Here is a 57,671-nt window from a genome sequence, read left to right as displayed (position 1 = left end):
TGTAATGGTAAGTTACGCCACACCGGGCGGCGGAGTCGGCCCTCATATCGACTTATATGACGTATTCATTTGCCAAGGGTCAGGCAGACGTCGCTGGCGAGTTGGCGATCTTGGACCACACAAGGAATTTGCAGCCCACCCTGCACTACTCCATACCGAAGCATTTGAACCCATTATTGATGTAGAATTGCTCCCTGGCGATATCTTATATCTGCCACCAGGCTACCCTCATGACGGCGTAACACTTGAGCCTTCAATGAGCTTTTCAGTGGGATATAGAACCGCATCAGCTAAAGATATGGTCAGTGCATTAGCCGATCACATTATCGACAAAGACCTATGTAATGAGCAGATTGCCGATCCTGATCGCAGTTTAAGCAACAATTCAGGCATTGTGAATAACAGTGATTTAGAGCGTATCAAACAACAATTGTTTGCGACTTTAGATGACAAACTCGTCAGTGAATTTAGCGGACGATACTTAACCCAATCTAAATGTGAATTGGATTTACCTGCTGAATGTTTAGGTTTTCAAGTTTTAGATATCACTGAGCAATTAAAGCAGCAACCGCTAGTTAAATTAGGCGGTTTGCGCACATTATACTTTGAAGCAAGTGTTGCTGATGGTGTGCTTTATATCAATGGTGAGCAATTTACCCTTGCTGCAGATATAACAGCCAATAACGAAGCTTTCATTACTTTGTTATGTGATACCCAAGAGCTAACGGTTGAAGACCTTTCGCCATTCTTAAATGATGAACTACTCGTTAAACAGCTCACAACATGGGTTAATGCGGGTTACTGGTACTTTGAAGAAGTAGAGTAATTCATACTTAAGATCGAACTTAATATTGAGTTAGCTATAAGTTTAGAAATCTATCACTATTTAAAATAAAGCTTAAAAAGAAACGCTTCAATTAAATGGTTCAACGACATACGTCGCTGAACCATTTTTTCTTAATGCCCAAGATACTAATGAAGGAATGAATTAAGCCAAACCAACCTAAAAATGACTTCGATCAGTTAATTTCAAGAATTTTATTCATCTAGACATAAATTAGTCTTGTTCAGTCTTAACAACAGCCAAAAATTAGGTCACAATGAACCTAATATCCATCTAGACGGCTAAAACATGAGAAAATCATTAAAGCAGCGTTCGTCCGATCATCACCGCGGGATCTATTTTATTGGTACGACGCCACCGAAAATCGACACCGACTTTGAGTCGGTAAGCACTATTGCTGATAAATTATTAGCCCGTCTCGACGAAATTAGCTTTGATGGTTTGATCATCTATGACATTCAAGATGAAACCAGTCGTATCGACACCCCAAGACCTTTTCCGTTTAAGGCCACTCATGACTCAGGTACATATGCCCAACTGATTAATCAAAAATCAGCTAAGCCTGTTATCGCATATAAAAGTGTTGCAGGACTTGATGAACAGCAGTTTACTGAGTGGTTATCTCGTGCTTGGTATCAAAACAATGTCAAAGATATTGTTTTAGTGGGTTCACCCTCTGCTCAAGCGACCAGCTCGTTATCTTTAAAAGATGCTTACAGCACATTAGCAGCTCACTCGAAAGATTTTTATCTTGGCGGCGTAGCCATTGCCGAGCGCCATTTAAGTAAAAAGAATGAACATATTCGTTTAATAAATAAATCTAATCAAGGCTGTGAATATTACATCACTCAAGCGGTGTATAACGCTGAGGCGACGATTGATATGCTGACGAGTTATGCTAAAGAATGTGAACAAAATAATGTTAAACCAAATCGAGTGATCCTAACATTCTCACCATGCGGTAGTGCTAAAACGCTAGAGTTTATCAATTGGCTAGGCGTCTCAGTTCCCGAAGCCACCAGCCAACGAATTTTGTCAGCTGCTGATCCGCTATATGAGTCAATTAAGATTAACCATAGTAATCTGCTGAAAATCTTGGAGGCAGTACTTCCACTCAATATCCCGTTAGGCTTGAATATTGAAAGCTTAACTAACCGTAAAACTGAAATTGATGCTTCTATTTTGATGTACAAACTGCTTAAAGGAACCATGGATCAGGCTTTAGCCCAAAATCAAATTGATCAATTTGTTCAAGGTAATAGTTAACCCTAGTAGTAATAAACAACCTTCCCTATGATGCACCCTCATCATAGGGCCTACATGCCAATGCTTAAGTTAAAATGCTTAATTTCAAGCATTTAATTACAAGCATTTAATTACAAGCGTTTAATTCCAAGCGTTCTAATCAAAAAGAGTAAAACCGCTATTTACCACTGGCTATAACTAAGCCACTTGCTATAGCTAAGCCACTTGCTATAGCTAAAACGCTCGCTATCGCTAGGCCATTCGCTATTTAAACAACAATGTTAGACTTAAAAACTTGAATGATTTCAAAGTTCACTTCAGTATGAAACTGTATTTAAAAGTGGATAAACCAAATGGCACATAAATTTGACCTAAACCTGCTACGTATTTTTTCTGCTGCTTACGAGTCGCAGTCGGTGACGCGGGCTGCTGAACATTTAGATTTAACTCAATCAGCCATCAGTAATGCACTCAATCGATTAAAAGCCAATGTTAATCAAGAGTTGTTTACTCGCACTGGTCGCGGTATTAAACCCACGCAGTTTTCTGATGATTTATATCAACGCCTGCAAAACCCGCTACTTGAAATCGAGAGTATGCTAGAAGGCATTGAACATTTTGATCCCTATTCATCCACTAAAAGGTTTACCATTTATTGTCACGAAGCCATGTTCCACCCGCTCAGAAAAAACCTTGATATTAGCCTCAAGGACTTGGCGCCTTCAGTGACGTTAATGGAACTGCCTTCAAATGAACAAACTATTTATGATGATTTACGTGATGAAAAAGTAGATTTAGTGATTGATATCGGAGAGCCAGAAAGCTGTTTATTTCATTCAGAGCTTATCTTTAAGCAGAGGTTAAATTGTATAACACGGCAAGATCACCCTCGTATTTCGCCAAGTACCATTAACAAAGAAAGCTACTTATTAGAACAACATGCCACCTATGATGTCACTCGGGTAAATCTTAAGTTTGTTGATTGGATAACCGATGAAGTGCTGCCGCAACGAACCATATATAGCGAACATAAATCGCTGCTAGGTATGATTGCATCGGTTTCGTACAGCGATGCTATTGGCGTTGTGCCAGAGTCCCTTGCTCAGCAATATCAACAAGCCTTTAATTTACAACTTCTTGAGTTCCCTTTTGCCACTAAAGATTTCAACTCATACATGATTTCATTGTCAAAAAAGCAAAACAATAAAGCCACACTTTGGTTAAGAAGTATCATATTGTCCACTATCAAGATATCACTATAAATGATATCTGCTATCACCTAGCGCTGTTTTTAAAAATATTATATTTAGTAAAGTATACCCATATCGCGGCTAGGGACGAAGTCGCAACATGATTCAAGGATGGTAATGAGTCAGGGTAATACTATGAAAAAATCTATTATTGCAGTTTCAATTTTATCAATCATCTCTACTGGCGCGATTGCACATAATCACGATGAACATGCAGGCCACGCCCATGAACACGTCACAGCTGGAGCCCTTGCAACAGGTAAAGGTAAACCCGCATCGCAACATACGATTGATGCCAACAAGGCCCTCGCTGAAACACTCAATTTCGAAGATACCCGCGTGTTTGCAGACAACGATCGCGGACTCATTACTCCATTAGATGAAAAAACCAGTACACATCTACGGGATCGTTTCAAAGGCTTACATTCAGGTTTAGAAGCCCAAGATTCATCACCAGATTCGGTCAACCCTTCTTTATGGCGTCAGGGCCAAGCTAACTTTTCAGCAGACGGTTTATACCAAGTCACCGACGGCATTTATCAAGTTCGCGGCACCGACTTAGCTTCAACCACTTTTATCAAGTCAGATTCTGGTTGGATTGTTTATGATGTGTTGATGCACGACAAAGCAATGGAAAGCTCATTAGATTTCTTCTTGAAAAATGTACCAGAAGGTGGTGACGAACCCGTCATTGCGATGATTTATTCACACTCTCATGCAGATCATTTTGGTGGCTCACGCGCTGTGCAAAACCGTTTTCCTGACGTGAAAGTTTATGCGCCGCATAACTTTGTAAAAGAAGTGGTCGATGAAAACGTACTTGCAGGTAATGCCATGTCTCGACGTGCCGCCTTCCAATATGGCGCAACCTTAGGCGCTGCCTCACAAACGGGTATTGTTGATGCTGCACTGTCTAATGGTTGGTCACAAGGGCTTGATCATAATATTACCCTCGTAGCGCCCGATGTTACCTTCCCATCTGGTGATGACCAAAAATTTTATGAGTACAAGATTGATGGGGTACCGTTTGTATTTATGGATACCGCAGGCACTGAAGCGCCTTCAGGTAATGTTGCCTACCTACCAAAGCACAACACCATCTGGACTGGTGAGATGACTTATCAAGGTATGCACAATATCTACACTTTACGCGGCGCAAAAGTGCGCGACTCGCTAAAGTGGTCTAAAGATATCAACTTGATGATCAATGCTTGGGGCAGCGACATTGAAGTATTAATGGGCTCACACTCAGCGCCGCTTTGGGGCAATACCAATATCGTTAGCTTTATGAAAGAGCAGCGTGACAACTATGGCTTTGTTCACAATCAAACACTGCGCTTAGCAAACGAAGGAATGGGCATTCAAGATATCGGTGCAACCATCGATAGTGAACTACCTGAATCATTACGACAGCTTTGGCACACCAATGGCTACCACGGTACCTACAGTCACAATGCTCGCGCTGTTTACAACATGTATTTAGGTTACTTTGACATGAACCCTGCTAACTTAAACCGCTTAACCGTGAATGAAGAAGCGAGACATTTCACTCAAGCATATGGTGGTTGTGAAGCTGGTTATACAACAGCTAAAGCGCAATTTGACGATGGTAACTACCGCTTTGCTGGTGTCATGTTAGACCATATTGTTCGAACTTGTGATGACTACACTGATGCACGTAAATTATTGGCTGATAACTGGGAGCAGCAAGGTTACCAAGCAGAAGGTGCCGGCTGGAGAAACATATTTTTAACTGGCGCACAAGAAGTCCGAGTTGGGACTTTACCAGGCACTCCAAAAACATCTTCACCTGACGTACTTTCAGAGATGACAGTAGAAAACCTGCTTGATTTTATGGCCATTAAAGTTGTCGCTAAAAAAGCAGATGGCCTTGATTTCACTTTGAATATTAATGTGCAGGATATTGGAGAGAAATACTTTGTTGAACTTTCAAATGGTAATTTGAATAACGTGCAAGTTAACGAGTTTAAAACAGCTGATACCACACTTCAGATTAACAAAGCTGATATCAACCAAGTATTACTCGGTCAAACTACTTTAGCCGATTTAATCAAAGCCAATAAGGCTGAGATAAAAGGTAATAGTGAAGTCCTGCAAACACTTGCTGACATCTCAGTTAAATTTGATAGCGCATTTGAAATCGTCCCACGTCCAGCTAAAGGGCAACAGGTCGACGCTGATATCTATCAATAACCACTATTTAATCAATAACCGCTATTGAGTCAATAGTCTAATAAACGGCTTTTAAAGGCTTGCAAAATGGTTCAGCAACATCAGTCGCTGAACCATTTTACATCTGTACAACGCTGCAAAAAAAAATCACTCCAAACCTTGTTCTTTAACGATTCTTCCATCCTATTCCCCTTATTGCTATACACGCTTATTTTGCTTGAAGTCATTTGAAACTCCAGGCAATCCATATTTCAACATCGTTCAATAATCAACCACAAACTATTGATTTTATTTATGTTAATTTTTTGTGTTATACGACTAATGTCTGAGACTCAAATCGCTTTTAATGTTAGCTCTACTAACTTGCTTCAGATAAGCTGGCTCTAAATTAGTCGACAACGCGCTTTTAGTGAGTGAACAACAGGAATGATATGAGCAGTAATTCTGAAGCAGTGCATGAACAAAAAAGTGCCGAGTTAAACGATCAGTCTCAACAGAGCCCTCAGCAACAAGAGAGCCCTCAGCAACAAGAGAGTCCTCAGCAACAAGAGAGTCAACAGCAGACTTACCAACAACTGCATAAATCCAGCTCTGAGTTTGAAAGCAGAGAAGAATATTTAGAAAATGAATTGAAAATTATGGCGCCGAAACGCTGGCGACCTAATTTGCCAGTGAAAGATTATCGATTCGAACCAGAAGACTCCATTGCCGCTATGGCAGCAACGATTGGTAAGGTTGTAATGGTAGGTGCTATTGCTACCACTTTTGCTACTTCTCTTGGTCTTAACGAAAGCTTTATCTTAGAAAATGTCCGTTATGAGCTGATCATTGCCGCCTTCTTTATCGTCATTTTTTCAGGTTTTTTACTCCCAACGGCAAACTTAGCTGGAACGCATGGCCCACTAATCCCGATGATCCCCATTGTGGTCGCTGCAGGTGGTCACCCAATGGCATTTGGTCTGCTTATTGGCGCACTTGGGTTGATACTCGCTATTAGCAAAGGCGGCAGTATGCTAGCAAACCTAACCAGTAAAGGGGTTTGCGGAGGACTGCTGCTATATCTCGGATTTGTCGGCACGGCCTCGCAAGTGAATAAACTCATTGCATGGGCAAATGATATTGGCATGTCTCATATCGCTTTCATTGTGATTTTCTGCACCATAATATTGTATGCATTACTTGAACATTGGCGTAAGCGCTGGTTAGCCGTGCCGCTAAGCTGCCTACTCGGCGGTACACTGGCATTTGCTCTGGGAGCACCATTTGAATTTCATACAGCTCCAGGTTTACCCAATATGAACCCTATGTATTGGTGGGGTGAAGATACTGGCTGGATGCTAGGTTTACCGACCTTAGAAAGCTTTATGGTAGTACTGCCATTTGCCATTCTAGCCGTGGCCATGTGGTCGCCAGACTTTTTAGGTCATCAAGTTTTTCAAAAGATTAATTACCCTGAACGTACTGAAAAAGTACACATGAACATTGACGACACCATGACCACAGCATCAATTCGTCAAACTATCGGCTCTATTATGGGGGGAGCGAACTTTACCTCATCTTGGGGCACATATATTGTACCAGCAGCAATTGCAAAGCGCCCTATTCCAGCTGGTGCATTACTCACTGCATTGTTTTGCGTTATCGCGGCACTTTGGGGTTACCCGATGGATTTAGCCATATGGGAGCCAGTACTGTGTGTGGCATTAGTGGTTGGGGTATTTATCCCTTTACTTGAAGCAGGTATGGAAATGACCCGTGAAGGTAAAACCACACAGTCAGCCGCAATTGTGGTGTTTTCATCGGTATTAGTTAACCCTGCATTTGGTTGGTCATTGACTATGTTGCTAGATAACCTTGGCTTAATTGGCTGTAAAGAACGTAGCTCTAAGTTAACCCAAATGAACCGCTGGATTGTGCCAAGCATTATGTTTGTGGTACTCACAGGAGTGATGGCGGCGGTAGGGATTTTACCGGGTATCCCGCCACTGATTTCGGGTTTGAAGTAGTGACACAATTAAAATAATATTTTATGTGACTAAAAAATAAAAGAAGCTTTGGGAGATCAAAGCTTCTTTTATGGTTATTGCGATATAAAATACAATTATGTCATTTATAAATCGCGATTAATGGGTATTAAGATTTACACGTTTTTTAGTTTCGGCTTCAGTAACTTTAGCTTCGGTATTCGAGCTTTGTCCTAGCAAACCAAGATTAATTGTATTTTGCCACTCAGTTTCCCATTGGCTTAAATCATTTAGCTTAAAGGTATTAATGCGAGGTCGAATTAATTGACCAGTTTCACTTTCCTCTACCACTCCGTCACCATTATCATCCCAACCGTAAGTTGAATGTTCGTAAACTAACGCACGTCCATCATCATCTACAGAAATAACTTCCCAAATTCTATGTCGCTCCAGCTGCAAAGTTGAAAGGTAATGATTAACAATTCGTCCAGAGTTATCCCATGTCCATCGGTCATCACCCAATGAGAAATACCCAATATCATTATCATTCGAATCATGATCTGGCTCAACGGCGCTGACGCCTCTATTTAATGTGCCATCTTTATTAAATATATAACCCCAAACATTACTGAACTTTAGTTTATCCCCGTCCCAATTACTTTCTTGATTACTATTAATATATGACAGTTGAACCATAGGTAACTCAGTCGCTATATTTTTTGTATATTGCTCATAACTTGTATCAAATTTAGCTATTTGCCTTGCTAACACATAGTCCAATTTGTTGTTAGACCATTTTTCAATTTGAGTTAAATAGCCTTTTCCAGCAGAAGTAAGAGGTGTAAATCTATACTGAACAGCTCCATCAGTTAAAGTAAGAACTCCGTTTATCAGTGCGGCATTAAACTGCTGATTACTATTACGTGCTGTAGCTAATGTATCTTTAATTGTTACAACATCCCCAGTAACTTCTGTTACTTCTTGCAAACTGTTGTAATCTATAAAAGTATCCTCAAAGTGTAGTACCCAGTCACCTTCCATCTCAGTAAGAGAATCTTCTTCAAGCGCAGATTCTGGTGTATGAACTAGTATTTGACTCTTTGATAGTGGCTCAAGGACACGAGGCGTAGGGTTACTCCAAGGATAACCTGTCGTTGGGAGATTGAGTTGAGTATAATACTCTCCCGTGACATTTACTTGATACTGAGACGATGTACTTGATAGCAATACATATTTCTCATTCGCAATACCAAAATTAACTTCTATATTAAAAAACTCTTCGATAAACCCAGCGTGATGAGCAGCAATGAGCTCATCAATAATGGACTGTTCAAAATTATAATCGGTTGCTAATTCATTATATGGATAAGCAATAAAATCGTACGACTTAGAAGTGGCATCCTGATAGATGACTTGCAAATGTCCATCAACAATGTCCCAAGTAAAGTTTATTTCAGCAATGTTGCCAATATAATTATTTGTATTAAAAGTTTTTCCTGTACCATTTGCTAAAAATTGCTTACCAATACCTTGATATTCATTCCAATTTTGTTTTGCCCCAAATAATCCAATGATTGTTTGGTCAGAAAAGTTTTCTGTTGTAAATTGTGCTACCACATTAGGATCTGAAATCGTTTGCTCTATTGCTTCACTTATAGCGACTGCATAAGCTTCAGTAGTTTCACCATCTTCATCAACGTATCCATTTTCCGTTAAGTATGCCTCGATGAGTTCACTTGTCGTTGAGTTTTCACCTTCGACTAACTGAGCATCTAAAAGTGATAAAACAGACTCCCCCTCTGGAATCTCAAAATCATCATTATCAACAAGTAATTTTATGAAACCAGCTGTTTCAATCAGCTGGGAAGGGGTAAGACTTCCAAGTAACTGATTAAACTCTTCTTCACTCGTGATTTCATTATTTTCAATATTATCTTTAACCAACAAATAAGTTGCTGTTGTTAAATGAGTCACATTGGTTTTATTATTTTCTTTATTAGTCAATGCGCGATCTTCATCTAATAAAACAAGTAAGTTACTTGCTTGACCAACAAATGCAATAAGCTCAACACCTTCCTGATTTTCCGTCGGATTACCTTTCGCATTAATTAAAATCAATGAAGACATATCATTAACTGTTATAGGCAATGTGTAATTACCACTAGTATCTGCTTCGACCTCAAAAACATCCTCCCCCATAGTGACTGAGACTAAAGCGTTGGCGATAGGTGAGTCCGTTACTAACCCTGATAATGTCATCGTATGATTAACAGTTATCGCGACTTCAGCATGTGCAGTTAACTCACCATCTGAAATTTCATAGGTAATTGAATCGCTATGAGAGACGTTGTTTTCTGGCGTATAAATAATTTGATTATTAACAACTTCAGCAGAGCCAACTGTTGGCATAGAAGTTATGGAAGTGATAGTTAATTCATCATTATTTTGATCTGTATCGTTGGCTAATACATCTATGGTAATCACACTATTGTTTTGCGCTAAAGCAACATCATTGAATGCTTGAGGGGCCGAATTAACAATCGGCTCTATTTCGTTTTCGGGAGATGAATCACTTCCACATCCAGATAAAATTGCAGCAGCAAGTAAAGTGAAAGAAAAATATCTTTTCATTAGAATTCCTTTTCCGAGGCTATATCCATTAACCCACGTATACTACGTAGGTATTAAAAATTAGGATACTAGCACCACCAATAACAATTTCACAACATAAATTATTATAAAACCCTGCAACGTAATAACTTATACTCACCCCTCTCTAAGAATGACAATCTACTAACACCATCTATAACGACATAAACCTCTAGAAATTAGACTCAAGTAAAAATATCTATGAGGATTACTGATATGGATAGGAGTAAATTAACTTACTAATTTTTGTTTAATAAGTTGTACAGGTTTTGGCTCCAAGTTAACCCAAATGAACCGCTGGATAGTGCCAAGCATTTTGTTTGTGGTACTCACAGGAGTGATGGCGGCGGTAGGGATTTTACCGGGTATCCCGCCACTGATTTCGGGTTTGAAGTAATGACTGTGAATCTATAATAATGTCTAATCTTGTAGTTTATAAGCACATACAAAAATGGTTCAACGATATTATTCGTTGAACCATTTTTGTAATAGCTAGTGTAAAAAGCTCAAAGGTTTCACTTCTAATAAAAGTGCCTATTAATAAGGCCTACTAACTGTAAATCACTGATTAAAAGGAATACTACCTTTAGTTATGTTTTAACAGTAGTCGCTGACACAGTTTGACAAAATCTGATGAAGTGACAATCCCTAGCACTTTGTTTTGCTCATCAACTACAGGTAAGCATCCTAACTTATTATCAATAAAGTATTGCACGACGATCGTTAGAGGCTCATCTAAACCTAACTTTTGCACTTGGGTTTCCATAATATCGGCAATTGGCGTGTAACGCTCTTTTCTGTCTAATGCCCCTTGGCCATATTTATTGAGCATAGTTAACACACTGGCAATCATTTTTTTATGAGTCAACATCCCAATCAGTTGGCCATCGGTTTCAGAAATAACTGGAAGGTGGCGTACATTACGGCTTTGCATCAATTGATGGGCATCTTTTAAGCTTGCTTCATCGCTGATACAAACGGGATTTTGAGTCATAATATCGTGCACTTTCATCTTAATATTCCTTTATTAATCATTCATCCACATTAGCCAAACTCTGGATGAATGGCTAGCAATTTAACCCGCTGTTCATTAATAGCTTACAAATAAAAAAGCCCTAATCGTATTGATTAAGGCTTTAGTGTTTTGGGCGGCTTAACACTATGATACTTAAAATAGCTTGGCTTATATTAACTTACCTTTGCTTGGATTCTATAAGCATGCAGTAAAGGCTCGGTATAGCCAGATGGCTGAGCTTTACCTTTAAAAATTAAATCACACGCGGCTTTAAAGGCTATGCCGTCAAAGTTAGGCGCCATATTAATGTATTCAGCATCCCCTGCGTTTTGAGTATCAACGACAACAGCCATCTTTTTCAGCGCAGCTAATACTTCTTCTTCACTGCATAAACCATGCTCTAACCAGTTGGTTAAATATTGCGACGAAATCCGCAATGTGGCTCGGTCTTCCATCAAGCCCACGTTATTAATATCTGGTACTTTTGAACAGCCAACACCTTGGTCAATCCAGCGCACCACATAACCTAAAATACCTTGGGCATTATTTTCTAACTCAAAGGTAATTTGTTCCTTAGTGAGAGTGGTCGCTTCATCAAGTAAAGGAATCGTCAGTAAGTCATCAATGCTAGCGCGTTGACGTTGTTTAATCTGTTGCTGAACCTCTGCCACATTAATTTGATGGTAGTGAGTCGAGTGCAGGACTGCGCCATTTGGTGAAGGTACCCATGCAGTATTGGCTCCCGCTTTAGGATGAGCCACTTTTTGCTCAAGCATCGCTGCCATTTCATCCGGCATTGGCCACATGCCTTTACCGATTTGAGAGCGCCCTTGTAAGCCACATTCAAGTCCAATATCGACATTCCAATCTTCGTAAGCGGCAATCCACTTTTGCTGTTTCATTACCGACTTTGGTACAAAGGCGCCTGCTAACATTGAGGTATGCAGTTCATCTCCCGTGCGGTCAAGAAAACCAGTATTAATAAATACCACACGTTCTTTGGCAACTCTGATGCACTCTTTTAAGTTAAGAGTGGTTCGTCGCTCCTCATCCATAATCCCCACTTTAATGGTATTACGGGGCAAGTTGAGCACATCTTCTATCTTAGTGAATAACTCACAAGTAAATTGCACTTCTTCGGGGCCATGCATTTTCGGTTTTACAATATTCACCGAACCTTTACGGCTATTACTGCGACCATTATTATTGCCTTTGAGATCATGCATCGCCGCAAGCACAGTGATCATGCCATCAAGTATTCCTTCTGGCACTTCATTGCTGTCTTTATCTAATACAGCATTAATCGTCATCAAGTGACCAACATTACGTACAAACAGTAAACTTCGGCCGGGTAAAATCACCGATTTATCAGTAGTATTCGGTGCACTGTAAACACGATCGTCATTCAATTCTCTGACGATTTGTTTGCCACCCTTACTCAGTGAAGCCGATAAGTTACCTTGCATTAAGCCTAACCAGTTACGGTAAACTTCCACTTTATCTTCAGCATCAACAGCTGCGACAGAATCTTCACAATCCATAATGGTGGTAACTGCAGCTTCAACTAATAAGTCTTTTACACCTGCTTTATCAGTACTACCAATGACACTGCTAGGATCGATTTGAACCTCAATATGTAGAGCATTATTTACTAGTAATATGGCACTCGGCGCATCAGCAGTGCCTTGATAACCAACAAACTTTTCAGCTTGCGTTAACGTGGTGATTTCGCCATTGGTTAACGTCATAGTTAACACACCAGCTTCAACGCAGTAACGTTTCACATCTGCATGGCTACCGGTAACTAATGGCGCTGCGTTATCTAAGTGCTGTTTGGCAAATGCGATGACTTTAGCGCCGCGAACTGGGTTGTATTGCTTAGTGAGCTCTGCACCGCCCTCTTCTGATATCGCGTCGGTGCCATAAAGTGCATCATATAAACTGCCCCAACGCGCATTAGCAGCATTAAGTGCAAATCGGGCATTTTTAACTGGCACCACAAGTTGTGGCCCAGCTTGCATGGCTATTTCATGATCAACATTTTCAGTGCTAACGTCAAAAGGATCGCCCTCAGGAACGAGGTAACCTATTTCGCTGAGAAAGGCTTTGTATTGCGCTGGACTAGCATCTTGAGCAGGGTTATCGATATGCCATTGGTCAATTTGATGCTGTAGGCGTTCTCTTTTTTCTAGCAGCTTGATATTCAGTGGAGAAAATTCGGTAACGACATCTTCAAATTTAGCCCAGAACTCTGCTGAATCAATCCCTGTCTTGGGGCAAATTTCACTATCAACCAATTGCCACAACTCTTCAGCTATTTGTAAGCCACCTACTTTAATACGTGCTGTCATTTAATATCCCTACCTATAATTCCAGTGCGTTAACGGTAAAATCCGGGGTAAATAAAACCCCAAACTGATTTCAATTTTCTTAGCTTACCGTTAATTCGAAGCAAGACATTACTCTATATCAAACTACACTTATTTATCCAATTTATACTTATTATCATCACTATTCACACAAAATATGGCAAAGTGATGTTTTTTGGTTAATTTACTACGTATAGGTAACTAAAAATCAAAATATCAATAAACTTAAACTCCACCCCGATTGATCTCATCAGCCGTTTTAGTGATCAATTGACGCATCCATTTATGGGCAGGATTATGCTGTAGTAAAGGACTCCAAGCCATTGTGAGTGCAATAGGTTGAATGATAAATGGTGGCGGAACGATACTGACACGGTCATTATTTTCATGTTGACGGGCCATCTTACTTGGTATGGTTGCGATCAAATCTTGTTGTTCAGCCAACAAACAAGCTGCTTGATAGTGGCGCGTAAAAATGGTGATTTGACGTTTTACTCCTATTCGAGTTAACGCCTCATCCACCCAACCTAAGCGCTGCACATCATCAGGGTCCATCCCCACGCCAACGCCCATACCTGTTTTACTCACCCACACGTGCTTAGCTTGCAAATAACTGTCTAATGAAAACTTATCCAACACAGGATTAGTCTTACTAATCAAACAACTAAAGTCATCATTCCATAACACTTTTTGATGAAATGACTGAGGAATACTGTCAAAACGGTTAATTACCATATCGACTCTTCCTTGTTCTACATCAGGGAAACTGACATCACTTGGGGTCATGATATCTAAAATGATGTTTGGCGCTTCAGTACGAAGCTTTGCAATTAGCGGTGGAATTAACGTCGCTTCAGCATAATCACTTGCCATGACACGGAAGACTTGTTCACTTTCTATTGCATTAAACTTGGCGCGTGGCTGTACGGCTTTTTCCAATCCAATAATCAATTCACTTATCGTGGGTTGCAATTCTTGCGCGCGTTCTGTTGGCGTCATGCCCTGACTGGTTCTGATCAGTAACGGATCATCAAACAAAGTTCTTAAGCGTTTTAGGCCATTACTCATTGCAGGTTGGCTGATCCCTAGTTGATCAGCTGCTTTAGTAACATTCCTTTCACGCAGTAAAACGTCTAAATACACAAGGAGGTTCAAGTCGATACGAGATACATTCATACTGTGAATACCGAAAATAGTAACTATAAATTAGACTTATTTAACCAAATCTAACTATTATTTTCAACGTAATCAATTGCCGCTAATCTATTTGTTAAAGGGATATACACATGACTAACTACAGAAGTAATATCGATGAAGCTGCTACCTTGATTAATTCGGAAGGTAGTGCATGGAATGCCATCAACCCAGAGTCAGTCGCTCGTATGCGTCTACAAAATCGCTTTAAGACCGGGTTAGACATCGCAAAGTACACTGCTAAGATTATGCGTGAAGACATGGATAACTACGACAAAGACTCGTCGCAGTATACTCAGTCTCTAGGTTGCTGGCATGGTTTTATTGGCCAACAGAAAATGATCTCTATTAAGAAGCACCTGTTAACGACCAAACGTCGTTACCTTTACCTTTCAGGTTGGATGGTTGCAGCACTTCGTAGTGAATTCGGTCCGTTGCCTGACCAATCAATGCATGAAAAGACCTCTGTCGCTTCACTGATTAAAGAACTATACACTTTCCTTCGTCAAGCAGATGCCCGTGAACTCGGTGGTTTGTTCCGTGAGTTAGATACTGCTGCAGAAGCTGATAAAGCGGCGATTCAAGATAAGATTGATAACTTCGAAACCCACGTTGTACCGATTATTGCCGATATCGATGCAGGTTTTGGTAACGAAGAAGCCACTTACTTGATGGCGAAACAAATGATTGAAGCTGGTGCTTGTTGTATTCAACTAGAAAACCAAGTTTCTGACGTTAAACAATGTGGACACCAAGACGGTAAAGTCACCGTGCCACATGTTGAATTTTTAGCAAAAATCAATGCTGTTCGTTATGCATTCTTAGAGCTTGGTATTGATGACGGCGTTATTGTTGCTCGTACCGATTCATTAGGTGCTGGTCTTACCCAAAAGATTGCTGTGACTAATGAAGCAGGCGATTTAGGTGAACAATACAACTCATTCTTAGAAGTTGAAGCTGTTGATACCGCTAATCTAAATAACGGTGATGTAGTATTCCAGCAAGACGGGCAGCTTGTTAAACCAGCTCGTCTTCCAAATGGTTTATTTAAGTTCCGTGCAGGTACTGGTGAAGAACGTTGTGTGCTTGATTGTATTACTTCATTGCAAAATGGCGCTGACTTATTGTGGATTGAAACAGAAAAGCCACATGTATCTCAAATTGGCGGTATGGTGAACGAAATCCGTAAAGTTATCCCAAATGCCAAGCTTGTTTACAACAACTCGCCATCGTTTAACTGGACGCTTAACTTCCGTCAGCAAGTATTTGATGCAATGCAAGAAGCTGGGCAAGACGTATCAGCTTACGACCGTAACCAGTTAATGAGCGTTGATTACGATAATACTGACCTTGCTGTACAAGCTGATGAAAAAATCCGTACTTTCCAAGCTGATGCAGCGCGTGAAGCGGGTATTTTCCATCATCTTATTACATTGCCGACTTACCATACTGCAGCCCTATCAACTGATAACTTGGCTAAAGAGTACTTCGGTGACCAAGGCATGTTGGGTTATGTTGCTAATGTTCAACGTAAGGAAATCCGTCAAGGTATCGCCTGTGTTAAACATCAAAACATGGCTGGTTCTGATATGGGTGATGCACATAAAGAGTACTTCTCTGGTGACCAAGCCCTTAAGGCATCTGGTAAAGACAACACGATGAACCAGTTTTAATCAATCGTACTTTGCTTATTGATGTGTTGAACTGAAATAACATTCTACGTTAATGAAAAGCCTGCTAATTAGCAGGCTTTTTTACATTCAATGAGTTCAGTGTTCCGACAATTGCGTCGCTGGCGATTATCGAGTTATTCCTAGTAGCGTTACTGCCGAAAGTAAGACAAAAAAACTGCAGCTGATACAGTATTACTAACTAAACACCTGAAATTGCGTCGCTGTTGCCTACCCAATTAACCCGAGTAGCGTTACTGCCGATAGTAAGACAAAAAAGCCGCTGCTTTTGGCCACGGAGTTGACTGGTGTCAAACTCCTTATTTCGAGCTAAGCAAAAAGTAGCGGCTGATGCAGTCTTACTGAGGTTAAGTAGCTACTTAACCTATAAGTTAGAACTGATACTTAACACTCGCAGTGAAATTAAGCGGCTCGCCCGGCATGGTCCACAGCTTATGATATGAGCTTTCAAAATACTGTTCATCAAATAAGTTGTTCACATCAAGCATGACGCTGAATTTACTGGTGAGATTTACCGCTGCTGATAAGTTCACTAACGTATATGCTGGCAAAATATAATCAGGATCGGTTGTCTCACCTAGACGATCACCAACGTAATTCACAGTGGCGCCGAAGTAAGCTTCTTTACCCATAATATCTGTGTAATGTCTTAATGCAATATGCCCCACATGCTCAGCGACGTTGATTAAGCGCGAGCCTTTAGGAATTGGTACGCCCCAGTCATTATCAATCAAGTCTTTTGCCGTTCTTGCATCGGTATAAGCATAAGCTAAGTCAATACTCGTATCAGCGGTTAGCTGAGTACTAAGCTGAAATTCAACGCCCTGACTTTCAACTTCACCTAAGGTAGCTGATAGCCCTGTATCGGGCTCTGCCGTTAGCATATTAGTTTTACTGGCATCATAAACTGCAAGGCTACCAGAGAATCTATCGGCAACGTTTTGCCACTTAAGACCAATCTCGAATGATTTTGTTGTTTCTGGATCGAATGCATTTCTTTCAGAATCAAGACCAGGGTTAGGTCTAAAGCCTTCTGCATAACTGGTATATAAATTAATATTATCATCCAGTTCATAGACTAAACCAAAGCGAGAAGATACCTCAGTATGTTCTTGCTCTTGTGATTCATTATCAAGTTTATTGAATATTTTTTGATTAAATTGATCAACCCTGAAGCCAACTAAAAGCTTGGTTCTATCAGTTAATTCAATCAAGTCTTGTGCATATAAACCAAGCCCTTCTTGCTCCTCAGAGGTTAGCGTCGTTGGCGACGTTTCAGGTTGATCCATGGTGTAGTCAGGGTTATTGGGATCGATTGCATAAGTTGTGTCACCTGATCCCCATGCAGTTCTCCATACTCTGTAATCAGTGTCTAATTGGTAGTTATAGTAATCTACCCCAACCAATAGATTATTTTTAAAGCCACCAAGTGTTACGTCACCACTGATTTCAAATCGTGCAGACAAGTCTTGAGCTTGATAATCACGCTCTCTTCGTTGTCTTGATAACAAATCAGGATTTGTATAAATCAGCTGACGGCCATCAGATAGCTCAGCATCTGAAGACTGGCCTTTAAAAGACGAGTCTCTATAAGCTAAGCCTGTTAATAAGTGCCAATGATCATTTAACTGATGATTTAATACTAATTGATGGCCAAGAGCCTCAACCGTGTGTGCCCCATCTCGGGGATCACCATAGAAAGCAGAAGTATCGACTGAATCAAAGTCGTTATCTAACACATAGACACCACGATCTAATGGTTTCTTCTGGTTAAGAATTTCCATTTCATAACTTAAACTCGTCGTATTAGAAATGTTCCACAACAAAGAAGGGCTTAAGTTTAAACTTTCAACATCAACATGATCTCTAAAGGTATCAGAATCCTCATAGAAGCCGTTGATGCGGTAAGCAACATTGTCAGTCAGCCCTTTAGTGTGGTCAAACTCGACTTGTTTGGTATCGAAGTTACCTAAAGTGCCTTGAATATAGCCTTGCTCTTCAAACTGCGGCTTTTTAGTAATGATATTGACGGTACCACCCGGCTCACCTTGTCCATACAGTGCCGAACCAGGTCCTTTCATTACTTCAATCGTTTCAATATTGGCCGTATTGCGATTACCGTTATAACCGCGAGAGTTAAAGCCGTTAACTAAGTAACCTGTTGGGTTATTCTCATCCCCAGAAAAACCACGAATAGCAAAGCTATCAAACATGCCGCCTGAGTTATTCTGTCTAACGATACTCGGAGAATAATCCAAGGCATCCATAAAACGCGTAATACCTTCATTTTTGATGGTATCAGCATTAATCCGATCAACTGCTTGTGGAGTGTCAATCAACGGCACATTGCCGCGGTATGGCTGCCAATGCCTGCGTACCTCAATGCGTTCAATATCATCACTATTTTCAGACGTTTGCTCAATAATATCTTGTGCTAATGCGCCATTAGAAATGACAATTAACGAACATAAAAGGTGCTTCTTCACGTACTTTTCTCTTATATAGGGAACCAATTTTCGCGCTATGTTACAACATATCATTTACTACAGTCAAAGATACATTAATGACTCCCTACAATGTAGTCACAGTAGCAAGCAGCGACAGTCAATCAATAAAGGATTAGTGATTGATTTTATAAATTAAAAACCTGGTAGATGAATTAACAAGAAATAACACCAAACTGAAGAAGCTTTGTTCTAACAGATTCAATAAAAACATGCGCAATGTAAAAATTGTCTCAAGCGCTGCTTTCTTAACGGCTTAGATTAAATCCTTTTTGTGCGCATGTGAGCAAACTACCCACTCTATTGTTAATCAACATTCAAAAATCAAAATGTAAATGAACCCACTTAACTAATTATTACAGGATAATGTTACAGGATAATTTTTTGTTGATTTTTCATCCTGCTAATTACTATATTAAATAGCGATGTAACCGCTTTCATTTTAATGGTGAGTAGAAAATATGAAATTTCTTTTTGTTTTATTTTTAGCCCTATTCTCCTTGGCTGCCTGTCAAAGTCCAAGGCAAATTTCTACCACAATTAAAGAGCAAACATCGATTAATCATTCAGCCATGTCTGTTGATAAAACCAAGAAAATATCTAGGGAAAGTTACGCTGAGAAGCTTTATGGCTTTTGGCTAGGACAATCTATCGCCAATTGGACAGGTCTGGTGACTGAAATGGACAAAATTGGTGATATTGGCGATCTAAAAACAGGCAAATTTTACACTCGAGATGATTGGGGAATGCCAGATCAACCAAGTATTTGGGGACAAGGAGTGCCTAGCGACTTATCAACAAACATTGATTTTGTTTTCCGAAACCCAGGAGAAGTATGGGGCTCTGATGACGATACTGACATTGAATATATGTATCAATATCTATTAGCAAGCAAAAACACAAGCATGCTCACTCCAGAACAAATTCGAGAGGGTTGGTTAAAACATATTAGGCATGATGAAGAAAACTACTTATGGGTTTCTAACCAACGAGCTTTTGATCTGATGAATCAAGGTATGTTGCCACCGGAAACGGGAAAAGCCACAAATAATGAACACTTTGACATGATAGATGCTCAGCTAACCACTGAGATATTTGGACTTTTCGCTCCGACTAGGCCAGACATTGCACTAAAAATAGCTGAGTTACCTATCAAAACCACAGCAAGAGAAGATGCTGAATACATAGCTAAATTTTATGTTGTGATGCACTCTCTGGCTTCATCTGTAGACGACACTATCCCAATTAAAGAACAAATGACATGGATGGCAACTCAAGCTCGACAAGTGTTGCCTAATACTTCCTATGCAGCAGCTATGTACGATTACGTCACCCAATTACATAACTCCGGTATTCCTTGGGAACAAGCAAGAGATTTAATATATCAGCGTTACCAAGTTAATCAGCAAGATGGCTATGATATAACGTCCCGAAAGCTCTATTGTAATGGCTGTTTTGCTGCGGGAATTAACTTTGCTGCCAGTATCATCAGTTTGCATTATGGTGAAGGAGATATAAAAGAGACCATCAAAATTGGCTCATTGGCAGGCTGGGATTCAGATAACCCAACCGCAACATGGGGAGGGCTAATCGGCTTTATGATCGGTAAAGGTGGAGTAGAAAAGGCCTTTGATAGGAAGTTTGCAAATCAGTTTAATATCCACCGCACTCGGCAAAACTTTCCAAATGAAGGCATTGACACCTTTGAAAACATGGCAGAAACAGGCCTTCAAGTAGTCGATAATGTAGTTACTCAAATGATGGGAGGCACTATTGAAAATAATATGTGGATCATTCCAGTAACTGAATGATATTCGCCTCTCCTTTGATAAACAGATAACAGATAAGTCATCTCTCAAGCCCTAGCTCTGTTTAAGGAGAGCTCAATCATTTTAAAGAGGAAGCAGACTTAGGGTGGAACAATACAAAAACACTCGATGCTGCTTTTGATTAAAATTGCAGAATTTAATCATTAAAAATTTTATTTTTTCATCACAATATCTGGCAAAATATAATTCCAACAAAATAGACTTACCGAAGAGTGCTATATCAACACCTTGACTATAAAGTCAAAATTCATCAAAAAATGATGTCAAAGTGACTAGCTCAGGCGTCAAGTTTGAGTCATTAACCAAACACCCCTTCACACTACATATTAGAACTTATTCACATAACGTGAATAATGTCGTCAAATCAAAAAATATTCAGTTTACACATAGTTAGTATTTTAATTTAAACCATTTGTGTTATAAATGAACTACAAGGTTAATGAATACGCCTTATTGTTAATTAAATGCAACACTTACACGAGTCCAGTATTCATTGGTGCTAATACATTAATGGTTTAAGCGCTGTATATTTTTAAAGCTTCACAGCGAACTAGTATTAACGAATTAAAACTGAACATGTCGAGTGAGCATAGCGGCTAAAAGAATGCTGCACCAATAGATTTTAGTAGGTGAGTTTGCAATAAGAAAAATTATAAAAAAGGAGTTTATATGAAGTTTATCCAACTATTAGCGCTATCAATATTCACTCTCGTTTTTTCACTGTCTGCAGCTTCTCAAAATGCTAAAGACGAAGAACAGTTCGTTTTATCTTCTTGCATGACAGTACATAAACAATCGACAGTCACATCAACTGAGCCATGTGCTTACTACATACAAGGTTTTCTTGCAGGAACCTTAAACACCACTCAACAATACGAACTTAGAAAAAATTCTGAGGGGTTTTCAGAAAGGGCCTATCGTACTCGGGTCGGTAATAAAACATCAAAAATTATCCCCACAGAAGTCTGCATACAAGCTGATGAAACTCGCAAACAGCTTGTTGATAGAGTCGTTGATGAAACAATAAACCACTTGTCACCATCCACAGATTCTTTGCAAGGATTGCACAGTCAAATTTATCAAACATTAGCCAAAGAGTCGTCTTGCCAACAGGATAATTAGTTGGTTAATAAAATAGCAATTTAGAGTGATTACACTCGCCTAGGTTTAAGTAGCAGTTAACTAACACAAAACAATAATCAATATGAAACAAGAAAATAAAAGCAGCGTTGTTCCGAGCCATCGGCTTATCTTGATATTAACACTCGCCCTATTTTGGTGGATTAACTCAAATTACAGTAATCCACTTTTACTGTCGCTGGGTGCAGGTTCAATCATGCTAGTGCTTTACATTACTCAAAAAATGGATGTGATCGATCAAGAAACTCACCTTGTTCGTCTCAATGCCAGTATGCTGCGTTACTTACCGTGGTTAGTAAAAGAGGTCATTTTATCTAACATCAGTGTGGTTAAACATATCTGGATGGGTAACAAGAGTATCTCACCAACCCTGACCACCATCGACACTCGACAGTGCTCAGATATCAATAAAGTGACCTACGCCAACTCCATCACCCTAACCCCAGGGACTGTAGCGATAGACTTAATTGATGACCAAATCACCGTTCATGCTTTACATGAATCAGACATTGAAACACTAAAAGCCGGTGAGATGGACCGCCGGGTAAGGGAGCTTGAAAACTAATGTTAGCTGCTGCCACAATCGCCATTCTTGTTGTTATGTTACTCGCGATCATTCGCTGTATCGTCGGCCCCACCTTGTATGACCGCATATTAGCCTTCAACTTTTTTGGCACTAAAGCCATTCTGTTGATTTCAGTTTTAGGCTTTTTAATGGGACGTCCAGAGTTTCTCGACATTGCTCTTGTTTATGCCCTGATTAACTTTATCAGTGTCATTGGGGTATTACGTTATTCAGACTCGGCCGAGTTTAAAGTTGCTCCTTATAAACCCCGAACAACTAAGGAGGGTGAAGAATGAACCTCGCGCTAGAAATAATCAGTGGTTTATGCCTGCTCATTGGTAGTTTTCTTTGCTTTTCAGGTGGAATTGGGATTATGCGTTTTCCTGATTTCTACACCCGCATGCATGCGGTAAGCGTTACCGACACCTTAGGTGCAAGCTTAGTGTTAATAGGCTTAATGCTGCAAAGTCCAAATGGTTTAGTCCTCATTAAACTCATTTTGATCCTCGTGTGTACGCTATTTATTAACCCATCTGCCAGTCATGCATTAGCAAAAGCAGCACTGCAAAATGGCCTGTTACCGCAACAGGGCAAGCCTGACAATCAGGGAGGGAACAAGCCATCGAAGCCTTAGTAGATATAATACTGTTAATATTTTTAGTGGTCATTGCCATTGCAATCGTTCGCACCAAAGATCTGTTAGCTGTTGTCATGTTAAGCGGCATTTATGGCTTATTGTCAGCCTGTTTCTTTGTGGTGCTGGATGCTGTTGACGTGGCCTTTACTGAAGCGGCAGTGGGAGCTGGTATATCTGGCTTACTCATGCTGGCAGCGATTACCATTACCGGTCGAAAAGAAGCACCAAAACGACACAAACCCTTTCTGGCTCTATTTGTTGTGCTCGTCACAGGTAGTATGTTGATATACGGCACCATGGATATGCCTTATTTTGGCGCTGTTGATGCGCCAGTGCATCAACATGTCGCTCCGCGTTATATTCAGCAATCAATGGAAGAAGTCGGCATTCCGAATATCGTGACTTCAGTTTTAGGAAGCTACCGTGCCTTTGATACCTTAGGCGAAGTTGCAGTAATTTTCACAGCCGGTATTGGTGTGCTTTCTTTACTATCACTGCCTCGACGTCGTAAAAAACCGCATTCTGACGACGCAACTGAAGAGCAAATGCATGAGCGCCACATGGTGGTGCGTATTGTCAGTAAAGCACTTATTCCTTTCATCTTACTGTTTGCATTATATGTACAATTCCATGGTGATTTTGGCCCTGGTGGCGGCTTCCAAGCAGGGGTAATTTTCGCAGCAGCGATTATTCTCTACACCATGCTATTTGGCTTAGACACCGCACAAAAGGTCTTCAACCCATCGATCATTCAACTGCTAGCGGCTGTAGGGCTTTTACTGTACGCCTCTGTTGGGGTTGTTTCGATGCTAAATGGAGCAAACTTCCTCGACTATAACGTGTTAGCGGATGAACCTTTGACAGGTCAACATATCGGCATACTCGTGATTGAATTAGGCGTAGGTATCACCGTTGCGTCAGTCATGCTGAGTATCTTTTTCAACTTTGATGCACGCAGACAAGCCATCCAAAACAATAACAAACAAAAAGGGGAGCAAGATGTTTCTCGGACTTTATAATTATTGGATCGTAGTCCTGCTGATGATGATTGGTTTTTATATCGTTATCGCCCATGGCAACCTCGTAAAAAAATTAGTTGGCTTAACGATTTTCCAAACCTCTGTATTTATCTTTTACATCAGTGTAGGCATGGTTGAGCGTGGCAGCGCGCCTATCCTAGCTGAAGGGATCAACGACTACTCTAACCCACTTCCTCATGTGTTAATTCTTACCGCGATTGTGGTGGGTATTGCAACCACAGCACTTGGACTTGCCCTCGTCATCAGAATCAAAGAATCCTATGGCTGCGTCGAAGAAGATGAGATCCAAAAACTAGATCAGCTAAACGAGGAAAATTCATAGTGTTAGCTCACCTGCCTATTTTACAAGTCGTGATACCACTAATGGCAGCGCCATTATGCTGGTTCTTAAACCGGTCGAAACTGGTGTGGATTTTTGCTTTGTTGGTTTGCTCTGCGACCTTTATCAACAGCGTACTGTTACTAATAGAAGTGATGAAATCTGGCACCATCATCTATGAACTCGGGGGATGGGAAGCACCTTGGGGAATTGAATATCGTATAGATAAACTCAATGCCTTTTTACTGCTCATTATCTCAAGCATAGGTACTGTGGTGTTATTTGCTGCAAACACCAGCATTCAAAAAGAATTAAGCGAAGATCGCCACACCCTGTTTTACAGCCTTTACCTGTTATCTCTAACCGGTATGTTCGGCATTGTAGCGACGGGCGACGCATTTAATGTGTTTGTATTTTTAGAGATTTCCTCACTGTCTGCATACGCCTTAATTGCCTTAGGTAAAGACAGACGAGCACTGTGGGCGGCGTTCCAATACCTGATTATGGGTACCATTGGTGCAACCTTTATTTTGATTGGTATTGGTATGCTTTATCAAATGACGGGCACACTCAATATGAGCGATCTCGCCGAACGCTTAGTTGACGTTGGCCACACCCGCACGGTATTTGCAGCTTTCGCCTTCTTAATTGTCGGCATCTGTTTAAAGCTTGCACTGTTCCCACTTCACCTGTGGTTGCCTAATGCTTATGCCTATGCACCTTCAATCGTCACAGCGTTTTTAGCAGCCACCTCAACCAAGGTTGCTGTTTACCTGCTAATCCGCTTTACCTTTACCGTATTTGGTATCTCGTTCTCGTTCACTAGCCTGCCTTTACAAGACATTTTAATGGTGCTTGGACTTGTGGGTGTTTTTGTCGCTTCTGCCACGGCAATATATCAGCAAAATGTTAAACATATTTTGGCCTACTCAAGTATCGCTCAAGTGGGTTACATGATTATTGGTTATTCAATTAACACCAGCACTGGCGTAATGGCAACACTACTGCATCTGTTTAACCATGCCTTAATGAAAGGCGCCCTCTTTTTAGCATTAGGTGCGGTAATGTACCGTATTGGCAGCGTACAACTAAGCCAATTCCAAGGGCTAGGTCGACAAATGCCATTGACCATGTCCGCCATTGTCATTGGTGGATTAAGCCTAATTGGTGTGCCATTAACCGTAGGGTTTGTCAGTAAATGGTATCTACTTATCGCCAGTGTAGAAGCAGGGATGTGGCCAGTCGCAGTGCTGCTCCTTTTAGGTTCGTTACTGGCCGTTGTTTATATCTGGCGGATTGTCGAAATGGCTTATTTCAGACCACCACTGCCTGGGCGCGATACGGTTAAAGAGGCGCCTTGGACATTCCTTGCCCCTATTTGGACCCTAGTGATCGCTAATATCTATTTCGGTATCGATACTCGCCTAAGTGTGCAAGTTGCACAGGCGGCTTCTCAAAGCTTGTTTGGAATAAACCCATGAATCCATCTTTGGCGCTGATGTTACAGCTAACTATCCTATTGCCTTTGCTAGCAACCTTTGCAATTGCAATCACAGGAAAGAAACCTAACCTTCGTGAGGCGGTCACCATAAGTATTAGCCTTGTGGTGCTTTACTGCGTGGTCAATCTCTATCAAGCACTTAAAGCAGGAGCAAGCATTGAAGTATCATGGTGGGAGCTTATGCCGGGCTTAGAGATAAGCTTTGTTGTAGAACCGCTAGGTATGTTATTCGCACTGATTGCGAGCTTCCTTTGGTTAATCACCACCATTTATGCCATCGGTTATATGCGTGGTCACAATGAAGACAACCAAACCCGCTTTTACATCTGCTTCGCGTTAGCGATTAGTGCGGTAATGGGGCTCGCGTTTTCAGCCAATCTATTTACCCTGTTTGTCTTCTATGAAGTGCTTACGCTGTCTACTTATCCGCTGGTTACCCATGCAGGAACAGAAAAAGCCAAGCAAGGTGGGCGCGTCTATTTGGGTATTTTGCTCGGCACCTCAATCGCCTTCTTCCTGTTAGCCATTATTTTAACTTGGTTCATCACAGGCACCCTAGAGTTTACCGCTGGCGGTGTGTTTGACGCCGATGTAGATACCACTATTGCAGGCGCAATTTTAGTGCTATTTATATTTGGTATTGGTAAGGCTGCCATGATGCCGTTTCATCGCTGGCTGCCTGCAGCGATGGTGGCGCCAACCCCAGTAAGCGCACTTTTACATGCTGTGGCAGTGGTAAAAGCTGGGGTATTTACGGTACTTAAGGTTTGTATTTTTATTTTTGGACTCGACCTATTACCTAAACTACCTACGACTGAGTTTTTGCTGCATTTAGCGGCACTTTCAGTGTTGCTGGCTTCAATTGTTGCCATGCGACAAGACAACTTAAAAGCAAGACTAGCCTACTCTACTGTCAGCCAATTGGGCTATATCACTATCGGTGCCCTACTCGCCACCCAGTCTGGTGTTATCGGCAGTTCAATGCATATTGCCTCTCACGCCTTTGGCAAAATCACCTTGTTCTTTTGTGCCGGTGCAATTTTGGTCGCCAGTCATAAATCTAAGGTCAGCGAAATGCGCGGCTTAGGCTATACCATGCCAGTCACTATGGCGGCATTTTTCATTGCTAGTCTGAGTATTATCGGCGTTCCACCAGCAGGGGGAACATGGAGTAAATGGTTCCTGTTGATGGGCACGATAGAAACAGGCTATTGGTTAGTCATGGCTACCTTGATGCTCAGCTCATTACTGAATATTGCTTATCTATTACCTATCCCTTACCACGCATTTTTCCCCGGTAAAGACGAGGTGCCAACTAATCGTACGATCAAAGAAGCGCCACTACCCTCTTTGATTGCATTAACTATCACCACATTAGGCTGCTTGATCATGTTCATCCATCCTCAGCCCTTTTATGAATTGGCGAAAGCTATCTTGACTGTATCTGGAGTGAATCATGGATAACGAGAAGCAGTACCTCTTTGATAACCCCAAAAATATCCAACGGGTTTTATACCTGCTATACGCCTGCTGCGGGATACTGGTGATACTTGATTTTGTCATCCATCGTCATGTTTACCATAGTTGGGAAAACTTACCGATTTTCTACCCTATCTATGGTTTTGTAGGCTGTGTCATCTTAGTGTTAATCGCTAGCTGGATGCGGACCTTTTTGATGCGTTCAGAAGATTACTACGGACCCGTTGAAGAACTTGATGACAGCAAGATTGAAATAGTCGACGTCAGCGATGGCCACGCCCACGAAGCTAACAATAACAAGAAAGGTGATCGCAATGTGGATGCTTGAGTTACCGCCGTTTGTGCTGTTTTTAATTGGCGGATTGATTGCTGCTACAACCCGTGGAAAACTCCGCGGTGCATTGATGATAGCGATTCCGGTTTTAGGTGGACTGCATTTGTGGACAGTGCCTGAAGGCGTCCATTTGCAAATGATGTTTTTAGACTACGAAATAGTCCCTTACCGCGCCGATAAATTAAGCCTGATGTTTGGCTATATTTTTCATATTGCCGCGTTTATTGCCATCGTCTATTCATTGCACGTTAAAGACACTGTGCAGCAAGTGGCAGCCATGCTGTATGCAGGCAGCGCCATTGGCGCTGTGTTCGCGGGTGACTTGCTCACCTTGTTTGTGTTTTGGGAATTATTGGCGTTCACCTCAGTATTTCTGATTTGGGCTCGCCGCACACCAGCCGCCTATAGTGCAGGTATGCGCTACCTCATCATGCAGGTACTCTCTGGGGTTATTCTGCTAATTGGCGCGCTATTTTATATCAGCGATACAGGCAGTGCCGCCTTTGACTTTATCGGTTTAGACAGCATCGCTGGTTGGCTTATCTTTATTGCCTTTGGCATTAAGTGTGCGTTCCCTTTTGCTCACACTTGGCTAACCGATGCATACCCTGAAGCCACACCAACAGGGACGGTAATACTCAGTGCCTTCACCACTAAAGTAGCGGTTTATGCACTAGCTCGAGCATACCCTGGTACTGAGCTACTAGTGTATATTGGCGCAGCAATGACCTGTTTCCCAATCTTCTTTGCGGTAATTGAAAACGATTTACGTCGCGTACTTGCTTACAGCTTGATTAACCAAGTAGGCTTTATGGTGGTCGGTATCGGTATTGGTACTTCGCTTGCCTTAAACGGCGCGGTCTCTCACGCCTTTAACGATGTAATCTTTAAAGGCTTACTGTTTATGAGCATGGGCGCTGTGCTGCATATGACAGGAAGAATAAATGGCTCGGATCTTGGCGGACTTTATAAAACCATGCCTAAAACCACCATACTGTGTATTGTGGGTGCAGCCTCTATTTCGGCCTTCCCACTGTTTAGTGGTTTTGTCAGTAAATCAATGGTGATGACAGCTGCTATGGAAACGGGGCATGACTGGGTTTGGTTAATGCTATTGTTTGCTTCAGCAGGTGTATTCCACCATGCAGGCATCAAAATCCCTTACTTTGCCTTCTTCGCCCATGACTCGGGTATTAGAGCAAACGATCCGCCAATCAATATGTTACTGGCAATGTTCATTGCGGCCTGCCTATGTATTGGTATTGGTATCTACCCTGCGGCGCTATACTCGCTGCTGCCATACGATACAGGCTACAACCCATATGATGCGACACACGTACTCGCTCAGACACAGCTACTGTTATTCTCAGCGCTGGCCTTTGTGTGGCTAAACCTTAAAGGTAAGTATCCACCAGAACTACGCTCAACTCACCTTGACGTAGATTGGGTTTACCGACGCTTAGTGCCTAATATTATGCAGCGTATGTTTGCGGTTATTTGGAAAGTGGATGGCGACATTCGTCAATCAGTACGTGGCAAGCTAAGTCAATGTCAGGCATTTTTAGCCCGTCAATACAAAGAGGGTGGTAGCTTTATTTCTAGCGACTATCCATCTGGTAACATGGTGCTTTGGGTCGCAGTTATTCTTGCAACCTATCTGTTTATTGGCTTTGTAAGCTAGAAAGCTCAGTTAAAAAGCTCGGCTTGAAAGGAAATATCTAGATATAAGCTAGCCCGTTTGCTAATACTTTTAGTAAACGGGCTAGCTTTTTTGTTTATGGTTTTTTGTTTTATAGCTTTTTGTTATGTAGCTTCTAAGGTCATAACTAAACTAAGTAGAATCAACGCAATGATGTATTCAACAAAGTTAGTGTTTATACCTGAAAGTATTACTGTCATCTAAAATTTCAATTTTAATTGGAACAATCCCTTGATTAGTGCTGGCGATTTGTTGAAATGACTTTTGAGAAAGGTCAATCACTCGCCCTTTTACAAATGGGCCACGATCATTAATTTTTACATCGACACTTTTGTTATTTGCCGTATTCGTTGCTCTAACGATTGTCCCAAAAGGCAAGGTTTTATGCGCCGCGGTATAAGCTCGCATATTGTACTTCTCACCACTGGCAGTGAGCCTGCCGTGAAATGGATTACCATACCAAGAAGCTTGCCCCACTAGAGCATGAGACTTTGAGTATTGTGTCGTTTTAGATGCATCTATGGGTAAATTAGATGTAGATGAACATCCAGCTAACGTGGCAATAAGTAAAGTGGTAACGGTTAGCTTAAATTTTATCATTCTATCTATTATTCGCTTATTTGAGTGAGGCTGCATTCTGCTGACCATCTTAGAGCACTAACAAATGCACTAATGTACTAGCAGCCAAGTCGGCTTTAGTACGCAGTCTAGGTCAGAACATTTACCCTGTCATCCAACACACCACCATAGCTAGCGCACAATCACACAATCACATAATCACACAATCACACAATCGAATTATCGAATTATCGAATTATCGAATTATCGAATTATCAAGCTTTGTTTAAGCATCATCTAGATAGCAAACTCATAGAGGATATTCGCCAATCAACCAACAAAGGCATGGCGATTGGGAATGTTAAATTTAAAAATGAGATAGAAAAACTCACAAGAAACAGCATGAAACCAAAGAAAATGGGACGACCCTACAAAGCAAAAAATTAAGTTTACTCTGACCCTGACGAATCCCCCACTTATTCCTTATTCGTTCAGCTTGCTCAGTCAATTGCCTCTTGGGATTATATTCTTAATGCTATTAGTACTAAAAAATGACATAGAAAATTAAGTTTACTCTGACCACTTATCCATTAAAGCCCGCGCAATTATTTAAAAATTGGTGTTAGATCACAAATCAATAACTTGCTCGGTTAGTTCATATCGGCCAAGTAAATATCAAGATACTCTATTCAATTAAGCTATTGCTATCCTTTGCTTTTCTCCTAATGCCAAAGCCATTGAGAGTGTTGCTTATGTATTTACTATTAGAACTTTTGGTGCAGGTGCTGTTGAATGGACAAGATTGGAAAAACGGGCGAATTTGTGAATCCTGCATTAGAGATAGCCTTTCGTAAAGATGAATGGGAAAAGCTCCGTAGAAGGATGGTTTTTACTAGCTTTGTAGGCGGTTTAATCTACTTTCTAGCCATTATTGGCGATTACATGATAATGACTTCAGCCCCCATGTTTATCGACATATTTACCATGAGGCTATCGGTTCTTTTAATGAGTTTGATTGTGTGTGTCTGTGGGTTGAAGCTGACAAAATACACCCCCGTACTGAATCTAATTCTATGCGGATTATTGTTGTTATTAATACAGGGCGAATCCATTGAGTTAGTGATTAAAGGGAACTTAGTTGAATATGTCGGTATTCCAGGCGTCGCGGTCATCGTTTTGTTGTTCTACCTTAGTTTCCCTCCACGCTTTATTGGGGTGTTAGCGGTATGCACCACGGGGTCACTCACCTACATAATAACCAGTGCAGTGCTCGGCTTTGCATCAATTGAATATATCTACACAACCTTATTATTTCTGGTTGTAGTAAATTGCTTTGGAGCATATGTATATTTGCAATTTTCAACCATTCGCCGACGTGAATTTAATGCACTTGAAGAACTAAAGAAAAATGCAGAAATTGACGGGTTAACCCAAATATACAATCGTAGAAAGGTATTAGAGCTTGGCGATAATGACGTCAAAAATGCCATTAATCATGGCCATGAATATGCCGTAATTATGCTTGATGTAGATAACTTTAAAGAAGTTAATGACACTTATGGCCATGTTGTTGGTGACCAAGTATTACTTGAAATAGCCAACCGCTGTCGACACGTAATGCGTGAATTTGATATTTTCGGTCGGTTTGGTGGCGAGGAGTTCGTTGCTTTTCTACCAAAGACAAATATTAATGATGCACTCATGATTGGCGAACGTCTTCGCAAAACAATTTTTGCAACTCCTTTTGAAACCGACAAAGTCACACTAAATATCACCATTAGTTTGGGCGTTGCCGCATTAACAGTCGCTCAAGAAGCTCCAAGAAAACTACTCGAAATTGCCGACGAAGCCTTATATACAGCTAAAAATACCGGTAAAAATAAAGTATGCACTGGCCGTGAGCAACAATGAGATAAATATATTCATGAGATAGAGGACAAATGGAGGTAGAATCAGCCCCGCATTTTACAAGCACAAAATGAACTGTATATTCTAACCACCTATTTTCAATTCAAGGATGAATTATGGATTTCACCTACCTTATTTTAGCATTGGTATTTATCGTGCTTATCAAGCTATTCACAGCCTTTATTAACCGTCCTCAGCAGTAAAGCTATCGCCAAAAAAGTATATTATTCTCCCCTGCCGAACGCTCATTTTTAGGCGTACTTGATACCGCCTGTGCAGCTCAATATCGTGTATTTGCAAAAGTGCGTGTTGCCGATGTGCTTACCCCTGAAAAAGGGTTAAACCGAAGCAACTGGCAAACCGCATTTAACCGAATTTCAGCCAAGCACTTCGACTATATACTGTGTAAACCCGACACCATGGAATTTGTTGCAGCCATAGAGCTAGACGACAAAAGCCACAACAGCAAACGCGCTCAGAAACGTGATGCTCTCATTAACGATGCTTGTAAAAGCGCCCAACTACCACTCATACGATTTCCAGCCAAAGCAAGATATTCAGTCCAAGAAATAAAACAAGTCATAGAAAAGTCTTTAACGCCTGAAACCAAAGGTAGTCTTTAACAAAACCTATCACTTCCACAAAGCAGCTATAAATAATGCCCCAAGTTCTAACTTCTTATAATTCTTCTAAAAGCAGCGAGTTTCTGTACTTTTTCTTCTATAATTTTTCCATTTTTGTTATCACCACTTATGAATGCCTTATCCGCATCAGATTCAAATATAGATTGTAAATCACGTAATGATGAACATGTGCTTAGCATTAGTTCATCTCGTTGTGATAGCTTTAACATTGTTTTGTAGTGCTCCAAAAAAGCAGCGAGTTTCGAACTGGAAATAACAAGTTCATTTGAGTTAATGTTTTCTAACTCTTTATTTATTGTAGCTTTATTCGCACCATATGAGAGCAACATACCTCCACCCATAGTTGCTACATACCCACCAGCCATACCAAAACCAGCTGTAGCTAATGAACCACCACCAAGCATCGCTAGTCCTGCACTTGTTGCAGCAGCACCAGACAAGCCCATAAGCCCCCCTATACCTGCTGCTAGATAAGGGGCCATTAGTAATGAAACAGCTGCTGCCGCACTTAAGATCAGTAACGTATGATTAGTAGTCGTGGCTTTATAAATAGCTTTAATCGTCTTTCCATAAATATTGCTTATTTTATCAACCTCTTCAACTGAAATTGATAAGGTTTTAGCAAAGTTCAAACTCAACTTTTCTTCGCTGTATTTAATATCCGAGAAACACTTATCTTTCTCTTTATCGCCGACTGCCGTATAAGGTGTAAAAGTTACCGCTTCAACTAAAAAAGCCGTAATTTTCGCATCATTCCACTCGCTAAAGCATTTTTGAATATCACTATGTAAATCAGTATCACGAAGTTGAATATTTAACAGCTTAGAAGTGGCACTTGACCACTCATCTAGCCACTGTTTTTTTAACAAGAAATTTTGCTTTTCAAATAATTCTGTTGATTCTTTAGAACGTAGAAGATTACGAAAGCGGGAGCTAGATTGACCAGTATTATTTTCTATTTCAAGAATGCTATATTGCACTCTAAAAAGAAGTTCTAATTCTGAAATTGTAAAGCTAAAGTGTTCACCTGAAATCATTAATCTTCTTCTACCTGTACATGCTAGTTACTAACAGCCAATGTGGCTCAATACTGTAAATTTTAACATGTCATAACTCCCCTTGGCTGAAGCGAAATGATAATTAAGAGGGCCTAAACCAAATAATTGAGTAACAAATATCACCAATAAAACAATTAAGTAAAAAAAACTACCAAAGTCACCAAACCTAACAAACCAACATACCGTACAGATACACAAGTCACACAATGTAACACCCTACTTTTAAATGATTTAATTTCAAAATTTAGGACAAAACAGTGCGCTAACCCATTGCACTAAACAGAAAAAATAGCGTAATGTATAACCAATAATAAACACACGCAGGCCAAGCTCTTAATTCAATAAGAGAACGCCTTTCAGGGAAGAAGAAGCCAATCATTCGCTTGTAAGTAACAGTTCATTTGAACCACACAAGCACAAAGTGAAAAGTTTATTCTGACCCACCGTTAATTAGGGGCAAGACATGAACAGCAATATGCGAGAGTTATTCCCCGGTTACTTTAAAGAGTCTGACGAAGACTTAAAAATATTGTGGGAAAATTCGACATTCGTATTTGATGCAAATATTTTACTAAATTTGTATCGCTACTCAGAGAACACACGTGAAGCCTTCCTCGAATTATTAACAGATATCAAGGATAGGATTTGGGTTTCTCATCAAGCTACTTTCGAGTATTTCGAAAACCGTTTGAACGTTATCAATGAACAAGAAGTATCATATGATGAAACAATTAAAGATATGAATGAGTTACGCAACAAATTTGAAAATAATCGTCAACACCCATTCGTAACAACAATGCTTTCTACCCAGCTTAAGGAATTGTTTAAAGAAATTGAGCAGGAGTTAATTGAAAGCAAAAAAACTCATTCTGACAGAATTAGTGACGATCCAATTAAGGAAAAACTAGCCCAGCTTTTTAGCGGTAAAGTAGGTTTCCCCTATCCAGATGAAAAACTTAAGGCGATTTGTAAAGAAGGAAGTGAGAGATACAAACAAAGCATCCCTCCCGGTTATAAAGATGCTAAGAAGTCAGGTGAGTCTGATAACTTAATTAGTCTAAGGCGCAAATTTGGCGATTTTATCCTTTGGCAACAAACAATAGATATGGCAAAAAGTGACAAAGTTGATGTGATTTTTATAACTGACGATACTAAGGAAGATTGGTGGAAAAAGTCTAAAGGAAAAACTATCGGTCCAAGACCAGAGCTTACAAAGGAATTTATTGATAAAACCAATAGAAAGTTTCAAATGTACCGCTCTGACACTTTCATTAATTCTGCATCTATATATTTAAACAGCAATATATCCAATGAAACGGTTCAAGAAATTATTCAAGTTAGTTTAAATAAAGACATCCTTCCTGCTTTAAGAAAATACCCGCCTTTACATGACTTAGTCTTTTATCTAGCTAGTTTGGATTTAACCGTTGAATCTAAACTTCCATCAGAAAGAGACTTATCAGAAGCCGTCGGATATAACAGGACTGTAATTCGTGAACAACTTGTACGCCTAGAGTCTTTTGGTTTTGTAGATATTAACCATGGTAAGTCCACGGTTTTAGTGAAAGAATTACCTAACCTAAATCACATCGACTAATTAGAATAAGCAATAGAGAAAGTTAACTCAACGCCTGTAAAAAAGCGAACCAATCGGTTCGCTTTTTTAATTTGATAAATAGCTAAACTTCAAACAAAGTCAGCTATTCATAATGGCGTTACTGCCGATGATAAGACAAGGAAGTTTGAGGTTTTCGCCACGGAGTTGACTGGTGTCAATGAGTAGCCAAAAGTGTCAACTAACGCAGCATAGCTGAGGTTAAGTAGCCATTATTATTCGTAGTCCGATAGAGGGACACAACTACACATCAGATTTCTGTCACCATAAACATCATCAATACGATTCACCGTCGGCCAGAACTTATTCGCCTTAGCCGCTGCACTTGGGAACACGGCTTCTTCACGGCTGTATGGGCGTGAGTCAAACTCGCTGTCCATAATATCAGCTAGGGTGTGCGGTGCATTGTGCAGTGGGTTGTTGTCGCTTGGCCACTCGCCTGCTTCGACTTTAGCGATTTCGCCGCGAATTGAGATCATTGCTTCTACGAAACGGTCTAACTCAACTTTTGACTCAGACTCTGTTGGCTCAATCATCAGCGTGCCCGCTACTGGGAAGCTCATGGTTGGTGCATGGAAACCATAGTCATTAAGACGCTTAGCGATGTCCATTTCGGTCACGCCAGATGTTTCTTTCAGTGGGCGCAGGTCGATAATACATTCGTGAGCAACACGGTCATTACGGCCAGTGAATAATACTGGGTAATGGCCTGATAGCTTTTTCATCACGTAGTTGGCATTTAATAGTGCCATTTGCGTAGACTGTTTCACGCCTTTAGTACCAAGCAGTTTAATGTACATCCAGCTGATTGGGAGGATGCTAGCACTGCCGTATGGCGCGGCAGAGACTGCGCCGTTGTTGTCGCTTTCACGGCCTGGTTTAACGATTTGATGACCTGCAACAAATGGCGCTAAATGCTTTTTGATACCGATTGGGCCCATACCTGGTCCGCCGCCGCCATGTGGAATAGCGAAAGTTTTGTGTAGGTTAAGGTGCGATACGTCTGCGCCGATAAAGCCTGGTGACGTTAAGCCAACCTGTGCGTTCATGTTGGCGCCGTCAAGATACACTTGACCGCCATGTTGATGCACGATTTCACAGATTTCAGCAATTGATTCTTCATACACACCGTGAGTCGATGGGTAAGTGATCATGATGCACGATAAGCTGTCAGCAAGCTCAGCGGCTTTTGAACGTAAGTCTTCTAAATCAACGTTGCCGTCTTTATCACACGCTGTCACAACCACTTTCATGCCTGCAAGCTGGGCTGACGCTGGGTTGGTACCGTGAGCAGATTGTGGGATTAAACAGATGTCTCTGTGTCCGTCGCCACGTGACTCGTGGTATTTCTTAATCGCAAGCAGACCCGCGTATTCGCCTTGTGCGCCTGAGTTAGGCTGGATACAAACAGCATCGTAACCTGTGATGTTGACTAAGAAGTCAGATAATTCGTTGATAAGCTGAGTGTAACCTTCAGCTTGGTCAAGTGGGCAGAATGGGTGCATGTTAGCAAATTCTGGCCAGCTTACCGGTAGCATTTCAACAGCCGCGTTCAGCTTCATCGTACATGAGCCTAACGAAATCATTGAATGGTTAAGGGCTAAATCTTTGTTCTCAAGACGCTTGATGTAGCGCATCATTTCAGTTTCGCTTTGGTAGCTGCTGAATGTTGGGTGAGATAAGATTTTGTCGTGACGGATAAGCTCAGCAGGGATTGAACCTTTGCCTTCGCCAAATGCAGCGCCATTAATGATGTCGGTGTCGATGGCCGTCACATCAAGCTTGTGCCCTTCACCTAAAATGACATCAAATAACTGTGCAATATCTTCGCGGGTGGTGGTTTCATCTAAGCTGATACCCACAATGCCGTCAGCATCGATACGTAGGTTCATTTCAGCGGCTAATGCACGTGCATTAACGGCGTCAACATCAAGCCCTTTTAGTGAAACCGTGTCAAACCATGTGTTGTTAACCAGCTCAACACCTTTGGCTTTAAGACCCACGGCTAAAATGTCAGTTAAACGATTAATGCGGCTGGCGATATTTTTAAGGCCAACAGCGCCATGGAATACAGCGTAAAACGAAGCCATGTTTGCCAGTAAAATTTGTGCAGTACAAATGTTTGAGTTGGCTTTTTCGCGGCGAATGTGTTGCTCGCGCGTTTGCATTGCCATACGCAGTGCTTTGTTGCCACGAGTGTCTTTTGATACACCAATAATACGACCTGGCATTGAACGCTTATGTGCATCACGTGCAACAAAGAAGGCTGCATGTGGCCCGCCGTAGCCCATTGGTACGCCAAAACGCTGTGCGCTACCAAATACGATGTCTGCGCCCATTGAGCCAGGTGATTTAAGCAGCACCAGTGACATGATGTCAGCGGCGACAGTCACAATGGCTTTCTTTTCAGCAAGCTTAGCAAACAGTTCTGTGTTGTCGGTGATTTCACCATGGCGGTTGGTGTATTGGAATAATGCGCCAAATAGTTCGTAGTTAGCGGCTTCTTCAGCTGGCCCTACAATCACTTCAAAACCGAAACATTCGGCACGGGTTTGCACAACATCTAATGTTTGTTGGAACACATCATCTGCCACAAAGAAGATATTCGCTTTTTTGGCTTTAGAGACACGCTTAGCCATGGCCATTGCTTCAGCGGCTGCGGTCGCTTCATCAAGCAGTGACGCTGATGCAAGGTCAAGACCGGTTAAGTCCATCGACACTTGTTGAAAGTTTAAAATTGCTTCTAAACGGCCTTGAGCGATTTCTGGCTGGTAAGGGGTATACGCAGTGTACCAACCCGGATTTTCAAACACGTTACGTAAAATGACGTTTGGTACTTCAGTACCGTAGTAGCCCATGCCGATGTAGCTTTTGAATACTTTATTTTTATCAGCAATGGTGCGGATGTAGGCTGTGCCTTCCGCTTCGCCACATGAATCACCAATGGTTAACTCTTGCGGTAAACGAATTGACCCAGGCACAGTTTGTGCGGTTAAGTCTTCAAGCGACTCAGCGCCAACGTAGTTCAACATTTCTTGTTGTTGAGTTTCGTTAGGGCCAATGTGTCGGCTTAAAAATAATTCGTGTTGCTCTAATTGAGTTAGGGTTTGCTTTGTCATGAGAAGTCGTGTTCCAAATCTGCCAGAATCAAGCTGTAGGGCATTAAACTGGTCTAGGGAAAAATGTTGTTGTGCAATACTTTAAAGGTGAGCGGAAGGATCGCTAAAACCTTTAAAAAAGTTAAAAGGCAAAACAAAAAGAAGCTCCCAAGGGAGCTTCTCGTTAGCGTCGACGATTATTCTTCGTCAATCACTTCTTGGTAACCGTCAGCGTCTAACAAGTTAGCCACTTCAGCTTCGTCAGATGGCTTAACGCGGAAGAACCAACCTTCGCCAAATGCTTCGCTGTTAACTAATTCTGGTGAATCTTCTAATGCTTCGTTTACTGCAATCACGTCACCTGAAATTGGCGCGTAGATGTCAGATGCAGCTTTAACTGATTCAGCTACGGCGCAATCTTCGCCAGCTGTCACTGTGTCGCCTACTTCTGGTAATTCTACGAATACCATGTCACCTAAAAGCTCTTGTGCATGCTCAGTGATACCCACTGTGTAAGTGCCGTCTTCTTCTTTACGGATCCACTCATGAGATGAAGCATATTTAAGTTCAGCTGGAATGTTGCTCATTGTCGTTGTTCCTTTAGTTCATGTTCTGCATATTGTTCAAATACGGTTATCTACTGTTATAGATAATATTTTAAGTTTTTAATCCTCAAAGGATTAATTCTTAATTATTTGATCTGAACGATATTAAAATGCTTGTTTACCGTTACGTACAAAACTTGGTGCGATAACTTTAACCGCTACGCGTTTTTTGCGCATTTCAACTTCTGCGGTGTCGCTAATACCCTTAGGTACGCGTGCCATGGCAATAGAATAGCCTAAAGTTGGCGAGAAAGTCCCGCTGGTGATCGAACCTTCATGTTCAACGCCATCTGCGTCAGTGAAAAACACTGGCATGCCGTGACGAAGGACACCTTTTTGTTCCATCACTAGGCCGACTAATTTGTCTGGGCCCGCTGCTTTAATCGCAGTTAATGCTTCACGACCGATAAAGTCACGATCTTCTGGCTCCCACGCAATCGTCCAACCCATGTTGGCAGCAAGCGGGTTAATGGTTTCATCCATGTCTAAACCGTAAAGGTTCATGCCAGCTTCTAAACGTAGGGTGTCACGTGCGCCTAGTCCACATGGCTTAACGCCAGCTTCTAGTAATGCTTGCCATAAGCTTTCAGCTTCTGCTTCTGGTACGATGATTTCGTAGCCTGCTTCACCGGTGTAACCTGTGGTGGCAATAAATAATGATTCAGACTGCACACCAAAGAACATCTTCATGCCTTCTACTGCAGCGTTTTGCTCAGCAGAGAATACTTCAGCCACTTTCGCTTTAGCGTTAGGACCTTGAACGGCAATCATTGCAAGCTCTGGGCGCTCAGTAATCGTCACATCAAAGCTAGCTGATTGCTTGTCCATCCATGCTAAGTCTTTAACACGCGTCGCTGAGTTAACCACCACGCGGTAATGCGTGTCAGTTAAGTAGTAAGTGATAAGGTCATCGATAACGCCAGCATTGTCGTCTAGCATGCCGCTATACAGCGCCTTGCCAGCCACTTTTAGCTTAGCGATATCGTTTGCTAATAATTTACGTAGGAATGCACAAGCATCGGTACCTGTCACATCGACAACTGTCATGTGTGATACATCGAACATACCAGCGTCTTGGCGCACTGCGTTATGTTCTTCAATTTGTGAACCATAGTTAAGTGGCATATCCCAACCGTGGAAATCGACCATCTTGCCATTTGATTCTAAGTGCTTGTTAAAGAGTACAGTTTTATTAGCCATTATTATCTCTTTTTTATGAGCCTTCTGAGGGTAAAACGAATGAAGGCGATTTATATACCGTGAATATAGGAAATATAGGCTTTCCAATATTCACGGCTATGAATGGGGCAAAATTATACTCATAGAGTGGATTTTGTATAGTAGGAAATTTTCTAATCCGAGATTTTAACATTAGATTAACTAATGCGAGGGATGTTGTTAATTTACAAGAATATCACTCACTTCGGCCGATCCCCTGATATATAAGCGTTTTTAGGCCGAAGCGATGGCAAATTTTACTCACGACAAAGCTTAGGAAGTTTAAGTTTGTTGCCTATAGCCTGTTTGATGAACACTGTTTTTAGTCCTGAGACATTATCAATGAGGTTTAAGCCCAAATCACGTAAGGCTTTTTTGACCGGATTGCTGCCAGCAAATAATCGTTTAAAGCCTTCCATTGCACTGATCATTTCAATGGCTTCAGCTTTACGGTAGCGTTCAAGCGCGCGAAGGTTAGCGTAATCACCCAGATCTTTACCTGCATAATGTAACTCGCTAACGGTTTCAATAATACTGGCTGCATCTAAGAAGCCTAAATTAACCCCTTGGCCTGCAAGTGGATGAATAGTGTGCGCAGCATCGCCTGCCAGCACCAAACGATGGCGAGCAAAGTGGCGGGCATAGCGCATACGCAATGGATGTGATTGACGCTCACTCACTACTTCGCACATGCCAAGGCGGCCATCAGATGCAGCGGTTAACGCTTTTGAAAACTCTTCAGGCGATAAGGCTAGTAGCCTTTCGCCCTCTTGCGGCGATACTGACCAGACAATTGAACATAAGTTATCTTCATACAGCGGCAGTAAAGCTAATGGACCATCAGCTAAAAAGACCTGACGAGCGGTGTCTTCGTGTGGCTCTGCCGTGCGAATAGTGGCCACAATGGCATGATGGCCGTAATCCCAAAAGGTTAATGGAATTTGGCATTGGCTGCGCACCCATGAATTAGCGCCATCGGCTGCCACAACTAGTGCGGCACTTAGGTTGTCGCCATTATCGAGGGTTAACCATGATTCGCGCTCGCCAAAAGCGATACGCTCTAATCGCTGACCTTCAAGATGAGTGATGTTATTAAGCTCGCCTGCACGCTGGGCTAGGGCAAAACTGATGGATTGATTTTCAATGATGGCACCAAGTGATGGCTCGCTGATGCTAGCAGCATCAAAGGCTATTTTGCCTAATCCGTCTTTATCCCATACCGCCATTTTTTGATACGGCGCGGTGCGGTCGTGGTCAATATATTGCCATGCACCTAAGTTTGTTAGTAATCGCTCACTGGCTTTGTTTATCGCGCTAACTCTAAGTCGTGGCTCGCCTGATACCGCCTCGGTTTGGCCTGCATCAATCACGACCACGTTTAAGTTAGCCTCAGCTAAACCAATTGCTGTTGCCAAGCCAACCATACCACCGCCAACAATGGCTACATCATAGGTTTGAGTTTGAAACATGTTAATCCTTAATCTTCAATCGGTTTGCAGACGATAATTAAATGAGATCTATCCATAAGAGCCGCTGAAGGCTCTCTATTTACAAGAACCGCTGAAGGCTCTCTAATCACAAGAGCCACTGAAGGCCCTCTATTTACAAGAACCGCTGAAGGCTCTCTAATTACAAGAACCGCTGAAGGCTCTCTAATTACAAGAACCGCTGAAGGCTCTATATTTACAAGAACCGCTGAAGGCCCTCTATTTACAAGAACCGCTGAAGGCTCTCTATTTACAAGAGCCGCTGAAGGCTCTAACAGTTAAGCTGTTTTCCAGCCCATGGCTTTGTGTGCAATGGGGGCTTTAAGTGGCGGACACCAAGACAATAATCTTAACCCTAAACTGCGCCCAGCCACTAATGGCCAATGCTGATTTGAGAAGCCGCGCACTAAAAATTCTACATTGTTGATGGTGCTATTTCTGTCTTGCTCGCGTAGCTTAAGGTAATGATGAATAAGCGTGTTTTGGCCGCAATCTAGCGCTTGTGAGTCAGAAGCATTAACGCTTTTAAAGCTAGCTTCAATGGTATCAATTAGTCCTACCACATCACGCAAGCCTAAGTTAAAACCCTGTCCTGCTATTGGATGCAAGGTTTGTGCGGCGTTACCAATAAAGACGGTGCGATGGTAAATCGGTCTTGGCATGTAGGATAACGTAAGCGGATAACTGACTCGCTCACCCACATCGGTAAAGCGCCCAGCTCGATTGCCAAAAGCACTTTGCAGTGCTGCTAAAAACTCAGTTTTAGAGGCGGTTTTCATTGCTTGCGCTTGTTCACTATCAAGCGCCCACACTAATGATACTCTTGGTTTACCATCTACCGCTGACATAGGCAGTAAGGCTAGCGGCCCAGTGCCCGTGAAGCGCTCGTACGCCCAGCCATCATGAAGTTTATCGGTTTGCACATTCGCGACTAATGCCACTTGGCCAAACTCAATCTTTTCAATATCTTGCTTAAGTGCTTGGCGCACTTTCGAATTGGCGCCATCGGCAGCAACTAACAATTTGGTTCGAATTTGTTGGCCGCTATCTAAGGTTAAAGTATGGCCTTGTGCGTCAGTATTTAACTCCGCTAATTGCGCAGGACAATAAAGCTTAACGGCTTGCTGACTCACTTTGTTTAGCTTGAGTTCATCAAACAAGACCTTACCGACTTTAGCAAGCTCTACCACTTGTCCCATTGCTGACAATGAGAACTGCTCGGCGTTAAGCTCGGTCATGCCGAAATGGCCGCGATCAGAAATATGAATATTATTAATTTCGCTGCCAAGGCTGGCAAGCTTTGGCCAAATACCTAAACGGGTTAATTCAAATACTGAGCCATGGGCGATAGCAATGGAGCGCGCATCAAAGCCTGGGTGATTATCATCAGGCTTCACCGCTTCAATCACCGCGATTGATAGAGGTCTGCCAAGCTGCTGTTGATACTTATCAGATAATTGGGCTAAACCAAGGGCTAAACTCGCGCCAGCCATCGCACCGCCAACAATAGTAATATCCACATGCTCGATAGCATCATTTGAAGAGGCTTGCTGGATTTCGTTAACTGAAGAGGCTGTTGACTTATCAAGCTTGTCTGAATTAGTTAGCTTGTCAGAATTAGTTGGCTGTGTCATAGCGCGAGCTCTTTTTATTATTGATTTAACCTGTGCACACTCAAGTAAAATTAAGTGCGCACCAGTAAATTTGTCATGCCGACTCTAGTACTCGTATTTAATACTAAAATGTAAGACTATTTTTTAGTGCAGTGGCGCTGCAGGCTCGCTGTCATCTAATGGGATTTCAGGGCCAAACTCTGAATAACATAAGACTGCGGCCATACGGACAAATTCATGCAGTTCAATAAAAGCGCCTTCTGATTCATCATCGTCACTCACATCAAATTCAACTTGAGCAATCGCGCCTAAGTCTTGAATGATCTCACGCACGTCAGATGATGCGCCGTTAAGTTTAGGCTGAATCAATGCGATGGCAGTCAGGTAACTTTGTACCCACAGGGCTAGGCATTCTAAGCGGGTGCTTAGTGGTTCTTCTTCTTCAGGTAGTAATGGCGAAAATCCGAATTCGGCATCGCCTAAGCGCGTGGCTGTGTCTTTAAACAAATCAGTGATTAATTGCTGTAACTCACCGGTCAATGGTTGGCCATCGTTCATTAGTTCAAGCAAAGGTTTTAGCCAAACTGTATTGGCTTGTTCTACCCCACCACAAATTAATCCAACTAACGCGCCATGCACTTCGACTGGATGCTGACCAATCTCGGCTGAATCTAAAGCTTTTTTTAGTTTTTCAATACATAAAGAAGGAGGCGTTGCCATGGTATTTTTCCATTAAATAATCAATCTGCTGCAATGCTAGCAGAGTTAATAACTGCTACCAAATTCTGCAAGACAAGTTGCTAAAATATTTCGTCAATTTGTTAAGTATAAAGCACCTTAGGCCTATTAGCGTAATCATAGTTTAAGCTGAATGTGCAATTGTTAGCTCGTAGACTATTTATGACTGGCTTGATAAACCAAAAGCTAATATTAACCGTATCGAATATAACTCGATGAACTAAACGATTTACAATAAACAACGTATCCTTAGAGATGTCTAAAACAATTGCGTTGCGAGCTTTAAAAACGATGAAAAAGCCGAAATGCTCATTCATCAAGCAAATAGCCTTAAAGGCGGTAAGTTACCTTGCACTTTTAATAGGGGCGCTATATAGTCCGCAAATAGGCTAGTTCCTCTGCCGATGTTGTAAAATGATTGTAAATCAACGCTGATACTCGCATTCATGCGAAAGCGTTACAGTCAGATGGAACGATAAACTGCTACAATTTTTATTTTAGACGAATAAGGATCCTCAGCGAACTATGAGTAACAGTGCTATTGATATCTCCCTTTTAGGGCGCACCTACTCTATCGCTTGCCCGAAAGGACAAGAGGATGCTTTGCGTTCAATCGCTAAAGGTGTTGAGCAACAGCTGACTAACCTGAAAGCACGTACCAATAATTTGAGCCGCGAAGAATTAGCCATTATGGCCGCGCTGAATATTGGTTACGAGTTACACGAAGAACAGCAAAAGAATAAGCAGTACATGGCGCAAATGGATGAGCGTATTTCGTTATTACAGTCGACGTTAGAAAACTCGCTGATTGAACGAACCAGTAAGGACGACTAAACAAATTTAGATTTGTGTTGAGCAATGAGTTCAACATGATTCACACCGGTTTTGCTCCCTGGGATATGCGCTTGTAGGTTATGTCCCTGTGCCGATATTTACAAACCCAGGGTGAATGTTTTCATTGACATTGTGTATGCTCGGCTCGTACCGAGAAACCTTAGGAGATGAACATTTTCCCGCCTTGAACCTACGGTTCAAGGGCTACACCGACGGTCGGTATTCTGGGGAGCATCCTAAATTGCTAAGCTATAAAAAAGCTTAAGTTGACTCAATAAAAAAGCCACCTCATTAGGTGGCTTTTTTATTGTTTCTTTTAGCGCATTTGCAGGTAACTTCAATTCAGCATAAATCATTTAAAAAAATCAAACATCTCCGACCTCGCCCAGAGTCTCAATTCTTCATCAAATAACTTCAACATAAAACTAAAACATAAAACTAAAACATAAAATAGTTGAGAAAACTCTGTAACAAAACAGCCGAAAAAAAGTGCAAAATAGGTAAAGTTAACCTTCGTTAATAATTACACTTGTGAAGATTATGGTTATTATTGTTTTGTTCAGAACATTAAGGTATAAAGTCCACAATATTAATAACTTGTAATTAGGGATTATGACAAGTCGCCCTTTTCTATTAGCGAGCTACATTGTAGTTACAATGACATCGCTTTTAATTCTTTCTGGTTGTAAATCTACCCCAGAACCTATTACTCCAACTTATATTGTTCCAGCTGCATTAGCTCACCTACCTGTCGATGCTGCCACGCAAGGTTTAGATATCATTGATATCCAATTAACCCTTGGCGATCGCAACTTGTACTTAGCTGCCAATGGCAACATTAAGATGTTATCAACTGCGCAATGTGCGTTAGATATTTCAGCTCACCGCGGCGACTTTCGCCAACCTGAAAGCAGTTATAACGCAATTGCTTCGGCGTTAAATGATAATTTTAATAGTGTCGAAATTGATGTCATGCTGCTTAAAGATGGCACTTGGGTTAATCACCATGATAGCCAGACCGGTCGCGCGACCGTGCACTACACAGGTGAGCGTTACAAACTTGAACGTATGAACCGTAAAGAGTTTGGTCAATTAAAACTACGTGATAAAGACACCAACGCCTTGCTCAATGAACGACCAATTACCGCAGCAGAAGCCTTTAAGGTATTTGCAGGCTATCGAATGCCTAGTCAAAAACTGAATGTGGAAATAAAATCTGATGCTAATGGCCAAGAGTTAGTCGAGCTCGACAATATGCTCAAAAAATACATTGGTAATGGCGGGTTTTATTACTCAGCGGCAGACCAAGATATCTTATACAAGCTACGTGGGATTAACCCATACGTTTACTTAGGTTTTGTCCAAGGCGGACACCCTACCAGTGTTGAAAAGTTAACTGCCGACATGCGTAAAGGCGTTAACAGTGACGCTTACTATCTAGAGAACCAGAATAATATTGAATTCGCTGGACGCTATGGCACTAAGCGTTATCGTTCACGTTATAAGGACTACACCAGTTCAGATGCGCTGGCTAAGTTACAAAGAAAGCTTGGCAGTCATTCAGGGATCCACCTCGATATTCGCAGCTTTATGCAAAACAGAAGTGTTAAAAGCCGCGCAGAACGTTTAGACATGAAAGTCTATACCTACTCTCTCAACGGCACTGATTATCATCAATCACAACTATTGAAGCTGAACAAAAAGTCTTTGCCTCACGGGGTAATTGTGGATGAAACACCGTACAAAATTTGTCAGCGATTATTCAACGCAGCCTTGCCAGCAAAACGCTATCAACCTCTAAGCAATGTAGGTCGTTATATTGCCTCCTTACCTCAAGATGCGAACTTTGATCGCTTTGAAGAAATGCTGGGGTATCAACAAGAAGGTTATTACCTGTCACTGGCATCAGGTCTTAAGTCAATTAAGGGCAATCAAGCTAAACAGGCTGTGAATAACACTCCAACACCTTTGCTTGAGCATGGCTTTCCGACGATTACCGATGAAAAAATCGATACTCAAACTGGCGACACCATCATTTTAACCTTGCCAAGCAACAGTAAATAAGCGCCATTAATCACAATCGATAATAAGAAAAGCCTTTGAATCATTATGACTGAAAATAAACAAAGCCCATTTGCAACCAACTTGCTGAATAAAACCCCGACACAGCAAAAGATGCAGTCGGCAGAAAAAGAACTAAAGAAAGTTCAGCAAAAACAAAAGTCAGAAGCCGTTAAAACCGAAAAAGCTCAAGCCGTTGAAGCGCAAATCACCAAAATGGGTAAACCGTTTTGGTGGATGTTGCTGATGTTTATCTGCTCGGTAGTGTATTTATTCCCTGAGGCAGTCTTTAATGCTGCGCTAACTGATGTAGCTGGCGGCAGAAATTCAAGTGAAGAAGACTTACGTGCAGTCGAGCTATTTGGTCGTACTATTAGTGGTATTGGCGTCACTTTGTTATTAGCCGATTTATTACTTAAAGGCCGAAGAGTCGCTAAAGTTGGCCGCGCGTTAGCTTACTTTGGATTAATTGCATTAATTGTCTGGCCAACGGTATTTTTTGGACAAAAATGGCTGGTTGATCATTTCATTATCGATGCCTCAACCCCTGAGGAACGTCAACAAGCGTACTTATCGCAAGTATTACGTAGCGCATTGATAGAAAACTCGATTCAATTTGAAGGCATAGATTACGATCCCAATCGAGAACATAACTCCACCGAAAAAACCTTTTTGTCAGTATTTGGCGGCTTAGTCTATGCCGACGATAAATTGGTTGATGATTTGAAACAGAAAAAACGCATGATCATGGAGAAGTTTGTCCGCGATCGCGCTATGTCCAACTTTGATCAACACTACGGCGATTACGATGATTTTCGCCAGACCTTACGCAGTAAATATACCGAATATGCTGAAGGCTCAAATAAATACAACAAAGCACTGGCAAGCTCACCGCAGCGCTCAGATGAATACTGGTTAGACACTCAAAATCAAGTAAAACAAGGCTGGGAAAAATACCAAAAAGGCGTTACAGCTTATGAAGCTAGAGTGGAATCTCGCGCCCAAAAAATTGCCCCTAAAATGTATGACTTTTTTGAACGTCGAAATAAGTGCGCCGACATGAAAAAAGGCAGCAGTAAAAATCGCTGTTTTGAGCGTCTGCAAAACGGTTACGACAAAGAAATTGCCAAATACAGCATCCCTTATATTCCACCAGATGACTGGTTAATCCGCGAAGAAATCTCAACCTCTGAAAACGTCGGTAACTCAATTATTACTGGCATTATGACCTTTGGTTTATTTACTGCGATGCAAGCAGCTGACGCGGCAACGGGCGGTGATGCAGGCTTTAAAGATCATCGTATGGTGTATACCAATGATGTGAATCATTATAAGAATGTGTTGATGGTTAAAATGGAGCCTGATTTTGTCAAAGAATCAGGTGGTTACCCTTTAGGTATTCAGTATATTCATGACTTTAGAGTTCATGAAATCACTAGCATGAAAGTGAATAAAAAGCTTAAACAGAAAGGCTTAAATTTACCTGCTTCTTGGTCGCTCACTGATCGGAATAGCTTTGATAATGCAGTGGCTAAAAAAGTGCGCCAACAAGCCGATGCACAATGGCGTTCTGCAATGAAAAAGCAAGGTAATGACATGCCACCTAATCTTAGCTGGCAGCAATTCCAACAAGAAGGTGATGTGCAAAAACGCATTCAACGCCAAATGAAAGAGTTATATGTTAGCCCTACATTAGCCGATTGGAATAACCGAGAGTTTAAACAAAAAATCATTGAGCCCAATATTGCCCGTAAAACAACTGAATATCTCAATGTTCTTGAAGCTCAGCAAACTGAGTTTGCTGATGGTGGTGCATTCGAATCTACGGGTAAATCGGCATTAAGAGCCACCATAGTCCCGCCAATATCCATGTCTATCAGCTTAGCCTTGGTGTTATTAACTGTATTAAAACTGCCAATGAAAGCTGTTGAGTTAGTACAAGTTAAGCGCGCAGCCAATGATACTGAAGCCCCTAAAACCAAAGGCTACATCAAAGCCAGTATTTCTGGGGTGATGCTAGTGGCTATTTTTGTAGTGCCATTAACTATGGGCGGTAACCAATACACCATGAAAGACTCGGCGCTTCATTACTTTTTTGAGCAAATGGAAAAGAATGATTCAGCCAGCGTTTCCTATGCGCTTAAATGGTTATTAGTGACTCAGCCTATCGTGCAGCCTATTGGAACTGGTATCGATCAACGCCTGTTTATCACCAAAGGTTTTGACGCCATCAGTGAGCCGATTAACCAACTCGACCTAACCTTGATGCCAGAACATGACACTAGTGTTAAGCCTGCGAACCACCAACAAGCGAAAGTCTTATTGCCTTTAACCATTAATACCAATGTGACTGGTGCCAAAATTGCCGTAATGAACATCAAACCTAAATATCAAGCAGGGATGATGTTACCCGCAGGTGGCTATGACGTAAAAGTATCAGCACAAGGTCATCAACCCGTTAGAAAGTGGGTGTATTTAAAGGCAGATAACACCGACTTTACGATTAAGCTTTAGAACAGCTAAGCAAAATAACTAAATAGATTAACCAAAATTATCACGCATTGATTTATAGGAAGTATTACGTGAGTAAATTAGTACAATTTCAGGACTTTATCCGCAGTAATGGTAAAGACCTCACTGGCGTTGATGTGCCAGTTGTTTTGAGTAATGAAGAGGCAAAACTACCCGAGCTCAACTTTACCTTTGGCTGGACAATTGAGATTGGTGTTAGCGAGCACGAACATGGCGGTCATTGCCCTGCTGGAATAAAATCTGGCAGCGCCTCAAATGCTTGTAACTGCGCTAACAATAAAGCAAAAGAGTATGTCAGCGGTCAAAATTCATTATTTAACGATCGTTTCATCAAAATACTTGGCCCTGACGTTGCTGAAAACTTTTTAATCAAAGATCGTGGCTTAAAGTCTGCGCCAGAAACCTATGTCGGTAGCAAGGTTTGTTATAACTGTAGTGGCTCTGGTAAACAAAACTGCGGCAGTTGTCATGGCAGCGGTAGCACTTCCTGTAGCGGTTGTAGTGGCAGTGGCCGAAATCATGTGACTCGCTACGAGAATAACCGCACGGTACATACTACAGAGTCCTGTTCATCGTGTGGCGGACGTGGTCATAATACCTGCTATAACTGCGGTGGTTCAGGCAAGGTGACCTGTCGTACCTGTGATGGTGGCGGTTACCTCTATTTCAGTTACACCATTGATGGTGAAGCTAAACGGAGTACAAAGTGGGAATATAACACCAGTGATTACCATGAGTGGACGACTGATTATGTTAAGAAGACCGGTCTCAAACTCGTTCATCATTTAGATGATGTTACTGAAGTGGATGTAAAAGGCGCATTGGGAGGTTGTACCTTTATTTATGCCTTTAAGGCCAACTTACCGACGCTGCAATTTACTGCTAATATCGATAAAGTCGATACCACTATGTGTTTTGCGGGTAACAAAAATAGTACTCATAATGCTGGAGGTGTATACGATCCTGCGGTATGGAGCGTGGCACAAAAACTCGCTGGCGGCAGTAAATCTAATGATAAAGAAGCCCTTTCAACACCCGCGGTTAAAAACATTATTGAAGCCAATGAAACTAACACCTCGATTGCATTATTAGAGGAAAACTGGGTTTCAAGTGATATTAAAGATGCGGTTGTTTCTAATTATCAAACCTTAGTGACCCAGCTTAAAAAGCAAAGTGTGAAAGGCATTACGCCTAAAATGATTGGCAGTATGTGTAAATTCGCATTTCTATTCCTAACAATAGGAATGTTGTTTGCTGTGATGTTCCCTACTTTTGCCCAAGAAACGGCCTATCGCATGAGTGTTACCCAGATTCCTGAATGGATGTTGGCGCTATTGACCATGAAATTTGGCTTATTTGGCTTACCTGAGTGGTGTAACTACCTGTTCGTTATTGGCTTGTTCTGGTTAAGCTATAAAGGTATTCAAAAATGGTACTGGAAGAACATCGGCCCAGGAAAAGTGTGGTTACTGGCACTCAGTTTAACCTTGTTAATACCCCATCTTTGTTTCACCTTGTACTACAACGGTTTTGAAGTTATTCAACATACACTTGAAGTAACCAATGCATTGATGGCGGCATCGTTATTAGTCGGGCTGTATGTTGTCGTTATTGGCACAAAGTTGCCGAATAAGTGGTACACAAAAATAGCAGGTTTTATGGCTGGTATTGGCGTTTATTGCGCCTTGCATTACGGCCTATTTATACTCAATTCACGTATTGGCTTTATCGAAAACCATGGCAGATACCCATACGAGCTACTACAGTCTTTGCGTCCTGGCACCATGTTTATGGCTGAAAACCTCATTGAATGGGCAATGTTAACTGTGATTTTCGCCTATTTCTTAACTCGTCGTCAGTTCTGGTTAAAAGCTAAAACTGAAGTCGCAGATTACGACAGCCCTGTGTTACTTAAATCGATGAACATGGAAAAGTAGCCTTAAGTCGATAATGCAAAAATGAGCGCCGATGATACTTGTATCATCGGCGTTTTTTATCATACCGCCGATTGATTTTTAGCCATATCAGCAAATGCTGGTTAATCAGTACATTATCTTCTTTGAGTTTTGCACATATCAGGATAACCTGCAGTTAGTTACATCATTTATTCATAACGCTATTTTATTTTTCATTTGTATGTAGATGGAGTATTTCCTACCTATGAGCATGACGCGTTTTATGACTGGCTCATCCCAATGCCAGTCAGCTACGACAAATCAATCTGTTATCACTCACTTCTCTTCTGCGACTTCAGCCTCCAATGATGCTGCGGCAAATACAGATAAACTGTACCGACATTCATTTAATAGCCCTCATGATGCAGAGCCATTATTCGACAGCCGAAATATGAGCCGTGACAGTATTCGTCGTCACATTCGCCAAGAACGCAACGCAATTCCTCAAGCAGATCAGAATCAACTGGCATTAATTGCTAGTCGTCATTTGTTGTCTGAGATCCAACGAATTTCAGCCAAACGAGTTGCGCTGTATTTAGGTTTTGATGGAGAGCTTGCCACCAGCAAGTTAATTGAAGCGCTGTGGAAGCTCGATGTGGAAGTGTACTTACCTCGCCTGCATCCTTTCGCTAAGGGCCATTTATTATTTATGCGTTATAACGCCGAAACTCAAATGGTAAATAATCGCTATGATATTGCTGAACCTAAATTAGATATTCGCCACATGGTGACAGTAGAAAACCTCGATATGATTGTCACTCCGTTAGTGGCTTTTGATGATCAAGGTAATCGAATGGGTATGGGCGGCGGCTTTTACGATCGCACACTAGCGCAAGTTAAAGAAGGTAAACCCTTAGCAGTAGGCTATGCTCATGATTGTCAGCAAGTGAGCTTTTTACCAATTGAATATTGGGATATTCCCTTGCCTGTGATTATCACTCCCACAAGGCGAATTGCTTCAGCCAGCTTAACTTGAACCGAGTTTATTAGATAGCAAACCACTCATCAAAAAAGCCGTTAACCTAAATAGATTAACGGCTTCTTACATTGAGTAACTTATGTCATACAGTTATAAGTTGAAGCCTTGGGCTACGGCACACAGCATAAACAATAATATAAACTTAAAACGGCCTAACTAATTTTGAAAAAAGACAGCTCTTGATTTTGCTTTTCAGCTAAAAAGGTAAGATCTTGGGCTGCTTGCAAAGTTTGATTCACAGCTTTGACATTCTCATTGACTAAATCAAAGGTTTTAGAGGTATTTTCAGCAAGCTCCTCTGTAACTGAATATTGCTCCTGTGAAGCAAAAGCGACTAATGTATTGATTTCCGAAATGGTTTGAACTGAATCAGATATATCATTAAATGATGCTTTTACATTCTCTGATAACTCTACGGACTCTTTAATAGAGCTGACATTAGAGACCATATTGTTATTGGCTGTTTCTGATTGAACTTGAAGCTTAGCGATTATATTTTGAATATTTTCTGCTGATTGGAAAGTTTTTTCTGCGAGATTACGTACTTCATCTGCTACAACAGCAAACCCTCTTCCTTGCTCACCCGCACGTGCTGCTTCTATTGCAGCATTTAGTGCTAATAAATTTGTTTGTTCAGATATCGCACTGATAACATCTGTAAATTCACCTATATCAATTGCACTGTTTTTCAATTCCTCGATCATAGCCGCTGTAGCTTGTACCGAATGATTAATGCTTTGAGTTAGCACAATTGATTGTTCAAGCGCCTTATGACCTTGATGCACGTTGTCTATGGCTTTTTTAGTCTCTCCTTCTGCTTGCGCAGCATTAAGTGACATTTCTTTTGAAGTACTTGATAGCTGACCTATTGCTGTTGAAACCCCCTCTACTTGTGATAGCTCACTTTGCGTATTGCTAGCAGTATTTTGCATTACTGAAGTTAGCTCTTCTGAAGAGCTACTTGTATTGGTTGAAGCCAAAGTTAATTCATTGATCAGCGTTGATAGTTGATGAATTGACTGATTGAATGTTTGTTTAATTTTAAAGAATTCATTTCTAGATTCCGTTAGAGGCAGAGGCTTAAGAACCCCTTTAGCTAGGCTGCCAATCGCTGTGGAAATCTCATTTACGTTACTAGATAGAGTTCTGTTTACATAAGTTAAAAATATTGATGATACAACACATCCAATGAGAGACATGACGACCACCATCGTCATCAAATCACTCATTGAGCTCGCATATTCATCATCTCGAACAGCTAGTAGGCTCTCTTCTCTTAATGATGCTTCATCCAAAACTTCGCGAATTCTATCAACATATTGCTTACCAGCACCCTTTTCTACAAATGCAGAGACCTGGGAGTCATCACTATTATCCCTTAAAGAAAAACCTTCATTGATGACTAAGTTTTCCCATAACTCAATGTTTTTAACGACTTCATTAAATGCGTCTGTTTGAGTAGGGTTGTCTGCTGTCATATCCAGCAAAATAGCTAACTCTTCTTGAACTTTTTTCTGCCCTGATGCGTACGGCTCTAGGAATTCTCGGTTATTAGTTAACAAATAACCACGATAACCCGTTTCCATATTTACGACTTGCTCGATAGATTCTTCAATATGAAGTAGCACTTTATATGTATGCGCAACCATATCATTGCTGGTTTTTATACTAGAATTGGAATTGTTGACTGAGAGAGTAATTGACGAAAAAACAACTAAGATGACTAATACATTCATTGAAATAAGCCAACTGGTTGGCATCATTGATAGTGACTTCATCTACACATCCTTGTGAGTATTTTGCGATGTATTTCACTATAGTACATTTAACTAATTTTGCATTTTAGAAATTAGTTAAATACTTTGTTATTAACAATATTATAAATCCTGCCTTAAAAAGATTAATTATTTTACTTTTTAAAGAAACTAATCGAACTCATCAATTAGTTTTACGAACTCAAGACCAGCCTAGTATTAAGCTGTAATGCAATCTAACAACTGGTGGTCACCAGCGATAATATTGTCAAAATACACACTAGAAATAAGACAGAAGCATAAAACGTTTTAATTCAACCGTTACCGTCTATTTACTGGGACTATTTCAACTGCCTTCCACCATCAACGGCATAACTGCGACCAGTGACATATTGGCTCGACAATAAGTACTCTACTAATTCGATAATCTCGCTGTTGCCAGCTTCTATTGGCAATATCGCTTTAGCTAGCGCTTTGGCTTTATAGGCATCATCGTCGCCTTCATTAAATAATATCATCGCTGGAGCAATGGAGTTCACTTTGACAGCTGGAGCTAATTTGGCTGCAAATGATAAGGTCATATTATGTAATGCTGCTTTACTCGCCGCGTAAGCAATATGCTTCTGGCTGCCCTTTTCAGCGACATAATCAGTAATGTGAATGATATTACTGTCGCCAATACTGTCACCCGCTGAGGCAACTAATAGCTCCGCTAACGCCAAGTTTATTTGATAAGGCGCACTGACATGAATGTTCATCATTCGTGCCATAATATCGGCAGAAGTAACCTCTGCACTGGTTTTATCATTATGCCAATCAGATGCGTTATGAATGATGCAGTTTACCTGTGGATGCTGAGCTTTGATGCGACTAAGCATGTCATTGATTTCATCTGCTTGGCATAAGTCACACTGGTATAAGTCTGCGCCGAGCTCAAGTAGTTCGTCTATCGATGGGTAATGACTTCTGAACGTGCCTATAACGTTAAAACCTTGAGCTAAAAAATGCTTTGCCAAGGCATAACCAATTCGTTTTCCGACACCTGTAATAAATATGGTTTGTTTCATTTGAGTTCTCTTATTCTTGTATTGAGCCAGTAGTTAAACTCACATAATAAAGGTCATTAGCAGCGGCTAATGACCTAGTGTCTGTTATCCATCATTCATGAGTTAGCTGAGTGAATCAAGCCTTTGAGAAAAACTCAGCTCTTGAAGCAGGGTTATTTTTAAAACAACCACCTAGGGCAGAGGTTGTGGTGTGGGATTGCGTATCTGTTACACCACGAGACTTTACACAGTAGTGAGTAGCGTTAATGCTGATGGCCACGTCATCGGTTTCAAGTAACGTTTGTAATGCCACTAATACCTGCTGAGTTAGTCGCTCCTGTACTTGAGGTCGTTGAGCAAAAAAGCGTACTAAGCGATTAATTTTCGACAGCCCGATAATCTTCTTTTTCGGTATGTAGGCGACATCAGCTGTGCCATCGATAGTAATAAAATGATGCTCACAAGTGCTGACGACACTGATATCACTAACTTTGACCATTTCCTCAACACCCATTTTATTATCTATTTGAGTGACTTTTGGGAATTGATGGTAGTCAAGACCGGAGAAGATTTCATTGACGTACATTTTAGCGATACGGTGGGGTGTTTCGCACAAACTGTCGTCGGTTAAGTCTAAACCTAATGTCGATACAACTTCAGTCATCAACCCTTGAATGCGTTCAATTTTTTGCTCACTGGTCATGTCGTTTTCGACCAATGGCGTTTCAAGACCTCGTTCAATAAGAACTTGCTGCACTTTACGTGCTTCATCTGAAATCATGTGTTTTCCTTATGGCAACCCGTGCCAAATAAAAACCACACCGTTACGTGAAAGCTTACTAGGCTTTCGCTTATTTGCGCTGCTCTAAAGACAGTGAAACAGAGTCGGCAAAACGTAAAGCATGAGGTTTGTCAATTGTTACTCGAGACATGGTAATTGATGGGTGTTCGCTACAAATTGCCAGTACATCAGCAACCAACTTTTCAAGCAATAAAAAGCGCCCTTCTTCCACATGTTGAATAACTTTTTTAGTGATAACTTTGTAGTTAAGTGCGTCGGCAACATCATCGGTTTGAAACGACTTGTCGGCGGGATATTGGATTTCAATATTAATCACAACATCTTGCTGCTTTTCACGTTCGTCTGGATTAAAACCAATGAAGGTGCGTAAACGAAGATTAGTAACTTTAATAATAGCTTGGCTAATAGACATAGTGAGCCTCGTGTGAATACAAAACGTGATACGTGAGAATGAGCAAGTTAGATCACATAAAAAAGAGCCAACGTTTTTACAGTTGACTCTTATAGTTATAGCGATAAATCGTCAATTTTGCGAACTAAAACTCTTTATAGTTTCGATACTTAACTTTAAAGAAGATGATATAGAACACTGGCACAATGATCAGAGTCAGCATGGTAGCGACACCTAAACCAAACATGACCACTGCAGCTAACGACTCAAAGAAGGCATCTGTCAGTAGTGGTAACACCCCTAAAATAGTCGTAACAGCAGCCATACAAACAGGCCTTACACGACTCACCGTTGAGTTAAATACCGCTTCGAAAGTTTCAATACCATCATTGATATCGGTATTAATTTGATCGAGTAATACTATGCCATTTTTAAGTAACATGCCTGATAAACTCAGCATTCCCAGCAGCGCCATAAAGCTAAATGGCTTATCAAGGATCAGCAATCCAGATGTAATACCAATAATCGCTAGCGGTACACATGCCCATATAACCAAAGGCTTTCTCACTGAGTTAAACAAGAATACGGTGATAAGGAACATGAACAAGAAACCTAATGGCAGAGTGGCAAACAATGACTCTTGCGCATCGGTTGAAGATTCATATTCACCACCCCATTGCAGCTCATAACCTACTGGCAATTCAAGTGCTTCGACTTGAGGCTTTATTTGGGTGAATAACTCGGCAGGCAAAATGTCGTACTCAAAATCAGTATCAGCAAATACAGTTAGAGTACGTTTGCGATCGCGTCGCTGAATAATCGGATCTTCAAATTTCACTTCAAAGCCATCAACCACTTGTTGTAACGGCACAAATGCGCTTAACGCAGGACTCCAAATGCGAATACTTTCCATTGATTCAATATCAATACGTTCGTCTTCAGGTAAGCGTCCAATAATCGGTAACAATGTTGTACCTTCACGGTACACACCGATTTGTAAGCCTGTAAAAGAGAATTTAAGGGCTTCGTCAACTTCACTTTTAACAATACCTAATCGACGAGCCTGGGTTTCATTAAAGCGCGGCGCAATGTATTTTACTCGTTCACGCCAGTCATGGCGCACATTGACTGTCGCTGGTGTAGCATTAAAGATTTCCATCACTTGAGCCGCAATAGTTCGCAGTACATCAGGATCTGCCCCACTTATCCGGGCTTCAATTTTCGCATCGGTAGATGGACCAATCTCTAAACGCTTAAACTTAAGCTGTGCTTGAGGATAACTTTGCTCTACGTCTTTTCTAAACTTCACCATCA

At 41.2% G+C, this 57,671-nt stretch carries 43 protein-coding genes and 1 other RNA gene (2 of these 44 cut by a window edge); 26 read left to right on the top strand and 18 right to left on the bottom strand.

What is annotated here, in order from left to right:
- From K5Q58_RS08490 to K5Q58_RS08470, 5 genes are all read left to right on the top strand, one after another.
- Positions 1 to 826 carry the 3' portion of a cupin domain-containing protein gene (locus K5Q58_RS08490; RefSeq protein WP_220753506.1) on the top strand. The gene continues 332 nt to the left of window position 1, outside the view, so the window shows 826 of its 1,158 coding nt (coding positions 333–1,158); the start codon falls outside the window, past its left edge; the stop codon is at positions 824 to 826.
- 306 nt (positions 827 to 1,132) lie between these two features.
- Positions 1,133 to 2,110, top strand: a complete 978-nt coding sequence (locus K5Q58_RS08485; protein WP_220753505.1) for a methylenetetrahydrofolate reductase — start codon at positions 1,133 to 1,135, stop codon at positions 2,108 to 2,110.
- Positions 2,111 to 2,442: 332 nt separating this feature from the next.
- Positions 2,443 to 3,351, top strand: coding sequence for a LysR family transcriptional regulator (locus K5Q58_RS08480; protein WP_220753504.1), 909 nt, complete (start codon positions 2,443 to 2,445; stop codon positions 3,349 to 3,351).
- 123 nt (positions 3,352 to 3,474) lie between these two features.
- On the top strand, positions 3,475 to 5,553 hold the full coding sequence (locus K5Q58_RS08475) for an alkyl/aryl-sulfatase (protein WP_220753503.1): 2,079 nt from the start codon (positions 3,475 to 3,477) through the stop codon (positions 5,551 to 5,553).
- Between the two features lie 410 nt (positions 5,554 to 5,963).
- A complete protein-coding gene (locus tag K5Q58_RS08470) occupies positions 5,964 to 7,538 on the top strand; it encodes a DUF3360 family protein (protein ID WP_220753502.1) in 1,575 nt (524 codons plus the stop codon).
- Between the two features lie 117 nt (positions 7,539 to 7,655).
- Here the strand turns inward: K5Q58_RS08470 and K5Q58_RS08465 are convergent, their stop codons facing one another.
- The 4 genes from K5Q58_RS08465 to K5Q58_RS08445 form a co-directional block, all read right to left on the bottom strand.
- Positions 7,656 to 10,127 carry an Ig-like domain-containing protein gene (locus tag K5Q58_RS08465; RefSeq protein ID WP_220753501.1) on the bottom strand — a complete coding sequence of 824 codons (2,472 nt, stop codon included), beginning with the start codon at positions 10,125 to 10,127 and terminating at the stop codon, positions 7,656 to 7,658.
- A gap of 604 nt (positions 10,128 to 10,731) precedes the next feature.
- Complete coding sequence (locus tag K5Q58_RS08455; RefSeq protein WP_220753500.1) at positions 10,732 to 11,157, bottom strand: HPP family protein; 426 nt, start codon at positions 11,155 to 11,157, stop codon at positions 10,732 to 10,734.
- A 176-nt stretch (positions 11,158 to 11,333) separates the two neighbouring features.
- On the bottom strand, positions 11,334 to 13,511 hold the full coding sequence (locus tag K5Q58_RS08450) for a malate synthase G (RefSeq protein WP_220753499.1): 2,178 nt from the start codon (positions 13,509 to 13,511) through the stop codon (positions 11,334 to 11,336).
- A 243-nt stretch (positions 13,512 to 13,754) separates the two neighbouring features.
- The gene (locus K5Q58_RS08445; RefSeq protein ID WP_220753498.1) at positions 13,755 to 14,705 is read right to left on the bottom strand and encodes a LysR family transcriptional regulator; all 951 of its coding nucleotides are present in this window, start codon (positions 14,703 to 14,705) and stop codon (positions 13,755 to 13,757) included.
- A 110-nt stretch (positions 14,706 to 14,815) separates the two neighbouring features.
- Between K5Q58_RS08445 and K5Q58_RS08440 the strand changes: the two genes are divergently transcribed.
- Positions 14,816 to 16,396, top strand: a complete 1,581-nt coding sequence (locus tag K5Q58_RS08440; RefSeq protein ID WP_220753497.1) for an isocitrate lyase — start codon at positions 14,816 to 14,818, stop codon at positions 16,394 to 16,396.
- A 389-nt stretch (positions 16,397 to 16,785) separates the two neighbouring features.
- Here K5Q58_RS08440 and K5Q58_RS08435 read toward each other — a convergent pair whose 3' ends face one another.
- Complete coding sequence (locus K5Q58_RS08435) at positions 16,786 to 18,900, bottom strand: TonB-dependent siderophore receptor (protein ID WP_220753496.1); 2,115 nt, start codon at positions 18,898 to 18,900, stop codon at positions 16,786 to 16,788.
- Positions 18,901 to 19,379: 479 nt separating this feature from the next.
- Between K5Q58_RS08435 and K5Q58_RS08430 the strand changes: the two genes are divergently transcribed.
- From K5Q58_RS08430 to K5Q58_RS08380, 11 genes are all read left to right on the top strand, one after another.
- The gene (locus K5Q58_RS08430; protein WP_259651291.1) at positions 19,380 to 20,729 is read left to right on the top strand and encodes an ADP-ribosylglycohydrolase family protein; all 1,350 of its coding nucleotides are present in this window, start codon (positions 19,380 to 19,382) and stop codon (positions 20,727 to 20,729) included.
- A 687-nt stretch (positions 20,730 to 21,416) separates the two neighbouring features.
- Positions 21,417 to 21,869, top strand: a complete 453-nt coding sequence (locus tag K5Q58_RS08425) for a hypothetical protein (protein WP_220753495.1) — start codon at positions 21,417 to 21,419, stop codon at positions 21,867 to 21,869.
- 82 nt (positions 21,870 to 21,951) lie between these two features.
- Complete coding sequence (locus tag K5Q58_RS08420; RefSeq protein ID WP_220753494.1) at positions 21,952 to 22,452, top strand: Na+/H+ antiporter subunit E; 501 nt, start codon at positions 21,952 to 21,954, stop codon at positions 22,450 to 22,452.
- Positions 22,452 to 22,748, top strand: a complete 297-nt coding sequence (locus K5Q58_RS08415) for a monovalent cation/H+ antiporter complex subunit F (RefSeq protein ID WP_220753493.1) — start codon at positions 22,452 to 22,454, stop codon at positions 22,746 to 22,748. Before K5Q58_RS08420 ends, K5Q58_RS08415 begins: the two co-directional genes overlap by 1 nt.
- Entirely contained in the window at positions 22,745 to 23,086 is a 342-nt protein-coding gene (gene mnhG, locus K5Q58_RS08410) for a monovalent cation/H(+) antiporter subunit G (RefSeq protein WP_220753492.1), read from the top strand. Before K5Q58_RS08415 ends, mnhG begins: the two co-directional genes overlap by 4 nt.
- Positions 23,087 to 23,112: 26 nt before the next feature.
- On the top strand, positions 23,113 to 24,108 hold the full coding sequence (locus K5Q58_RS08405) for a Na(+)/H(+) antiporter subunit B (protein ID WP_259651290.1): 996 nt from the start codon (positions 23,113 to 23,115) through the stop codon (positions 24,106 to 24,108).
- Positions 24,089 to 24,451, top strand: coding sequence for a cation:proton antiporter subunit C (locus K5Q58_RS08400; RefSeq protein ID WP_220753491.1), 363 nt, complete (start codon positions 24,089 to 24,091; stop codon positions 24,449 to 24,451). The genes K5Q58_RS08405 and K5Q58_RS08400 overlap by 20 nt, the downstream gene beginning before the upstream one ends.
- Positions 24,451 to 25,929 (top strand): monovalent cation/H+ antiporter subunit D family protein, encoded by a 1,479-nt coding sequence (locus tag K5Q58_RS08395; RefSeq protein WP_220753490.1) that lies wholly within the window; start codon positions 24,451 to 24,453, stop codon positions 25,927 to 25,929. The genes K5Q58_RS08400 and K5Q58_RS08395 overlap by 1 nt, the downstream gene beginning before the upstream one ends.
- Positions 25,926 to 27,413 (top strand): monovalent cation/H+ antiporter subunit D family protein, encoded by a 1,488-nt coding sequence (locus K5Q58_RS08390; protein WP_220753489.1) that lies wholly within the window; start codon positions 25,926 to 25,928, stop codon positions 27,411 to 27,413. The genes K5Q58_RS08395 and K5Q58_RS08390 overlap by 4 nt, the downstream gene beginning before the upstream one ends.
- Positions 27,406 to 27,756, top strand: coding sequence for a hypothetical protein (locus K5Q58_RS08385; RefSeq protein ID WP_220753488.1), 351 nt, complete (start codon positions 27,406 to 27,408; stop codon positions 27,754 to 27,756). Before K5Q58_RS08390 ends, K5Q58_RS08385 begins: the two co-directional genes overlap by 8 nt.
- The gene (locus K5Q58_RS08380; protein WP_220753487.1) at positions 27,743 to 29,443 is read left to right on the top strand and encodes a Na(+)/H(+) antiporter subunit D; all 1,701 of its coding nucleotides are present in this window, start codon (positions 27,743 to 27,745) and stop codon (positions 29,441 to 29,443) included. Before K5Q58_RS08385 ends, K5Q58_RS08380 begins: the two co-directional genes overlap by 14 nt.
- Before the next feature lie 186 nt (positions 29,444 to 29,629).
- Here K5Q58_RS08380 and K5Q58_RS08375 read toward each other — a convergent pair whose 3' ends face one another.
- Positions 29,630 to 30,061, bottom strand: a complete 432-nt coding sequence (locus K5Q58_RS08375; protein WP_220753486.1) for a septal ring lytic transglycosylase RlpA family protein — start codon at positions 30,059 to 30,061, stop codon at positions 29,630 to 29,632.
- Between the two features lie 750 nt (positions 30,062 to 30,811).
- Here K5Q58_RS08375 and K5Q58_RS08370 point away from each other — a divergent pair.
- A complete protein-coding gene (locus tag K5Q58_RS08370) occupies positions 30,812 to 31,930 on the top strand; it encodes a GGDEF domain-containing protein (RefSeq protein WP_220753485.1) in 1,119 nt (372 codons plus the stop codon).
- A 218-nt stretch (positions 31,931 to 32,148) separates the two neighbouring features.
- Entirely contained in the window at positions 32,149 to 32,550 is a 402-nt protein-coding gene (locus K5Q58_RS08365) for a DUF2726 domain-containing protein (protein ID WP_220753515.1), read from the top strand.
- A gap of 47 nt (positions 32,551 to 32,597) precedes the next feature.
- Here the strand turns inward: K5Q58_RS08365 and K5Q58_RS08360 are convergent, their stop codons facing one another.
- On the bottom strand, positions 32,598 to 33,608 hold the full coding sequence (locus K5Q58_RS08360; protein ID WP_220753484.1) for a complement resistance protein TraT: 1,011 nt from the start codon (positions 33,606 to 33,608) through the stop codon (positions 32,598 to 32,600).
- 484 nt (positions 33,609 to 34,092) lie between these two features.
- On the opposite strand from K5Q58_RS08360, the gene K5Q58_RS08355 reads away from it, so the two are divergent.
- Positions 34,093 to 35,226, top strand: coding sequence for a PIN-like domain-containing protein (locus tag K5Q58_RS08355; protein WP_220753483.1), 1,134 nt, complete (start codon positions 34,093 to 34,095; stop codon positions 35,224 to 35,226).
- 233 nt (positions 35,227 to 35,459) lie between these two features.
- Here the strand turns inward: K5Q58_RS08355 and gcvP are convergent, their stop codons facing one another.
- The 6 genes from gcvP to K5Q58_RS08325 all read right to left on the bottom strand — a co-directional run bounded on the left by gcvP (position 35,460) and on the right by K5Q58_RS08325 (position 43,985).
- Positions 35,460 to 38,363 carry an aminomethyl-transferring glycine dehydrogenase gene (gcvP, locus tag K5Q58_RS08350; RefSeq protein ID WP_220753482.1) on the bottom strand — a complete coding sequence of 968 codons (2,904 nt, stop codon included), beginning with the start codon at positions 38,361 to 38,363 and terminating at the stop codon, positions 35,460 to 35,462.
- Between the two features lie 176 nt (positions 38,364 to 38,539).
- The gene (gene gcvH / locus K5Q58_RS08345) at positions 38,540 to 38,929 is read right to left on the bottom strand and encodes a glycine cleavage system protein GcvH (protein WP_220753481.1); all 390 of its coding nucleotides are present in this window, start codon (positions 38,927 to 38,929) and stop codon (positions 38,540 to 38,542) included.
- Positions 38,930 to 39,052: 123 nt separating this feature from the next.
- Positions 39,053 to 40,147: a glycine cleavage system aminomethyltransferase GcvT gene (gene gcvT / locus K5Q58_RS08340; protein WP_220753480.1), complete on the bottom strand. Its 1,095-nt coding sequence runs from the start codon at positions 40,145 to 40,147 to the stop codon at positions 39,053 to 39,055.
- A gap of 275 nt (positions 40,148 to 40,422) precedes the next feature.
- The gene (locus K5Q58_RS08335; protein WP_220753479.1) at positions 40,423 to 41,634 is read right to left on the bottom strand and encodes an FAD-dependent oxidoreductase; all 1,212 of its coding nucleotides are present in this window, start codon (positions 41,632 to 41,634) and stop codon (positions 40,423 to 40,425) included.
- Positions 41,635 to 41,930: 296 nt separating this feature from the next.
- Positions 41,931 to 43,145: a 2-octaprenyl-6-methoxyphenyl hydroxylase gene (ubiH, locus tag K5Q58_RS08330; RefSeq protein WP_374758487.1), complete on the bottom strand. Its 1,215-nt coding sequence runs from the start codon at positions 43,143 to 43,145 to the stop codon at positions 41,931 to 41,933.
- A gap of 264 nt (positions 43,146 to 43,409) precedes the next feature.
- On the bottom strand, positions 43,410 to 43,985 hold the full coding sequence (locus K5Q58_RS08325; protein ID WP_220753477.1) for a UPF0149 family protein: 576 nt from the start codon (positions 43,983 to 43,985) through the stop codon (positions 43,410 to 43,412).
- Between the two features lie 543 nt (positions 43,986 to 44,528).
- Between K5Q58_RS08325 and K5Q58_RS08320 the strand changes: the two genes are divergently transcribed.
- The 6 genes from K5Q58_RS08320 to K5Q58_RS08295 all read left to right on the top strand — a co-directional run bounded on the left by K5Q58_RS08320 (position 44,529) and on the right by K5Q58_RS08295 (position 52,361).
- Positions 44,529 to 44,837, top strand: coding sequence for a cell division protein ZapA (locus tag K5Q58_RS08320; protein ID WP_102528275.1), 309 nt, complete (start codon positions 44,529 to 44,531; stop codon positions 44,835 to 44,837).
- Between the two features lie 52 nt (positions 44,838 to 44,889).
- A non-coding RNA gene (gene ssrS / locus K5Q58_RS08315) (6S RNA) lies at positions 44,890 to 45,072 on the top strand.
- Between the two features lie 422 nt (positions 45,073 to 45,494).
- Entirely contained in the window at positions 45,495 to 46,901 is a 1,407-nt protein-coding gene (locus K5Q58_RS08310) for a glycerophosphodiester phosphodiesterase family protein (protein ID WP_259651289.1), read from the top strand.
- 45 nt (positions 46,902 to 46,946) lie between these two features.
- The gene (locus K5Q58_RS08305; RefSeq protein ID WP_220753475.1) at positions 46,947 to 49,412 is read left to right on the top strand and encodes a hypothetical protein; all 2,466 of its coding nucleotides are present in this window, start codon (positions 46,947 to 46,949) and stop codon (positions 49,410 to 49,412) included.
- A gap of 68 nt (positions 49,413 to 49,480) precedes the next feature.
- Positions 49,481 to 51,367, top strand: coding sequence for a hypothetical protein (locus K5Q58_RS08300; protein WP_220753474.1), 1,887 nt, complete (start codon positions 49,481 to 49,483; stop codon positions 51,365 to 51,367).
- Positions 51,368 to 51,590: 223 nt separating this feature from the next.
- Positions 51,591 to 52,361 (top strand): 5-formyltetrahydrofolate cyclo-ligase, encoded by a 771-nt coding sequence (locus tag K5Q58_RS08295; RefSeq protein ID WP_220753473.1) that lies wholly within the window; start codon positions 51,591 to 51,593, stop codon positions 52,359 to 52,361.
- 155 nt (positions 52,362 to 52,516) lie between these two features.
- Here K5Q58_RS08295 and K5Q58_RS08290 read toward each other — a convergent pair whose 3' ends face one another.
- From K5Q58_RS08290 to K5Q58_RS08270, 5 genes are all read right to left on the bottom strand, one after another.
- Complete coding sequence (locus tag K5Q58_RS08290) at positions 52,517 to 54,127, bottom strand: methyl-accepting chemotaxis protein (RefSeq protein WP_220753472.1); 1,611 nt, start codon at positions 54,125 to 54,127, stop codon at positions 52,517 to 52,519.
- A gap of 332 nt (positions 54,128 to 54,459) precedes the next feature.
- Entirely contained in the window at positions 54,460 to 55,185 is a 726-nt protein-coding gene (folM, locus tag K5Q58_RS08285; protein WP_220753471.1) for a dihydromonapterin reductase, read from the bottom strand.
- A 115-nt stretch (positions 55,186 to 55,300) separates the two neighbouring features.
- A complete protein-coding gene (gene folE, locus K5Q58_RS08280) occupies positions 55,301 to 55,945 on the bottom strand; it encodes a GTP cyclohydrolase I FolE (protein WP_220753470.1) in 645 nt (214 codons plus the stop codon).
- Between the two features lie 70 nt (positions 55,946 to 56,015).
- A complete protein-coding gene (folX, locus tag K5Q58_RS08275; RefSeq protein WP_153912748.1) occupies positions 56,016 to 56,372 on the bottom strand; it encodes a dihydroneopterin triphosphate 2'-epimerase in 357 nt (118 codons plus the stop codon).
- Positions 56,373 to 56,502: 130 nt separating this feature from the next.
- Positions 56,503 to 57,671, bottom strand: the 3' end of a protein-coding gene (locus K5Q58_RS08270) for an efflux RND transporter permease subunit (protein ID WP_220753469.1). It continues 1,900 nt past the right edge of the window; the window shows 1,169 of its 3,069 coding nt (coding positions 1,901–3,069); its start codon lies off the right edge, out of view; it ends in the stop codon at positions 56,503 to 56,505.

Origin of the sequence: Shewanella sp. KT0246 (genome assembly GCF_019654955.1) — a bacterium.
GTDB lineage: Bacteria > Pseudomonadota > Gammaproteobacteria > Enterobacterales > Shewanellaceae > Shewanella > Shewanella goraebulensis.
This window is presented reverse-complemented; position numbering and strand designations above follow the sequence as displayed.

Bases quoted from the DNA above. Each gene is read 5' to 3' on its own strand.
- K5Q58_RS08310 (WP_259651289.1), top strand. From the start codon at position 45,495: ATGACATCGCTTTTAATTCTTTCTGGTTGTAAATCTACCCCAGAACCT.
- folM (WP_220753471.1), bottom strand. From the start codon at position 55,185: ATGAAACAAACCATATTTATTACAGGTGTCGGAAAACGAATTGGTTAT.
- K5Q58_RS08355 (WP_220753483.1), top strand. From the start codon at position 34,093: ATGAACAGCAATATGCGAGAGTTATTCCCCGGTTACTTTAAAGAGTCT.
- K5Q58_RS08390 (WP_220753489.1), top strand. From the start codon at position 25,926: ATGAATCCATCTTTGGCGCTGATGTTACAGCTAACTATCCTATTGCCT.
- K5Q58_RS08400 (WP_220753491.1), top strand. From the start codon at position 24,089: ATGTTTCTCGGACTTTATAATTATTGGATCGTAGTCCTGCTGATGATG.
- K5Q58_RS08320 (WP_102528275.1), top strand. From the start codon at position 44,529: ATGAGTAACAGTGCTATTGATATCTCCCTTTTAGGGCGCACCTACTCT.
- K5Q58_RS08420 (WP_220753494.1), top strand. From the start codon at position 21,952: ATGAAACAAGAAAATAAAAGCAGCGTTGTTCCGAGCCATCGGCTTATC.
- K5Q58_RS08475 (WP_220753503.1), top strand. From the start codon at position 3,475: ATGAAAAAATCTATTATTGCAGTTTCAATTTTATCAATCATCTCTACT.
- gcvT (WP_220753480.1), bottom strand. From the start codon at position 40,147: ATGGCTAATAAAACTGTACTCTTTAACAAGCACTTAGAATCAAATGGC.
- K5Q58_RS08465 (WP_220753501.1), bottom strand. From the start codon at position 10,127: ATGAAAAGATATTTTTCTTTCACTTTACTTGCTGCTGCAATTTTATCT.
- K5Q58_RS08370 (WP_220753485.1), top strand. From the start codon at position 30,812: ATGGACAAGATTGGAAAAACGGGCGAATTTGTGAATCCTGCATTAGAG.
- gcvH (WP_220753481.1), bottom strand. From the start codon at position 38,929: ATGAGCAACATTCCAGCTGAACTTAAATATGCTTCATCTCATGAGTGG.
- K5Q58_RS08450 (WP_220753499.1), bottom strand. From the start codon at position 13,511: ATGACAGCACGTATTAAAGTAGGTGGCTTACAAATAGCTGAAGAGTTG.
- K5Q58_RS08360 (WP_220753484.1), bottom strand. From the start codon at position 33,608: ATGATTTCAGGTGAACACTTTAGCTTTACAATTTCAGAATTAGAACTT.
- K5Q58_RS08335 (WP_220753479.1), bottom strand. From the start codon at position 41,634: ATGTTTCAAACTCAAACCTATGATGTAGCCATTGTTGGCGGTGGTATG.
- K5Q58_RS08455 (WP_220753500.1), bottom strand. From the start codon at position 11,157: ATGAAAGTGCACGATATTATGACTCAAAATCCCGTTTGTATCAGCGAT.
- K5Q58_RS08425 (WP_220753495.1), top strand. From the start codon at position 21,417: ATGAAGTTTATCCAACTATTAGCGCTATCAATATTCACTCTCGTTTTT.
- K5Q58_RS08415 (WP_220753493.1), top strand. From the start codon at position 22,452: ATGTTAGCTGCTGCCACAATCGCCATTCTTGTTGTTATGTTACTCGCG.
- gcvP (WP_220753482.1), bottom strand. From the start codon at position 38,363: ATGACAAAGCAAACCCTAACTCAATTAGAGCAACACGAATTATTTTTA.
- K5Q58_RS08295 (WP_220753473.1), top strand. From the start codon at position 51,591: ATGAGCATGACGCGTTTTATGACTGGCTCATCCCAATGCCAGTCAGCT.
- K5Q58_RS08375 (WP_220753486.1), bottom strand. From the start codon at position 30,061: ATGATAAAATTTAAGCTAACCGTTACCACTTTACTTATTGCCACGTTA.
- K5Q58_RS08485 (WP_220753505.1), top strand. From the start codon at position 1,133: ATGAGAAAATCATTAAAGCAGCGTTCGTCCGATCATCACCGCGGGATC.
- K5Q58_RS08440 (WP_220753497.1), top strand. From the start codon at position 14,816: ATGACTAACTACAGAAGTAATATCGATGAAGCTGCTACCTTGATTAAT.
- K5Q58_RS08385 (WP_220753488.1), top strand. From the start codon at position 27,406: ATGGATAACGAGAAGCAGTACCTCTTTGATAACCCCAAAAATATCCAA.
- K5Q58_RS08380 (WP_220753487.1), top strand. From the start codon at position 27,743: ATGTGGATGCTTGAGTTACCGCCGTTTGTGCTGTTTTTAATTGGCGGA.
- K5Q58_RS08430 (WP_259651291.1), top strand. From the start codon at position 19,380: ATGAAATTTCTTTTTGTTTTATTTTTAGCCCTATTCTCCTTGGCTGCC.
- K5Q58_RS08480 (WP_220753504.1), top strand. From the start codon at position 2,443: ATGGCACATAAATTTGACCTAAACCTGCTACGTATTTTTTCTGCTGCT.
- mnhG (WP_220753492.1), top strand. From the start codon at position 22,745: ATGAACCTCGCGCTAGAAATAATCAGTGGTTTATGCCTGCTCATTGGT.
- K5Q58_RS08445 (WP_220753498.1), bottom strand. From the start codon at position 14,705: ATGAATGTATCTCGTATCGACTTGAACCTCCTTGTGTATTTAGACGTT.
- K5Q58_RS08325 (WP_220753477.1), bottom strand. From the start codon at position 43,985: ATGGCAACGCCTCCTTCTTTATGTATTGAAAAACTAAAAAAAGCTTTA.
- folE (WP_220753470.1), bottom strand. From the start codon at position 55,945: ATGATTTCAGATGAAGCACGTAAAGTGCAGCAAGTTCTTATTGAACGA.
- ubiH (WP_374758487.1), bottom strand. From the start codon at position 43,145: ATGGCTGGCGCGAGTTTAGCCCTTGGTTTAGCCCAATTATCTGATAAG.
- K5Q58_RS08470 (WP_220753502.1), top strand. From the start codon at position 5,964: ATGAGCAGTAATTCTGAAGCAGTGCATGAACAAAAAAGTGCCGAGTTA.
- K5Q58_RS08290 (WP_220753472.1), bottom strand. From the start codon at position 54,127: ATGATGCCAACCAGTTGGCTTATTTCAATGAATGTATTAGTCATCTTA.
- K5Q58_RS08305 (WP_220753475.1), top strand. From the start codon at position 46,947: ATGACTGAAAATAAACAAAGCCCATTTGCAACCAACTTGCTGAATAAA.